Genomic DNA, 44,916 nt, shown 5'->3' with positions numbered 1-44,916 from the left:
ACTGCAAAGGTAACTCTTTTTTCTAAACTTCCAAATATTTTTTTAAATATTTTTAAGTTCTCGTTTCGTATCTTTTTCTTTAATTAGCTCCTGCGCTACCGTTATTTTGGTGATGCAAAAGTATGACGATAAACCTATACAATGCAAATATTTTACACAAAAACTTATACAGTTGTTTAAATTGGGGAAAACATTCTTCTGATAACAAATAACTTACACTAGTTTTCAAAGTTATCCACAATAAGAAAATACGCTTTGTTTAGTATTATTTATACTATAAATCCTAAACATTATTAGGGGCCATATAAATTTAGAAGTAATAGTTTTTTATTTTTTGATAGGTAAAGTATCCTATCAACACTCCTAATAAATCTGCAACAAGGTCTAATAATTCCATACTCCTGCCTAAATGCATTTCTCTTTGTAGTATTTCTGTACCTAATCCATATATAAACATAATTAAGAAAAAGGTAAAAAATCGCATTCTAGGAAAACTTATTCTGAAAACAAATCCTAATAGGGCGAATATTGAAATATGTAATAATTTATCAATTCCAGAGAACATAAACCAATATTCTTTGTTTTCTACTCCTGGTTTGAGGAGCATATATGTGAGTATTGCCCAATAAATGGGCAATACGTAATATCTAAATATGTGAGTTATCTTATCCAATGAGTTCTTGGTACTGTTCTGCAGTTAGCAATTCTGATTGGTCTGCACCTTCTGAAAGTTCTACTTTTACAATCCATCCTTTTCCGTATGGGTCTGTGTTTACCAATTCTGGTTCACCTTCTAACTCTTCATTAAACTCTATTACTTTACCTGAAACTGGTAAATATAAATCTGAAACAGTTTTTACAGCTTCTACGCTACCGAATACTTCTCCCGCATTTAAATCATCGTCTACAGTATCTACATCTACAAAAACGATGTCTCCTAATTCGCTTTGAGCAAAATCAGTGATTCCAACTGTAGCTACGTTTCCTTCTAGTTTAACCCATTCGTGATCTTTGGTGTACTTTAATTCTGATGGTGTGTTCATTTCTAAATTTATTTTTCCCAAAATTAATGAAATTATATGGAGGTTGCAAAAAAGTTTTTTCTAAAAAAAATAGAACCAAATAAATTTGATTCTATTCTATATTATATAATATATATATATATTATATGTGCATTTAGAAACCTTGACCTCCTCCAAAATTAAAGGTAGCAGTAATACCAGCTCTCACCGTAGAAAGTGGAAATGCTGTAGAAATTTTATACTTGGTCATTAATTGATCATAGAAAAATCTTAGATTAAAGTTCTGAGAGATGTTATAATCTGCCGAAACTTTTACGCTCATTAATCTTTGACCTCCGGTAATCTGTGAATCATCTAATAATATATTGGTAATTCTGGTTTGATTATCTCTCAGTGAAAAATCTGCTCTTACATTTAAATCACTTTTCAGATTTTTTTCTTTTCCTTGATATCTAACTTTGATTTTTAAATCTTTTAAAATATATCCAAAACCAAAAACATATTCAGAACCTAAATCTTCGGTTAAAGTATGATTTACCAAACCGAGTGTATACATTCTGTTCTTATTATATTGTAAACGGAACTGCATATTATTTCTCATGGTAACATCTGCTCCTAAAAGTGGAGAGAAATCTTCTACATAACCAATCGTGTTAAATGTATATGGATTATACACATCATTATTGATATCATATTGAGGAGCTCCAGGATTTACATTCTTATTATAATAGTCTACACTTTTTTGAATTCCAGTTGCGGTATAAGTAGAAGTGTAAGCATGAAGAATATCAAACTTAGCAAACTGACTATTAATAAAAGGTATGTTTTTAATTCCCGAATAAGTAATTCTCCAGTTTGGCATTGGGAATTTAGATTTTTCTAAATTGTTATTTTTCGTTGGAGACTTTCCTTCAATCGCTGCTTGGAAAGCTGGAATCAATACATAAGCATTGGCTTTGCTGTAATGTTCTGCATAACCATCAGCTTGTGGTATTCCATACATTTGAGAAATTGTCTTAGCATTTTCTATGATTTTTTCGTAAATATTATCGCTTCCAAAACTTGTTTTCAAGAGAATATTAGAATTGGTAAACGTAATCATCTCAGTTGCAAAAGAAAAATCAAACTGAGGTGTACTGCTAATCGCATCTACATTAAAGTTACCATGCATTAAATTCTTCATGTAATTTTTGGTAAAACTCACATCTATTCTAAAATCATTGATTGGCTGAATCTGAATATTCCCAGTAAGATTTCGGGTCGTCATCTGAGAATAAGCTTCCGTCATGTATTCCGAAGAAGAAATCCAACTGTTTTCTATGGCATATCTTCTTATGTCTGCTTGAGAACCCAACAAGAATCCAAAAGTTGGACCGCCAATTCCTTTTCCATATCCATAGAAATTAGGAGAAGATAATAATCCTGGTAAAACCGTTCCGTTATTTTCAGTATAATTAAAATCTAATTGTTTTATCGCCGTCAATGCATAAGCAAAAGCTTGAGTAGGCGTCAATTTATTTTTAAATGTATAAGATTTGAATGCTTTTTTCCTTCCTTTTTTTAAGAAATTCTGAGTATAGACATTGTTCAGAGAATCTATTTCAGATTTTCTGGCATTCATTTTATCATTTACTTTTCTAAAATATTTAAACTTATTGAAGAAACTATTAAAATCTGCACCTCCAGTTACATTAATATTATTGGTATTTTGTGCCAAGTTCCCTAGTTTTACTCCATTAGTATCTACCATTGCTGTAGAACGAGCGCTCCAATTATACTGTACACCGTAACCAATTTCTGTATTTACAAAATCTAAATACGGTAAATTTTCAAATGGCAATCTGTAACTCAACTGAATTCTATGGTTATAAAGAACCGGTCTTCCTTTTTGGAAAACATTTTGGAAAATAGAACTTCTGTCAAAGGTTTGAATATCCAATTGGTCATTAATCGTTCTGGTAGCAGATGAAATATCTAATTTTAGAGATTTGGTTAAATTAAATCCTACGTTATATTGCCAACCGAAGAAGAAGTTTCGGTTTTTAATCACATCAAAATCCGCTGAAGAATTTCCATTGAGTAAAGCATCAATATTTCTAAATTCTAGTTCATTATAATTTCTATCTAACTCTGTTCTGAAAGAAACTCTTGTCGGAACTAGGTTAAAGTTAATTTCTTTTGCCCATTTCAGATAAGGATAAGATTTCGCGGTATCGCTTACAATTTCATTAAATGGTTTAAGATTCCAAGGTTTAAAATTAAAACTGTAATCTATATTTCCTCTTAAATATTGTCTATAATTGTCTTTAGTATAAACATCTCTATACTTATCATCATTATAAATTAAAGAAATGGATAAGTTTTCTACGTCATAGAATTTTGGTTTTTTATTAGGATTCATTCTATCCTTTCTCATATTGAGCACCCCAATACTTCTTTGTTGCGTATACGTTCTTGCTACTTTTTTCAGTTCATCTTTCTTTGGATCTTTGTTAAATTCCACATCGTCATTTAGTGGATTGTACTTAGGATCTTCTATGGTTTGAGAATAAGAATAATTCACCGGAATCTTCAATCCTAACTTTTCTGGTAAGAATTTATCTACGTTCACCATCGTATTGATACCAAAAGCTGAGTTAGTAGTCTGTGAACGTTCCGCAGGTTTTTGGTTAATGAAACCAAAACCAATAGTAGAATAAGCGCCACTCGCATTTACAGTTGCAAAATCTCCTAAATTAAAGTTAAGATTTGCATTTCCTGCATAACCTCCTTTATTTTCTATACCTGAAAGTCTGATTTCATTCACCCAAAGAATAAGATTTTTATCTACCTCATCATTATTTCTTACCCCAATCATCATGGTGGTAATATTTCCTAAACTTGGTCTACCTTTTACGTAGAAGGCTTTATTTTCATCACCAAAATCTGCCGAAGTAAATCTTTCGTTGGTCACCGTAGAATTTTTATCTCTCAAGATTTTTAAGTCTACAAAATCCTGAATCGCTAATCTCACGGTGTTTTCATTTGGCCAAATATCTAGCGGAGAAGTAGCATTCGGAGCGGTATATTTAAGCGAAGCTTCATATTCATAATAGTTATCAGTAGCATCACTACCGAATCTAATGAAGAACTTCGCAGATTTATCAAGATTAGAGCCTTTGCCAATTAAATCTTCTGCGTGAACAAATAGTTCTAAATTTTGGAATCTTCTCATATCTAAAGCGATATTTTTGAAAACACCTCTTGCTTCCCCATTCGGAAGGTTGGTTTTCATATAAAGAGAAGCTTCGTTTTGTCTTTGAGCACCTGCATTTCCGCTGAGAACTTGTCTCTCAATTCCTGGAGGCAATACATAAGGTGGAGTTCCCAATGCATTTTCTTCTAAGTTTACACTTCCTACATCAAATTTAGAGTTATCTACAGTTCCTGTTCCTTCAAATTGATTCTGATCATCTACTCTATTTGAAGCAATTCCTTTACCATATTTTCTCCATTCACTTCTTACCAAGTCTAAAGTTCCGAATCTAATGGTAGCGGTTTCATCAAAACCTGTAAGCATCATTCTGGCAAATCTTACGTTGTTGAGAATTTGGTCTGCGCCAGAAGTTTCGGTAGAAGAATTATAATTGGCAACTGGAATTCTGAATAAGAACCATTTATTTTTAGAAGTTTGTCCGTTTTGGAATTTCACTTCTACTTCTTTTACATCTACAATATTATTTCTTCCTAAAACCAATTCGCTTTGTGCTAAATTAATATCATACTGATTGTAATTTTCGCTTTGGTCTAGGTTATAATCTTTATTTACATCTTCTGCATCCGGAGTTTGAGAAGAAACTTCTAAAGAGTTCGACTGAGAGTTTCCATCTGGATTTCTGAAATATTTATAACGCTCAATCATAGATGAAGCTAATGCTCCCTGAAACTGATTAGAAAGATAAAACACAAAATCATCTGCAGCTGGGTCTGGCTCATTTTTTACTGGATTGATAAAATTGGTATTGAAAGCTGTAGCTTCCGCTGCGTTATCTAAACCATCAAAACCTACATCTTGAGCTGTTCTTTCTTCGTTTTCTGTACTGAAAGCATATAAAACCGGAAATTGGTCTGGCTGAGTTCCCCAATTGGTAGAAGAAGTTTTCGCTGGAGTATTTGGTGTAGGCAAACCATTTTCATATTGCAGTTTTCCATCTTTCAAAATATCTTCTGAAACGTTTCCTAATTGCAACATTAATTTAGGAGCAGTTCCTAGCATTTTACCATCTGCATAAGGATCCATCATCCAAAATTCCACATATTCTATATTCGAACTTCTGAAGTTAGAAACCGTAATCGGTCTCATTAAACCAGCCCATCTTTGTGATGGAATTTCTGCATTTTGATTTAAGTTATACGGACCTCTTTCTTTAGGATAATACGTAATATCAAAAGTATTGGTGAAGGTTTGTTCACCCGCTACAAAATCTCTATTGTTAAAGAGTTCTATCATCTGAACTCTTCTGGAAGCGTGATTAGAAAGTGCTTCAGCGTTAATTCCATTTGGTGCTTTTCCACCAACTCCGTAGAATCTTGGGTCTATATTGTACCAAGAAAGTAGACCTCTTCCGTATCCATTGGTTAAGTCATTATTATTAGAGCTTCCGAAACCAATTTCAGGTTTAGATGCTAAACTCCAAACTGCAGGTTCTTTTAATGAAATTTTAGAAGTGGTTTGTTCAAAATCATCAATGTAAGATTCATCATTAATTCCTTTATTTTGACCTGGAATAAGATATGCTCCTTCTAATTTCAAATTAATATTAGATGGTGCTTCTGTATTGATAAACGGAATTTTATCTGTAAGTCTGGTTAAAAACTGCGATTGGTTATTGTACATTAGGTTAAAACCAGCCATCGTGTTATTCACGGCTTCGAAACCTGTTTGTACTTTTTGAGTGAGTGGTGTTTCTGAATAATTCACCACAGTTGCACCAATGGTAAGATTTTCATTAAATTTTCTCTCGAGATTTAATCCTAAAAATCTTTTTCTCTGGGTGTTGAAGGTTAATTGGTTTTCTAAACTCACGTTGATGGCTTGACCAGATTGTTTTACCATTTCATTGATAATGGTAACTTGGCCCAACATATAATCTACGGTGTAATCTACGCCTTCTGTAAGCACAACTCCGTTTGCAGTTACTTTTACAGAACCACGTGGAACATTAATCGCTCCTAAAGAAATTCCTGTTCCTTGTGAACCTTTATATCTACCTTCGATGGTGTATCTAAGTGCTAAATTATTTTCAGAAGCGACTTGTTTTTGTTGGGTATACAGTTCATTGAAAACAAATTTCGGGTCATTGCTTCCTAAAACAGATTCTAAGTAATTCCCAAAAGGTTGCGCTTTGGTAAACATTACTCTTCCGTTTTGTGCATCTACCGTAATTCCTTGCACAAAATCAAACAAACCGTCTCCTTGTTGACCATTCGTGTTATTTTGAATATCGTTATTTACATTCAGTCTATCCCAATTGAATAATTTCAATAAATTTTGGTCTGCAACAGGTGTTCCTGGTAGATAATTTACTTTTCCACCGCTGTCGTTATCACGATATAAAACGTTTAATAGGAAATTCTGCGAGTCAATTTGATTGGCATTTAAAGAATACACGTTTTTCATCATTAAATTCCACATCGGTGAAGTGGTTTTTACGGAAACGTTCGGTTTCAATAATTTGGTAATCACCACTGGACTTTCTTCGGAAAATTCCCCTACTTTATAGACTTTGCTGTCACCAGAAACGGTATAAGAGAAAGACACCGCCAAAAGTTGATTGTCATTTAATCTTTGATTCAAAGAAATATAACCAACTTGTGGATTAAAGGTATATTCAGCAGGATTTAATCTTTTTGCTTTTCTATTAAAGATAAAATGTTCGCCGTCTTTATAATTGGGGTCACTTGTAGTATTCGGAAGTGATTGATTATTAATCGCGTTGTAGGTTTGATTTACATCTCTTATTCCGCCAAGATTGGCTACGGCATTATAAACACCTAAATTAGAATTATCTGGGAAACTTCCACCTTCTCCTAAATCTCTAATTCCGAGAATACTTTTCTGCTCTTGCAAATTACCAGAACCTTGGTCTAAAACCCAAAGTTCTAATCGGGTAATCGAAATTCTAGAATTGATTAAAGGATAATTGGCTAAAGCGTTGTCATAATTATTTAAGAAATATTGGCCTAAGAAATAGTGCTGATTATCTTCGTAATCATAAGCATTTATTTTGAAGGTTTGCATTACACCACCTCCTTGAACCACAATATTTCTGGCTTCACCTTGTTGCTGAGAAAACACCAAAGTTCCGTACGTTTTCCCTAATTGGAATTCGGTTTTCAAACCAAAAAGAGATTCAGAACCTCTGATTAGATTGGTAGAAAGTGGCATATTCACATTACCGAATTCTACTCTTTTTATAATTTTATCCTCGCCACCTTTTAGTGGATTTTTTGCTTCGCTGATGGCTTGATTTTGTAAATCTCTCCACGTTCCTTTGGCTTGCCATACGAGATTCATTCTGTTTTCGAATGCAAAACCAGACTGCGTATCGTAATTGGCTTTGAGTTGAAGATTTTCCCCAACTTTCCCTAAAACACCCAGCTGAATTCTTTGCTGAATATTAATCGCAAAATTGCTTCTGTTCTGCGGAAGAATTAATGGATTTTCAATTTTTTGGTGCAAACCTCCTAAATCAAAACTCGCAAAACCATTCGGAATTAATTCTATTTTATTGCTCCCAAAAATGGTTTCAAAAATTTTATTCTTGATGGTCACGCTTTGAATTAAGCCTTTCTTTTCGGCTTCTTTTTTGTCTTCTTTGTAGAGATTTCCTCCAAAAGCTTTTTGTTGATAATAATCTTTGAGGCTATTATTCAATGTGTAGGTAGAATATTCTTTTGGAGTAAGAACAACGGGCGCTCCTGTTACTGTATTTCCAATTTTTGGGTAGAGATAATACATCCCTGTTTTTACATCATAGAACGCTTCGTATCTCGTAGGATTGGGCAAGGCATAATCTTTCCTTATAGAAATATTCGCTGTATCCGATGGCTTTTGCTGCGCAAAAAATAACGCAGAAAAACATAAAAATACAATCGAAAAATAGATTTTATGCAGAGGAAAAGTTTTCTTCACTTGTGTTTATATCATTTTTAGAATTTGCTTCACCAATTCTTCGGTTTGCAAATCTGGATTTTGTTTTAAAATTCTATCGGCAATCTTCTCGCTCATCTTTTTAGGAATCCCTAAAACTTCTAAAGCAGATAACGATTCTTCTTTCACTTTATTGTCTGCAAAAGCAGAAATGTTCTCCGCAGAAACCCCGAATTTTTCTACCTTATCTCGTAAATCTACGATAATTCTTTCGGCGGTTTTAGCACCAATTCCTTTTACTTTTTGGAGCAGCGCAGAATTTTTATTGAGAATCGCTTGTGCAATGTCTTTAAGATCTAATGAAGAAAGCAAAATCAGCGCAGAAACTGCACCCACTCCGTTTACCGAAATTAAGAGATTAAACATTTCTTTTTCTTCTTTGGTATAAAACCCGAAAAGCAAATGTGCATCTTCTCTGATGATTTGCTGTGTAAAAAGAAAAACTTCCTTTCCTAAAGAAAGTCGCTGAGACGTTTGCAAAGAAATGCCTACATAATAACCCACTCCATTTACCTCTATCACCACATAGGTAGGAGTAAGTTCTTGAACAATACCTTTTAATGAAAAAATCATAGTTTTTTAATAATCTTCAAAGATAACAAATCTCTAAAAATTAAAAAATCAATTTATAGGTATAAAACATGCAATAATTCGTAATTTTGGGAAGTTATATTATAAATAGTAAACAGATAATGAAAAACCTACTTCAGCTTTTAGAAGAAAACACCAAAAAATTCCCACAGAAAACCGCTCTTAGCTTTAGAAACGGTGACGAAATAGAGATTCTTACTTGGAAAAAATTCTGGGCAATGGTTTGCCAAACTGCAAACGGATTGCATACTCTAGACGTAAAAAAGGGAGATTGCGTAGGTGTTTTTTCTCAAAATTCTAAAGATTGGATTATTTTTGACGTTGCCGTGCAAATGTTGGGGGCGATTACCATTCCCATTTACGCCACCAATAATTATGACCAAACCGAATATATCATCAAGCAAACCGAAATGCAACATATTTTGGTGGGAGATACTCCTCAACTTGAAATTCTGAAAAGTGCCGAAAAACATTTGGGCAAAAAATTACATATTTTCACGTCTCATGTGATAAAAGACGAAGCCGAAAACATTACCTATTTCCCAGATTTCATCAAGCATTTTGCTACGGAAAGAAACCTCATCGAAATTACCGATGAAGATTTGGCAACCATTCTTTACACTTCTGGAACTACAGGAATCCCGAAAGGTGTAATGCTTACACATGGTGGTTTCAAAGCGGTAGTTGTGGCACACAAAGAATTTTTCAGTTTCGACAATTTGTACGACATGAAATCTTTGGCATTTTTACCATTAAGTCATATTTTCGAAAGAAGTTGGTCGCTTTTTGTACTTTCACAAGGTGGTGAAGTTGCCATTTTAGAAGACCCAAAAAATATCTTGAACACTCTGAAACATGTTCACCCAACTGCAATGTGTGCCGTACCAAGATTCTACGAAAAAGTATATCAAACTTTAGTTAAAAAAATAGAAGCTTCTTCATCTACGAAACAAAAACTTTTCAAAAAAGCTTTGGAAGTGGGCGCTAAAGTAGCTGATAAAAAAAGAACAGGTGCTAAAGTTCCGTTTGGTTTACAATTACAGTTTAGTTTCTTTGACAAATTGGTTTTCAGAAAAATTAAAAATGAATTGGGCGGAAATCTTTCGTTTTTACCTTGTGGTGGAGCGATGCTGAAAAAAGAAATTTCAGAATTTTTTGCAGCTATTGGTTTACCCGTGATTGTAGGGTATGGACTTACCGAAACTACTGCTACAGTTACTGCACTTCCTCCGAAAAATTATGTGTACGGAAGCGTAGGAAAAGCTCTACCTGGTGTAGAATTTAAAATAGGAGCGGATGATGAAATCTTGGTAAAATACCAAGGTGTGATGAAAGGATACTACAAAAACGAAGAAGAAACAGCTAAAGTTTTCACGGAAGATGGATATTTCAGAACGGGTGATGCTGGTAGAATAGACGAAGAAGGAAATCTCTACATTACCGATAGAATAAAGGATTTAATGAAAACTTCTAACGGAAAATATATTGCGCCACAAAGCATAGAAATCCCATTACAAAGCAATCCTTATATTGCTCAAGCGATGGTAATTGCCGAAGGAAAACCTTATGTTTCTGCGGTGATTGTTCCTAATTTTGAAACCTTGATAGAGAAATACGAGGAATTTAAAAATTACCTTTCTCTAAATATTGAAGAAAAGAAAAAATTACTGGAAACGCCTTTCATTAAGGAAACTTTTGAAAAAGTAGTGAACGATATTCAAAAGGAATTTGCAAGTTTTGAAAAAATTAAAAAATTCAAACTTTTACCAGAAGAATTTACCATAGAACGTGGCGAAATTACCCCAACGTTAAAAATAAAACGTAAAATTATTCTTGAAAAATTCAAAGCCTTGATTGAAGGAATGTATGCGTAGAAAGTGTGCATTTTATATAGATTAAAAAATTGGAACGAAATAGGGATAAGTGATATTCAATAATAGTGGATTTTCTAAAAAGATTTTATAGAAATTTTTTCCATATTTGAGTCTTATCTACAGGTTCACAAAAAATTCACACAAGATTGTATGTTGACAAAAATTTTGAATCTATTTGCCTTAGTATTTGGTCTTACTTTATTTTTATTTCTGACTTTTATATTTTATAGTAACGCTTCAAAAAAATTAACTGAATATTCTCAAATTGATAGTAATGTACTTGAAAAAGGAATTATAAAAACTGACAATAATTCTAAAATATTCTTTATAAAAGTATCTAATTTTAATGAAGATTTTGCTGTATATAATATGACAAAAAATTATTCAAAACTTGAAAATGAAATTAGGATTGGCGATAAAATAAAAATATATTTTGAGAATTCAAACCCTAAAAAAAACGAATATTTAGATGTAATTCAGATCGAAAAAGGCAAAGAAATATTAGTAAGTCATAATAAACATAAAATCACCTATTACTTCTTAACTCTTTTAAGTTCTCTAGTTTTTATCTATATAATTCTTATGGTAATTGAATATTTAAAATATGGAGAATTCAAAAATCCTATTCCAACAATTTTTTAAAAAATCTTGATGTTGCGAATTTCCAATCCGTGACTTATTCTGTAAAAAACAAACCCCTCCAAAAAATTTGGAGGGGTTTTTGATTTGTAAAACGGTTATTTCTTTTTCTGTGAGAGAAGCCACTTGTAAAATTCTGGGTTAGAATAAGTAGAATCCCAAGAATTGTGATTATCGTTCGGGAAGAGAATGAGTTCTGCTTTTGGATTAATCGGGTGAACTTTCATCCAAAAATTAGTCGCGTTTTCTGGCAACACCACATCATCCATTCCGCCATGATAAATTTTCAGGTTCATATCTTTATAATTATGAATATTCGCCAACATTACTCTGTCTGTAGGTGCACAAACAGAAGCTACTGCTGCAAACATTTCAGGATGTTCTCCTGCCAATTTCAGCGTTCCCCAACCTCCCATAGATAAACCTGTAAGGTAAATTCTAGACGCATCTATTTTATATTTCTGCACGATTTCTTGAATCAAAAAATATACGGCTTGTGTATCCCACCACATATTTTCGGGACATTGCGGCGCAAGAATTGCCACAGGTTCCTGCATTAAATTTTTATAGGTAAACGGACTGTGCGCTTTTACCATTTCTAAATTGGTTCCTCTTTCGCCAGAACCGTGTAAAAAAACAATCAACGGAACATTTCCTTTAGCGTTTTGAGGATAATCAAAAAAGTAGGAAATATTTTTTTCTACTTTTACTTCTTTCTTGAATTCTGCTTTTATTTCTTGAGCATTTGCTTGACTGAGAAAGCCGAATGCAAGTAATGCCGTGATTTTTAAAATGAATTTCATCTTCATATTTATTTAATGTTATACTTCTCAGATTTGAATTCTAGCTTTTTAAGCCCTTGTTTGATTTCTGGTGCGTTCATAAACAACTTCCAAAGGAAACCTGTTCTGTAATTTTCAATCATGGGAGCAATCGTTCCTTGGTCAATAGCCAAATAACGTGGTGTAAACCAATTATCATAATGAATAGAAGTTGCATCAAAAGGACCTGCACTACCTATAAATTCTGGTTTCTGCGTGTACATAAATCTTAAAAAATTCATCGATTCTTTTGGTGAATACGGAAAACTACTCAAAGCAGCAGTTGGTGTAATAACGCCTCTATCTTCTGTAGGTTGATGAGCGGTATAACCTACTCCACCATCTTTATTTCTGGTATAACTTGCGGTAAGTCCCCAATAATTTTCGCCATAACCTTTCCAATTTTTAGGATTTTCTACACAATATTTATAATCGATAAGCACTTGGTTTTTATTCAAATCAAAATAATTCTTGATGAGTTTATCACTTAAACCAGTTGGGTCTAAACCAATGTACGAATAATGTGCCCAAAATAAAGGACCACCATATTCCTCAGAATAATTGTGTTTCACATAAAGCGGAAGTCCGTACTTAGATTTATCAGTAAGATAAGCTCCGTTTCTAGTCCAGCCTTGGTAATAAGTTTCTGCATCTATTGCATGAGTAGGCGATGAAGCCGCTAAAATATAAGTAATCAAACATTCGTTATAACCTTGCAATGGGAAATTCATCTCCCACTGATATTCTGGTGACCAATGCCAATACAACACTTTTTCGCCACCTTTGGTATACCAATTCCATTCGATTCCTTTCCAAAGTTCATCACATTTTTGAGCCAATGCTTTTTCTTCTGCATTACCATCTTTAAAATATTCGCGAACCATTAAAATCCCTGAAGTGAGAAAAGCAGTTTCTACTAAATCTCCACCATTGTCTTTTCTGCCAAAAGGAACTACTTTTCCTGTTTCTCCATTAATCCAATGACTCCAAGCTCCGTGAAAACGATCTGCTTTGGCTAAGAAATCCATCATTGTATTGAGTCTTTTTACGGCTTCATCTCTTGGAATAAAACCTCTTTCTACTCCTACCAAAACGGTGGCTAAACCAAAACCTGAACCACCTGTAGTCACTACATGTTTATCATTTTGAGGATAGATATTGTCTTCGTGATAGCGTTCTCTTCCGAGCAATGAATTAGGTTCTGCATAATCCCAAAAATATTTGAGTGCATCTTTTTGAACCTTATCCATTAATTGTTGGTCTGTTAATTTTGAAATTTCTGTATTCTTGCTCTCTGTCACGGTTTTCTGAGACTGACAAGAACTCAGCATGAAACTTGCAAAAAGAAATATGATTATTTTTTTCATTTTTATTAATAATTAAACCTATTCGAATGAATTTTTAGAATCCATATTGAGTAGAATGGAAACCTAATTTCAGTAAACCTTGTTTTACATCTGGAGCATTCATAAACAATTGCCACAAAAATGCCGAACGATGGTTTTCTACCATCGGCGCGATTGTTCCCTGATCTATTGCTAAATATCTTGGAGTAACCCAATTGTAATGTATAGAATATGCATCATAAGGTCCTGCTACACCGATGTATTTTTTATAATTTTCATTGTATAAAAATCTTAAAAAATTCATGCTTTCTGTAGGCGTATAAGGCATATCCGAAATAGCTGCTGTAGGCGAAATTATTCCTAAGTCATTATTCGGCTGATGTGCTGCATAATCATCTCCGCCAGTTTGAGGATTTCTGGAATAACTTGCCGTTAAACCCCAACTTTTAGAATTATATCCTTGCCAGCTTTTAGGATTGGTAACACAGTACTGATACATAATTTTGGAATGATTTACTACTGCATCTCCATAATTTACATAGTCATCTCTTAAACCTCTAGGATCTAATCCTAAGAAAGAATAATGAGACCAAAACATAGGGCCAACTGTTCCGTTTGCTCCGTTATGATTTACTATTAAAGGAATTCCGTATTGTGAGGCAGATGTTTTTATAGCACCACTTCTTGCCCAACCTTCGGTATAAACCGTTTTTTCAATAGCATAATTAGGTGAAGCTGCTGCTAAAACATAGGTGATTAAAGTTTCATCAAAACCTCGTAATTGGTGATTCATCTCAAAATTATAATTGGGTGACCAATGCCAATACAAAACGTTTTGACCTTGAGTATACCAATTCCACTCGATTCCTTTCCACAAATCGTCTGCTTTCTTTGAAATGGCTAATTCTGTGGCATCTGTAGAATTTTTGAAATATTCTCTTACACAGATTAAACCTTGAGCTAGAAAAGCTGTTTCTACTAAATCTCCTCCATTATCTTTTGTGCTGAAAGGAATAACATTCCCTGTATTCCCATCCATCCAATGTGGCCAAGCTCCATGAAAACGATTGGCATTTTGTAAGAAATTAAGAGCGGTCGATAATCTAGAAACGGCATCGGTTCTAGTAACATAACCATTTTTAATCCCTACTAAAATCGTCATCAATCCGAAACCAGAACCACCAGTTGAAACTACATGAGCATCTTGACCAGGATTATCTGTATGATATCTTTCTCTAGCCAGTTTAGAAGTAGATTGTGCATAATCCCAAAAATATTTAAGCGCATCTTTCTGAACCATTTCTATTATTTCTGGGTCTGTGTAAGCTTTGGGAGGATCTGTAGGATTTGTAGGTAAAGGTGTTCCTCCTCCTTTTGGTGAATCATCGTCGTTGCAAGAGAATAAGAATAAAGATGAAATCAAAAAAATGGACAATATTTTTTTCATATTAATGGATCTAAAAAGAGCCATCATAAAGATGGCTCAAAATTATTATTATCTATTGTTCTTTTCGAGCTGATACAATGATGAAACTTCATTAGGTTTTAATGCCGCTTTATATATTCTAAACTCATCTAATTGACCAGCGAAACTTGTTGCCCAATCTTCTTGACCACCTCCATTTTGAGAAGGCACGGTTTCAAATTGGTGATTCCCTATTACAATCTTGCCGTTTGTTCCAACCATTTGTAACACGCCATAACCTGGAACATTTTTTGTATTATCAATACTGCCTGGATCGTCTGAAAACCAAGGAGCCGAGCCAATTAGTCCTGTTGCAGGAGCATAAGCAAAACCACTAAGATTACTAGCTAGTTCACCATTTAAATAACAACTCACCTTACTAGTATTAGAGTCATATGTCATCGTAACATGGATCCATTTGTTTTTCTGCCCATCAATATTCATAATAACACTTTGACCTCTCCAAACTACTGCACTTCTGCCGTTTTCCACTCCTAATTTTAATCTTATTCTATCTGGAAAAGCTGTATCAGGGTTTTCAATATATAAATTTATACCTCCCCAGAATTCAGTTGGTCTTACTATTGTAAAAATACCTTGCGCACCTTTTCCTTGACCAGGCGTACTTGGAGAAACAGTATTTGCTGATTTCATCCAAAATGAAATAGTAAAATTATTGAGTGCTGTAATTGCTGAATTAGCATTAGCAACTGCATATCTTAGTTGAGTTGCTGATCCATCATAAGCTTTACCTTTAGCGCCTACTGCATAAGCCACATTATTTGGTACTGCTCCTGTTATATTATTTCTTGAATCAGAAAGATTATCTTCAAAACTAAACTTAGCAACTAAATCACCTGAAGCTATATCGTCTGAATTTTCATAACCTCCAATTGCTGGATATGGAATAGGCAAGTTTTCTTTATCTATACTATCTTCGCAACTAAACAAAAAAGCACTAAGAATAAAAAGTGAACTTATTTTAAGTTTTTTCATAATAATTAAATTAAAGATTAATAACCAGGATTTTGTTGAGACAACCCTTTAGATTCATTGATAAAAGATTGAGGAATAGGATAAACCTCATGCTTGCCAACTACAAAAGTTTTTCCATTAGCAGCCATTGCAGCTTGAGCCTGACCTGTTCTAATGATATCATACCATCTGTCATGCTCAAAAGCCAATTCTAATCTTCTTTCTTTGTAAATAGCTGTTCTGAAATCTGCTTGGGTTGTAGCAGTGGTATTTGCTAAACCTGCTCTGTTTCTCACTTGGTTAAGGAATGGAGCAGCAGCACTTGTTTGGTTAAGTTCATTTAAAGCTTCTGCTTTCATAAGCAGAACTTCTGCATATCTTAAATATCTAATATTAGCGTCTGAATCATCATTACCAGAGAAGTTAGACGAATACGCTTTGTAGTTATAATAAGGATTCTCTACTGTAGCAGGAACTACTCTTCCATCATAAAGGGTAGAATTTCTAAAAATGATGGTTGCATCTCTTCTTTCAGTATCACCTTGTTCATTAAAAGCATCTACTAATCCTTGAGAAGGAGTACTAAAGCCCCAACCCCAGCCTCCAGCTCCACGAGCTCCTTGAGTCTGAGAATATTGTTGTATTCCTGGTTTACCTATACCGCCTTGTCCTTGAATTTCAAAAATAGATTCAGCATTGTTTTCACCTGTAATTTTATAAATTTCTTGGAAATCTGGAGTTAATGAATACCCAGTAACCATATTACAGTTGTCTATAACTTGTTGCCATTTCTTTTGGTATAAAGAAACTTTAGCTAATAGAGCATAAGCTGCTCCTTTAGAAGCTCTACCTACGTTTGCTCCTGTATAAGCAGATTTTTCTGGTAATGCATTAATAGCGTCTCTTAAGTCTTTTTCTATAAATGCATAGACTTCTTCTTTTGATTTTCTTGTAAGCTGCATTACTCTATCATCTTCATTTCCTGCTACTGGGACATGATCTACAATAGGTACTCCTCCATAAGTTCTTACTAAAGTAAAATAAGTAAATGCTCTAAGAAACTTAGCTTCTCCAATTAATCTATCTCTTAGTGCTGCATCTGCATTATTTAACTGAGGTATAAAAAATAGCGCCTGATTACATCTATTTACAATTTGGTAATTAGCTTTGAAAACTTCTTCTATAGAACCTCCAGTTGGAGTAAAATTAAGTGCATCTAATAAATTTTTATCACCCCCTGTATCTCCTGGAGAAGAGCCTTTATCTGCTTCATCACTTGCAATACTTGTGATACCAATCCATGAGAATGAACTTACATTCCAATCTAAAAATTTAGCATAAATAGCAGTTACGAATCCTTCAGCTCCTGCGTTATTATTATATAAAGATAGGTCTTCTGCTGAAATAGATTGTGTTAGCGGAACATCTAAATAATCATTGCTGCAACTTTGTGAAGACAAAGATAAAAGCAAAATAGAGGACAATAATATTATTTTTTTATTCATGATTTCAAATTTTAAAATTTAAGATTAATTCCAAATACAAATGATCTTAAAGTAGGATAAGCATCTAGCTCTACTCCTGTTAAATCATAAGGATTCCCGTTTGCATTAAGCTCTGGACTGAATCCAGAAAACTTTTGGATAATTATAGGGTTAATAGCACTTACATAAAGTCTAACATTTGAAAGATAATCTACAGTTTTACTTAATGTATACCCGAGAGTGATGTTATTTACTCTAAAGAAATCTCCTGATTCTAAATAATAATCAGACGCAATTGGAACCGCATTAAAAGGTGCTGGATTTGCAGAATCTGTATTGGTAGCGGTCCAAAAATCATTAGCCACACTATATTCTATATTTTCTCCAGAGAATCTTTGAGCTTTTTTTCCATTATAAACTTTAGCACCAAATGTTCCATATCCATTGGCTGAAAAATCTACATTTTTATATTTCAAGCCTATATTAACACCAAATGTAGACTTAGGAATATATGAGCCCATAAATTTTCTATCATCCAAGTCATTTGCTCCTGTTCTACCGTCACCATCTACATCTACATAGGTAAAATTACCATTGGCATCTTTTCCAGAAACTTCCCATAACCAGAAACTTCCTAAAGGTTGATTAAGTGCCAATTCTGAAAGCAATTTAGTGTATTGTCCATTACCAAGACTACCACCTCTGATTGGGTTAATATTAGTTGCTACTTTATTCAGTTTATTATCATTGTAAGAATAATTACCACCAATGCTATAGCTTAAATTTTCATTGATTTTATCATCCCAACTCAATCCAAGTTCTATCCCTTTATTGGTTACTTCTCCTAAATGAGCATAACCATAATTAGAAATACCAGAAGTCAGAAGAGGAATTGCTCCTAAAATGATATTTTTAGTCACTCTGTTATAAACATCTACTGAACCTCTTAATCTTCTATTTAACAATTCATAATCTAAACCAACTGTAGATTCTTCCGTAACTTCCCAAGAAAGATTTGGATCATAAACTTGATCTATTGTATTACCACTTGAAGAGGTTAAACCACCAAATGCATAATTATATACATCTCCTGTAGCGAAAGGTAAAATATTAAGTCGTACATTTTGGTTTCCTAATCTACCCCAACCTCCTCTTAATTTTAAAAGGTTAATTACAGAATTATCTTTTAAGAAGTTTTCCTCAGAGATAACCCATCCTAAACCAAATGCTGGGAAATTACCCCATTTGCTACCTTCCATAAATTGTGAAGAACCATCCCTTCTAATTGTGGCAGTAACTAAATATTTATTCATTAACTTATACTGACCTCTAGCAAAATAAGATGTAGTTCTGTTATTATTTCCATTTCTGCTATTTACTATATTAATTTGACTTTGATAATTTTGACCATCTAAATCCCAATAATTACTATTAGCAATCATGTTCTTTCTTTGCATATAGAAATAATTTTCTCCACTTCTCTCAGAGACTTCCATCCCCACAGTAGCTTCAATATCATGTACTCCAATTTTTTTATTATAGGTTAAGTAATTTGTTAGTACCCAATTAAAATAATCTGTTTTGGTATTATTTAATAAATTAATAGGGTCTTCAGCTTTGTATGCACTAGAAACTCTTGTAGGGTCTGCTGCCAACCAAATTGCTTTAGAATCTGCATAATTATAACTTTTAAAGTTATAATATTCTCCATTAAATTGTGATGTTAATTTTAAATCTTTTAAAATACTCATATCCAATTTTAATCCTCCCTGTAGTGTTACTGCATTTTGTCTTTCTTTAAAGAAATTTAATTGTGCAAGAGGATTACCTACATTGTTAAATGAAGAACCTGTAGGAGATGCAAATCCATTAGCCCCCACAAAAGATACCCCATATTTTCCGTCTGGATAATATAAAGGAACTATAGGAGATTGTTTATAAGCTGTAGTGAAAACACCTAAAGGCTTAGGTGTAACATTATTAAATGCTACACTAAAGTTTTGAGAAATCGTAATTCCTTTGCTAACCTTAAATTCATTATTGGTTCTAACTGTAGCTCGGTTAAAATCAGAACCTTTTAAAATTGCTTTTTCATCATAATTGCTCAAACTTAAAAAGTATTTAGCATTTTCTGAAGCACCAGAAAGGGATACATTATGTTGGTTATATGTTCCCGTACGCGTTATAGCATCAAACCAATCTGTATTAATTGGCTGATCTTGAGAGAATTTTGTACTTGACAATGCAGTATTTGTATAATAAGAAAACAAATTACTACCTGCCATTTTAACTTTTTTTAACGGCATTCTTACCCCTGTAAATCCATCATATTCAACAGTGATTTTTTTTCCTTTTCCGCTTTTAGTTGTTACAATAATTACTCCATTTGCAGCTCTGTTTCCATAAATAGCCAACGCAGATGCATCTTTCAAAATATCATAAGTGAGAATGTCGTTTGAGTTAATATTATTAATATTATCAACAAACATCCCATCAACAACATAAAGTGGAGTTCTTCCACTTTCCGCAGTACCTAAACCTCTAATAATTACCGTAGGCGTAGAACCTGGTAAATCAGAAGCGATTACAGTTACACCTGCAGCTTTCCCTTGAATAGCTTGAGTAGCATTAAGAACTTTTGTTTTTGTAATTTCTTCTGGGTTTAAAGAGCTGATAGAAGTAGTATTATCTACTTTTTTTCTACTACCATACCCAATCATCACTACCTCTTCTATTTGCTTTTCTTTAAGCGAATCTTTTGTTTGAGCGCTTAATTCTTGATATCCTGCAAATAAGTAAATTGCAGCTATCATACTTGTTAATTTCACAGTGTTTTTCACCATAACAATAATGAATTAAAAATTATTTTTTATTATCTTATTTTGAGACAAAATATAAAATCAAATGTACAATTTTATTTAATCCATAACATTTATTTTGTTAATTTTTTAAAAAAAATGTTAAAAATCATTAAAAAAGTAAATCTGAAGCCTTTATACAAGCTCTTTTTTATGAATTACTCAACTTTTGCAATTTCGGTTTTTTCTGAAATACCATTATTATTGAAGGCTTCTATCTGAAAATAATAAGTATCTGCAGCATCCATCCCGGTAAAATAGTAGTCATTCTTACCATAAACCATAATACTTCCGTACATCTTGTCTGGAGACTTTCCAAAGTAAATTACATAGCCATCTGCTAAGTTATTTTGCTTCCATTTTAACCATGAACTTCTTCTCTCTCCTGCTTTTTCTTTTGGATTTCTCAGAACCACAAAATTTTCTACTTTTTGAGGCTTTTCACCACTTCCATTTCCGAAAACTCTCAATCCACTGATGGCAAATTTGCCAGTAGGCATTTTAATGTTTTGAATTTTAAGATATCTTGCGGTAAATGGTTTCTCTATTTCTATATAATCGTGAGGTACATCTTTGGTGTTATTTGACTTGTCTACCACTAATTTCCAGTTTTTTTCGTCATCCGAAGCATAGATTTTATATTGATGAGATTTACCTAAAGTTTTACCTAAAAACTCAGCATCTTGGTCTGCAAAATTGATTTGAATAGCTTTCACTAAGGATCTTTCGCCTAAATCTGTTTGTATATATTCATTAGCGCCACCAGTTTTAGCACTCCAATACGTTTTAATATCTTCATCTACTGCAAAATTGGGTTGGAAACTTCCTAAAGTAGAAGAAACTTTAACAGGTTTATTGTAATTTAATAACATCCAACCTGTAAACAATCCTTTAATATGGTCTGCATTTTTATATGGAAGATAAGTAGGATAATCACCGTAAGCTGTATTACTGTACATCACATCATCTTGATCAAAACCAGCTGGCCAAATTCCAATCCTTCTTTCAAAATTATTTTTTTGGCTAATGACCATGGTAGAAACATGCCAATATTGCCCGAAATTATCTTGATAAGTAGCACCATGTCCTGCTCCTCTTGCAAAACCACCGGGTTTATATGAGAAAGGGTTGTGTTTTTGATAAGAAAATCCTTCCAGCGGATTATTGCTCACATAAACTCCATCTGCGTAACCGCTAAACTCAGTTCCTGGAGCGCCATATTGCAGATAATACTTATTATTATGCTTAGTTACCCAAGCTCCTTCCATAAATGGTTTGAGAAAAGTATTGTCATTATATTCTCCAAATCTTTCCCAACCGTGATCATCTGGATGCAAAGACATCAATGGTTTTACGTAACCTTCAGATTGCAATGTTTGCGTATTAATCTCAGTTCCTAGAAGTGGAAATTCATTGCTTGAACCCCAATACAAGAACAGTTTTTTCAAATCTTTATCATACAAAAAGGCGGGATCCCAAGCTCCTACTTTAAAATTATCTACCGCAATTTCCCATTCATCTTTTGTAGGATTTTTAGATTTCCAAATGGCAAAATTCGGTCCGTGTGTAGAACCTATTACGTACAATTCATCATTCATTTCGAAAACTGCAGGCGCACATAATTCATCATAAACTTGATGATTAACATCTAATTTATGGTCTACTTTACCAGCTTCTCTGTTTGGAAATTCGTTTTCGGGTTTTAAGAATTTTCTAGAAATAAAATTCCAATTTAACATGTCTTCACTCCACCAATATCCCCATTGATTGGTACTAAAAAGGAAGTATTTTCCTTTGAAATTAACAATTACTGGATCTGCAGTTGCTCTATGTTTTCCTTGAGTTGCAAAATTAGGAATGGGAGTATATCCGTAATCTATATTAATAGGATTACAATAAGTTTTCTGCTGTGCCGAAAAGAACACAACAGAAAACAATGCGATGATAAAAGCTCTCATATTTTGAGATTTATTTATTCCAAGTGATTTTTTGAGAAACGGTCTTTTGAGAATCACCTCCTACAAAAATTTCAAATTCGCCAGATTCCCAATCGTATTTTAGGTTATTATCATAGAACTTTAAATCTTCTGGAGTTATATTAAAGGTAACCGTTTTGGTTTCACCAACTTTTAAATACACTTTTTGGAAACCTTTCAATTCTTTTACTGGTCTTGTATTGCTACCTACCATGTCTCTGATGTATAATTGTACGATTTCTGCACCGTCGTATTTTCCAGAATTTTTCAATTCTACAGAAACTTTTAAAGTTTGGTTTCCTTTTAAATTTTTAGAACTTACATTTAGATTATTGTATGCAAACTGAGTGTAACTTAAACCATAACCAAATGGATAAAGTGGAGTGTTACATTCATCTAAATAATTAGAACGGAATTTTTGAAACTCACATTTCTCTGTTTTTTCAGTATCTAAAGGTCTTCCTGTATTTTTGTGATTGTAGAAAATAGGAACTTGACCTACACTTCTTGGGAAAGTCATCGGTAATTTAGCGGAAGGATTTACTTTACCAAAAAGTACATCCGAAATTGCTAAACCAGCTTCTGATCCTGGGAACCATACATTAAGAATAGCATCTGCTAATTCACTTTCTTCATTGATTTCCATTGCTCTACCTGCAAATAATACCAAAACAATTGGCTTACCTGTTTTTTTCAATTCTTTTAATAAATCTTTTTGAGCTTGTGGAATAGAAATATTGGTTCTAGAACTAGATTCGCCGCTCATTTCAGCAGTTTCGCCAATGGCAAGAAGAATTACATCTGCTTTATTAGCAACCTCAACTGCTTCTTTCAGCATTTCTTCTTTGCTTCTGCTGTCTCTGTAAGTGTTTTTGCCAAACATAGCAGCGTTTTGTTCGAAAGTTGCATCATAATCTATATTAGAACCTTTAGCATAAGTAAAATTCACAGAATTACCGAAAGTCTTTTTAAGACCTGCTAAAAGCGAAATCGCATCTTTATGTTTTGCAGCAACGCTCCAAGTTCCCGGCATGTTTTCAGCATTGTCTGCTAATGGCCCAATTACAGCAATATTTTTTTGAGATTTTAAAGGAAGAATTTCATTGGTGTTTTTCATTAAAACCATTGACTGTGCTGCAATATTTCTGGCCATATCTCTGTTTGCCTGACTGTAAACTTCATTTTTTGATCTGTTTGCATCACAATATTTATATGGATCCTCAAAAAGTCCTAAATCATATTTTGCTTCAAGAATTCTTTTTACGGCTAAATCAATTTGTTTGATATTTACTTTTCCTTCTTGTACAGATTTTTTAAGGGTAGTAAGAAAACCTTCGCCTACCATATCCATATCTACACCAGCGTTCATTGCCAAAGCCGAAACTTGCTGTAAATCTCCCATTCCGTGGTCTATCATTTCATTAATACCTGTATAATCAGTCACCACGAAACCTTTGAATTTCCATTGATTTCTAAGAACTTCAGTCATTAACCATTTGTTTCCTGTTGCAGGAATTCCGTCTACTTCATTAAAAGAAGCCATCACAGAACCTACACCTGCATCTACAGCAGCTTTATATGGAGGAAAGTATTCATTATACATTCTTACATGGCTCATGTCTACCGTATTATAATCTCTACCAGCTTCTGGAGCTCCGTACAATGCGAAATGTTTTACACAAGCCATTATCGTATTATTCAGAGATAAATCTTTTCCTTGATAACCAAAAACCATTGCTTTTGCCATTTCGGAACCTAAATAAGGATCTTCTCCAGCTCCTTCTGCTACTCTTCCCCATCTTGGATCTCTAGAAATATCTACCATTGGCGAGAAAGTCCAGTTAATACCACTTGCACTTGCTTCATTTGCTGCTATTCTTGCAGATTGCTGCACTAATTGAGTATCAAAAGAAGAAGCCAAACCAAGAGGAATAGGAAAATTGGTTTCATAACCATGAATTACATCCATCCCGAAAAGCAAAGGAATTTTTAAACGGCTTTTCTCTACGGCAATTTTTTGAACTTCTCTAATTTTTTCTACTCCTTTAATATTAAAGAGACCACCTACTTTTCCTTCTTGTATTTTCTTTGCAATATCAGAACTTTGAGCTTGTCCCGTTGTAATATCACCTGCTCCGGGAAGATTAAGTTGACCTAGTTTTTCGTCTAGAGTCATCTTTTTCAACAAAGAATTTACGAAAACAGACTTTTTAGATTGATACTCTTTTGTTTGGTAATTGTAGTATGGTTTATTTACAACTTCTTGAGAATGAGCGTAACCAGAAATTAATACTACTGCTAATAAGAATTTTGACTTTATGCTAAACATAATTTTAATTTTAAGGTTAAAGTTAGATAATTATTTTTGAGGAAAAAAAAATTTAACAATAAAAAAACCGAGAAAATTCTCGGTTTAAATATTATTGATTTTCGCGCATTTGAGCATCTAAAACGGCAATAGTTGCCAAGTTTACAATTTCATCTACACTTGCTCGCATTTGTAAAACGTGTACCGGTTGTTTCAGTCCTAATAAAATAGGTCCTACAACTTGTGCTACTTTCATTCCTCTGATAATTTTATAAGAAAGATTTGCACTTTCTAGATTCGGGAAGATAAAAGTATTGGCAGGAGTTTTTCCTAATTTTGAGAAAGGATAATCCTGAAGATGGTCTGCACTCATCGCAAAATCTGGCTGAAACTCACCATCTACAATCATATCTGGATATTTTTGATGTAGAATATTCACTGCTTTTGCTACTTTTTTAGACGTCTCAGAATTGGCTGAGAAATTTTCGTAAGAAAGCATGGCAATTCTTGGTTGAATAGCGAAAGATTTAATCGCAAACTCTGCCATCTTCGCGATGTTGGCCATTTCTTCTGGAGTAGGATTTACATTGATAGAAGTATCAGCAAAGAAATAAGGCTTTTTATCTGATAAAATCATCATCATAGAAGCAATTTTATCTACTCCCTTTGCTTTTTCTATAATTTCTAAAACAGGTCTCAGAACAGTTCTGTAATTTTTAGAATATCCTACAATTAGTGCGTCTGTATCACCATGTTGTAACATGAGTGGCCCGAAATAATCTCTGTTTCTTACCAATCTTTTGGCAATATATTCATTTACCCCTTTTCTATTGCGAAGTCTCCAAAGCGTTTCTCTATATTTTTTACGATTTTCGTCTTGGTCATCATCCATAGGATCTACAATCGGAACGTCTAGATGAATTCCGAATTTTTCCATTTGTTCTTTGATGAATTTTTTCTCTCCTAATAAAATAGGATGAGCAATTCCTTCTTCATAAAGAATTTGTGCAGCTTTCAATACATTATATTCTTCAGCATTTCCTAGCGTAACACGTTTTGGATTAGAACGCGCTCTGTTTTGCATCATTCTGATGAGTTTTTCATCTCTACCCATTCTATCTAGCAACTGATTTTCGTATTCTTCGAAATCGGCAATAGGTTTTCTAGAAATTCCGCTTTCCATAGCCGCTTTTGCTACTGCAATGGAAACTTTGGTTAATAATCTATTATCAAATGGTTTCGGAATGAAGTATTCTCTACCAAATCCTATATTTTTAACATTATAAGCCAATTTCACCATTTCAGGAACCGGCTCTTTTGCTAATTCTGCGATTGCTTTTACAGCAGCCAATTTCATTTCCTCATTAATTCCAGTAGCTTGTACATCTAATGCACCTCTGAAAATATATGGGAAACCAAGAACGTTATTCACCTGATTAGGAAAATCACTTCTTCCCGTTGCCATAATAACATCTGGTCTCGTTGCGATGGCAAGATTATAATCAATCTCTGGAGTAGGATTTGCCAAAGCAAAAACCACAGGATTTTCCGCCATTGAACTAAGCATTTTTGCAGTCATTACATCTCCTTTAGATAGACCAACAAAAACATCTGCTCCTTCTAAAGCTTGTTCCAACGTAGAAATATCTGTTTGTGCAATAAAATCTAATTTTTCTGGAGTAAGATTTTCTCTCTTATGATTAATTACTCCTTTAGAATCGCACATCAATACGTTTTCTTTTTTAAGACCTAGTGCAATGTATAATTTGGTACAAGCAATTGCTGCTGCTCCTGCTCCATTTACCACCATTTTCACCTCATCTATTTTTTTATCTGCCAATTCTAACGCATTAATTAATGCTGCTGCAGAAATGATGGCAGTTCCATGTTGGTCATCATGCATCAAAGGAATATTAAGCTCTTCTTTCAGTCTTTGTTCTATGTAGAAAGCTTCTGGCGCTTTGATATCTTCTAAATTGATTCCACCAAAAGTGGGCGAAATTCCTTTTACGATTTCTATAAATTTGTCTGGATCTTTTTCGTTAATTTCAATATCAAAAACATTGATATCTGCAAAGATTTTAAACAATAATCCTTTTCCTTCCATTACTGGTTTAGAAGCTTCTGCACCGATGTCTCCCAATCCTAAAACAGCAGTTCCGTTTGAAATTACAGCAACTAAGTTTCCTTTGGTGGTATATTCATATATAGTAGAAGGATTTTTTTCGATTTCTAAACAAGGTTCTGCAACTCCTGGTGAATAAGCTAGTGATAAATCTCTCTGTGAAGAGTGAGGTTTAGAGGGAATGACTTCTATTTTTCCTTTAGGTTCATTTCTGTGATAATCAAGTGCTGCGTTTCTAAATTGCTCTTGATCTCTATGCGTTTTATTTGACATAAATTTTAAAAAATTTAATTAAAAGTAAATTCTATATTAAAAAAAGAAGAGGAAATATTTTTTTATTCCTCTTGGTTGAAAATGTATTTTTTATGATACTCTACTAGGCTTTCTATAGGTTTTTGTACAATTTTTCCTACGGTAAGATTAAGTTCTGCGGCGGCAGATCTCAAAATATCTTCGTACACAAAAGCGATAGAACCAATAAAGTTAATCTCTGCTTCTCTGGCTTCTTCATAAGGAAGCACTTGATATTCAAAGAAATTTTTCATCTCATCAAATATCATATTTTGAAAATATGGATGTGATTTTTTGAGGACTACAAATTTATTAAATTCTGCGAGATAAGCATTAGCTCTAGGATTGTGATACATATTTCTGATGGCATCTTCTATGGTAAGATGATAAGTAGCCATAAAATCTTCGTGTAAATCTTTGGGCAATTTTTTCATAAAAAACCTGCGCAACAATTGTTTACCCAGTGCGGAACCACTTCCTTCGTCACCAATTAAAAAACCTAATGATGGCAAATCTCTTCTTACGGTTTCTCCATCAAAAAAACATGAATTAGAACCCGTCCCTAGAATACAAACAATTGCAGGTTTACCATTGTAAGCTGCATAAGCAGCAGCCGTCATATCTTCTTTTACAATCACTTTAGCATGTGGAAATGCTTTTTGTAAATTGACTTCTACCAAAGCTGCATTTTCTGGAGTACCACAACCAGAACCGTAAAAATAAATTTCTTTTAAATGTTCTTTAAGAAAATACAGATGCTGATTCTTCTCAATTTCTTGAGGAATCAAATCTGCATTAATAATATTTGGATTAAAACCGAGTGTTTCGGTCTTTTGAGAAATCTTACCAGAATGATCTAGAATTACCCAGTCACATTTTGTAGAACCACCGTCAACAATTGCAATCATACACAAAGCGTTTAAATTGCTAAATTAGGAAAATCTTTTTTATTCTATGCTTTCCTCATCTTTTAGGTCTAGCCAATGGTCTATTTCATCTTCTAAATAATGAGTCTGTAATTTAAGGGCAAACATAAAATCATCTGGCACAGAAGCTCTATCTCCAGTTTCTATGTCCCATATTTCGTCTGAGAGATTTTCGAATTCTGAATAGATTCTTTTGAAGCGTGGATTATGTTCTTCTAAGTCCTTAATTTTCTCTTGCTTATACTGAAATTTTCTGTATGGTCTCGGGGTTTTCATACTTTTATTTTTTGATTTGGTGTGGTAAATATCAATGAACAATCTGGTGTCAAGACAAAAAAATCACTTTCATATATAATTGAAAATGAATTTTTTATCAGGTTTTGATGGCGTATTTTGTAATACTAAATTATATATTTTTTTGTTATAAAAAAATAATTAATGATAATTTATTAAACTTTAACATTTAAGTTTAAATTTGTAGTAAGAAAATTTTATGAAACAACTTTTATTAAAACAAAAGCAAGTTCTATTTTTTATTATTGCGGGAGGTTTAAGTGCGATTGTAGAAATTGGGAGTTTTAAATTATTCAGTGTTAATATCCCTATTTTTTTTTCAAGTGAGACTAATTTTCACGGAATTCATTTTCCGTTGAGCAACATATTATCTACTACTTGTGGTATCGTTTTCAATTATTTTTTAAGTATTTGGTTTGTTTTCGAACGTGGGAAGCACTCTAAAAAAAGGGAATTTGCTTATTTTATGGTGATTTCTTTTTTCTCTACCATATTGAGTTTATTATTTTTCCAATTATTTTACAATACTATCTTTAGAGATAATCTAGACCTGATTATTTACACCTTCAGTCCACAGATTTTAAGTAAAATTGCCGCCATTGGATTGGTTTCTATCCTTAATTATTCGATCAAGAAAAACGTAATTTTTAATGGTTAAAAACATGAAAAGAGCACTTAATTATCTTTGGCGAGGCTGGATGGTTTTACTCGCTGGAATTTTACTTATTCTATTCTTTATTCCTGTTTATTTGCTCTCCATAAAAAAAGAACACTATAAATATGCTTACTTTTTCGTGAGACTTTGGTGTAAAGGTGTTTTTTATGGTATGGGATTCAGATATGAACTCATTAATAAGACCAACAAAAAAATTGACAGAAACCAACAATACGTTATTATTGCCAATCACACTTCGATTGTAGATATTTTTATTCCGGTTTTATTATTCCCTCATCATCCTATTTGTTTTGTTGGTAAAAAGGAATTGGTGAAAATTCCTATTTTCGGTACTATCTATAAAAGAATCTGTGTAATGGTAGACAGAAGTTCGCCCAAAAGCAGAGCAGAAGTCTATGAAAGATGTGCAGAACGTATGGAAGAAGGAGACAGCATTGTGATTTTTCCAGAAGGAGGCGTTCCAGATGACACGTCTGTCCTTTTAGACAAATTTAAAGATGGAGCTTTTATTTTATCTAACAAACACCAGTCTCCACTTGCTGTTTTTACGATTATAGGATTGAAAGAAATGTTTCCTTTTGACCATGGAAAAGGATATCCAGGAAAAATTAAAATTTATTTTAATGAGATTCTAGAGCCAACAAAAAACATACAGGAATTGAAAGAAGTTTCACATAATCTTATTAAATTTACCCTTCAAAATAATTAAAAAATCTATTATATCATTTCGAGAAAATAATAATATATTTGTTAGCATAATTTCTGCTCAGGATTTATAAAATAAATTAAAAACAAAAATATGGACACTAACCAAAACAAACAAAGCTATGCTTTACCGATTGCAATGATGTTTGCACTCTTTTTTATGATTGCCTTCGTTACAGGTTTACAAAACCCGATGGGAGTAATTGTAAAAAACCAATTTCAGGCAAGTAATTTACTTTCACAATTAGGTAATTTTGCCAATTTTCTCGCTTATGCTTTCATGGGAATTCCTGCAGGTTTAATGCTGCAAAAAATTGGTTATAAAAAAACTGCTCTTACTGCAATTTTGGTAGGTATTGCTGGTGTAGCAATTACTTTCTTCTCTGGTAAAATCGAAAGTTTTGCCGTTTATTTAATTGGAGCATTTGTAGGTGGTTTCTCTATGTGTATGCTAAATACTGTAGTAAACCCTATGCTAAATACTTTAGGAGGAGAAGGAAAAAGAGGTAACCAGTTATTACAATTCGGTGGTACTTTAAACTCTATGGGAGCTACAATCGTTCCAGTATTAGTAGGTTATCTAATGGGAGACGTAGCTAAAGCTACTATTTCAGATGCTAATCCAGCATTATTCTTAGCAATAGGAATTTTTGTTTTGGCATTTATCGTATTATATTCTATGAGCATTCCAGAGCCACACATTGTAGCAGAGAAAAGCACAGAAAAAAATACACACAGTCCTCTTTCATTCAGACACTTTGTATTAGGTGCAATTGCAATTTTCGTATATGTAGGTGTAGAAGTAGGAATCCCGAATATTGCCAACCTTTATATGACTGGCGACTTAAAAATTAATGCTACCACTGCAGGAACTGTAGTAGGAACATATTGGTTCTTAATGTTAGTAGGAAGATTAACTGGAGGTGTTTTAGGTTCTAAATTTTCTAGTAAATCAATGTTAAGTTTCGCAGCAGTTCTAGGATTGGCATTTGTACTTTTAGCAATCTTCTTACCAAAAGACCAAATGGTAAGTATGCCTGTTTTCCAATCTGACATTTCTTTCGGATTAGCTCAAGTTCCGGTAAGTATTATGCTATTGGTATTATGCGGATTATGTACTTCTGTAATGTGGGGAGGAATCTTTAACTTAGCTACAGAAGGATTAGGAAAATATACTGCAGCTGCATCTGGTATTTTCATGGTGATGGTTTGCGGTGGTGGAATTATCCCGGCAGTTCAAGGTTATGCTGCTGATATCTTCGGATATGTACAGAGTTATTGGGTAGTAGTTATAGGAATTACTTATATGCTATTCTATGCATTAGTAGGAAGCAAAAACGTAAATAAAGACATTAAAGTTGACTAACATGAAAGAAAAATATGCAATTGGTATCGATGTAGGTGGTACCAATACCAAATTCGGTATCGTAAATAAAAAAGGGGAAATTCTAGTTCAAGACAGAATTAAAACCAATGAACATGATAACGTAGAAGCTTTTATAGATGATTTAGCAGAAAAACTAAATCCTATGATTGAGCAATATGGCGGTCCAGAAGCATTCGTAGGAATAGGAATGGGAGCTCCAAATGCTAATTATTATCAAGGAACGATAGAATATGCTGCCAACCTAAAATGGAAAGGCATTATTCCTATGGCTGAACTTCTAGAACAGAAATTCCACATTCCTGCTAAATTAACTAATGATGCTAATGCTGCTGCTGTAGGCGAAATGCAATATGGCGCTGCTAAAGGAATGAAAAATTTCATCACCATTACTTTAGGAACTGGTGTAGGTAGCGGAATTATCATTGATGGAAAAATCGTTTTAGGACACAATGGTTTTGCGGGAGAATTAGGTCACGTAATTGTAAGAAACGGTGGTAGAGAGCACAAAGGAACTGGACTGAAAGGATCTTTAGAAGCTTACGCATCTGCAACAGGTGTAAGAGATACCGCTATTGAATTATTACAAGAAACCCAGCATTCACCTAGTTTATTAGAAAATTATCCTATCAATGAATTGACCAGTGAAACCGTATTTAAATGCGCAGAACAAGGAGATTCTTTAGCCAATGAAGTTTTCGAATTTACTGGTAAAATATTAGGAGAAGCTTTAGCTACTTTCGTGCATTTTTCTGCACCTGAAGCCATTGTACTTTTCGGTGGATTAACCAAAGCTGGTGACCTTATCATGAAGCCAACCAGACAAGCTATGGAAGACAACTTATTACAAGTTTTCAAAAATAAAGTTAAAATTTTGTACAGTGACTTACAAGAAGCAGATGCTGCAATTCTTGGGGCAAGCGCTTTAGTATGGTAAAAATTTTAAAAAATAAACAATCATTTTTTTGGGCAGGCTTATTGTTTGCCCAATTTCTTTTATTCTATATCTTTTCAAAAAACGAAATAATCGTTCAGCAATTCACAACTTTTTTTCATTTCAAAAAAGAATTTCAAAATGAGCTTTTCTCTCATTTTATATTTTCTGTTGGAGATGTCTTTTACATTATTTTTATCGTTTTACTTTTTCTTTTTCTTTTCAAAAGCATTAAGAATAGTAACTTTAGAGCTCTATTGATTATACTAAATATCTCTTATTTTATTTATCAAATTTCATGGGGAATGCTGTATTTCCAAAAACCTCTTTATGACAAAAATAAAGTAGAAATCTCCACCAAAGAATTAGAAAAACTTACTTTAAAATACATTGCATTAACCAATCAAGAAAGAAAAAAAATTGAAACAAAGCATATATTCAAAATTAAAAATATTGAAGTATTAAAGTCAAGCATACTTCATTCTCAAAAGCGCTTACCAAAAGAGTATTATCCATTTGAAACGTCAAATATTGACAACTTTAAAGCGAGTTTATTTAATCCAATGATAAGCTATACAGGAATCCTTGGCTATTATAATCCATTTACCACAGAAGCACAGTATAACGCGGAGTTACCGCACACTTACATTCCTTTCACTTTGTCTCATGAAAGTGCGCATCAATTAGGTTTTGCAAGGGAACAAGAAGCTAATTTTATAGGCTTTCTCATTTGTGAAAATTCAGATAGTTCTGAACTTAAATATAGCGCCTATTTGTATGTGACTAAAAGTTTAATTAATGCTCTACGAAACTCTAATCCAGAGTTTGCTTCTCAATCGAGTTTATTTATTTCTAAAGAAGTGAAAAGAGATTTAAAAAACGAACGATTATTCAAAGAAAAAAACGATTCTTTTATTACCGAAATATTCTATTTCACTAATGATATTTTCTTGAAATCAAACCAACAAGAAGGTAGCGTTACTTACTCTTATTTCATTGATTTACTTGTGTTATACGAACGAAGAAAGGCATAAAAAAAGAATCACATCCTAGGATGCGATTCTAAAAACACAAATGATGAAAAAAAATTTATTGCTTTCGAGCGATGCTCATTGAAAGCGATGTAAAAATACATATTTCTTTTATACTAACAAAATTTTTTACATTTTTTTTACCTAATTTTTATCATTATTTCATTAGGAAATAATAGCATTTTATTAATTCCTGAAAATAGAATTTATATCCTCAAGGAGATTATTTTTTTGTGAAAAGTAGAAAATTGACGAGAACTTATATAATAAAAAAAAGCAATAAATATTTAAAATATTTATTGCTTAACTTGTAGCGAAGACGGGATTTGAACCCGTGACCTTTGGGTTATGAATCCAACGCTCTAACCACCTGAGCTACCTCGCCGTTTTTCGTGGTGCAAATATATAAATAATTTTAAAGTCTACAAATTATTTTAGCTGTAATAATTCTAAAATTTCAGAAAAGTTATCTGGGTTAGCTATAATCTTATTCTTAGCATCTACTATATAGAAAGTTGGTGTTGCATGAACATTATAAGTATCTACATAACTGCTGTACCAACCTTTGAGTTCTGTATCATTAATCCAAGGCAGCATTTTTACTTTATCTGAATAAGACTTCGCATCAGAATCTAAAGAAAGTCCTACTACTTCTATATTTTTTTCTTTCAATTTATTATACTGAAGCACCATTTCGCCAATTTCTTTTTCGCAGTGAGAACAAGTAGAAGACCACAATATGATAATCTTTTTATCGGCTTTCACGTCGTGAAGAGATTTCATTTTAGTATTTACAGGATTTAAGAAAGTATTATTGGGAATAATCTTTCCAATTTCTGTATTCGCATTAGATTTTATAGTATTGGCTAATCTATCATTAATGGTACATTTTAAATTTTTGGCTTCTGTAAGATATTTTTCTTTTAAATCTTTAATGCTGTAAACATTAAAAATTTCAATTAATTCCGAAAGTATTGTTTGTCCGCGAGGTGTTTCTACATTTACAGTTGTAAGTAATTTATCTACTTCATCGCCTAAACTTGATCTGCTTGTATTGCTTAAAAAAACCATTAAAATTGGCTTGAGCAATGAAGAGGTTTCTAAGTAGTTCTGTGTATTATTTAAAAAAGAAACAATATCTTCATTGGTAATATTCTTTTTGGAGTTAGTTTCTTTTATATAATTTTGATAAGTCTTAAAATAATAGTTTAAAAAAGGGTGCTCATCTTCATTAAAAACAATATCTTGATTTAATGCTGAAATTTCACTTTTTAAGGCACTGCCAAATGCAGAATTTTCTTTATAAAAGGTCTGAATCTGATTAAGTGCAGGTAAAATTTGCTCCTTTTTTATTTGCTGGTCTTGAATAGCATAAAAAATCTTATTTGATTCATCTTTATAGTCTATTTGATTTACTTTATTGTTCTTTGTTTCGAAACTAAGGTCTATATCTTTATTTTCAGAAATAAAATTTAATGAGGTATTAGCCTGTGGAAAATATATTTTTAGCATACCCACATAATTTTTATTCACATTAAAAAACCAAACATTATTCTTTTTCTCTACTTTATCTAATAAAATATCTTTAGACCCGTTTAGCGAATAAAGATAGGCTTCCTTAAATAAAAAATCTTTTGGAGATTCTACCTTAATGGTAAATTGAGCTGAAATAAAAAAACTCAATAGTAAAAAAGGGAGGAATAAAAATTTTCTTTTCATATTGTAAAGATATTCTTTAGTTTTAAAATATTACAAAATTCTTAAGTTAAATTTATGGTTCTAAAATATTTCCGCCATCTATTCTAAGTTCTTTTTCTAACTCATCTATTCTATACATATAATCCTCGAGAACCTTCTCAGTAGTACCTCTAAGACCTCTTGCTCCTAAACCCTTATCAATGGTATAGTCTACAATTTTTTCAAGGGCTTGATCCGTAAATGCAAGTTTTATGCCGTCTAGCCTAAAAAGTTCAACAAATTGATTAATAATTGAATTTTTAGGTTCTGTAAGGATTCTAAGCATTGTTTCTTTTGTCAGTTTATCCAAATGAGTAACAATAGGAAATCTACCTAATAATTCAGGAATAAGCCCGAAACTTCTTAAATCTGTAGCATTTAATTTTTCTAAAATATAGCTTTCTTCTTCTACTTTAGAATGCTTATCTGTACTGAAACCTATCGCTTGTTTATTGAGCCTTCTCTCAATGATTTCTTTAATTCCATCAAAAGCTCCACCTGCAATAAATAAAATATTCTGCGTGTTTACTTGAATGTATTTTTGGTCAGGATGTTTTCTTCCTCCTTGTGGTGGAACATTTACAATACTTCCTTCTAGAAGCTTCAATAAACCTTGCTGAACCCCTTCACCAGAAACATCTCTGGTAATACTCGGATTGTCTGATTTTCTAGCAATTTTATCAATTTCGTCAATAAAAACAATTCCTTTTTCCGCCTCTTCTACATCATAATTCGCCACCATTAAAAGTCTAGACAAAATACTTTCAACATCCTCTCCTACATAACCAGCTTCTGTTAAAATGGTAGCATCTACAATACAAAACGGAACCTTTAATTGCTTAGCAATCGTTTTTGCTAAAAGTGTTTTCCCCGTTCCTGTTTCGCCTACCATAATAATGTTAGACTTTTCTATTTCTACAGATTTATTTTCGTCTTTATTATGAAGAAGTCTTTTATAATGGTTATAAACTGCTATAGACAATTGTTTTTTAGCTTGATCTTGACCAATTACGTATTCGTCTAGAAATTCTTTAATTTCTCTAGGTTTTTTAAGTTCTTCAATCGAGGTAGCTGGCGAAAACTCATCTTCATGTACACTTTCTTTTACAATAGCATGCGCTTGTTCTACGCAGTTTTCACAGATAAATCCATTTTGTCCTGAGATTAAAATTTCAACTTCAGATTTTTTTCTTCCGCAAAATGAGCATTGATTAGGATTCATTCTTTTTATTTTTGAAAAAACTCAAACTTCGCTATGAAATTTGAGTTAATATATTTTAAGAGTTAATTATTTTATTTTGAATTTCTTGATATTCTTCTGGTGAAAGTTTCAGCCTTTCGTTACCAAAATTAAGGTCTTGCATGGTATTCATAGGAACCAAATGAATGTGCGCATGAGGAACTTCTAATCCTATCACAGCCACTCCCACTCTTACACATGGCATCGCTGCTCCAACTTTTTTGGCTACTTGTTGAGCAAATCCCCAAAGATTTTTAAAATCTTCTGATTCTAAATCAAAGATTAAGTCTACTTCTTTCTTAGGAATCACAAGAGTATGACCTTTTGCTAATGGCATTACATCTAAAAAAGCCAAATAATTTTCGTCTTCAGAGATTTTGTAGCAAGGGATTTCTCCGTTTACAATTTTGGTGAATATAGAACTCATAATTTGTAAATTTTAAAGATTAAAATTACAATGAAATTTCTAAAACTTCAAAAGAAAGTTTATTACCGTTTGGTAAAACAATCTCCGCAGTTTCGCCTACCGCTTTACCTAATAATCCTTTTGCAATAGGAGTATTTACCGAAATTTTTCCTGCTTTAATGTCAGACTCATTATCGGGAACCAATGTGAATTTTTGTTCTTGTTTGGTCGCATTATTTTTAAGACGAACGGTACAAAGAATAGAAACTTTAGAAGTGTCTAATTGACTTTCGTCAATCACTTTAGAGTTTGCGATAGTATCTTTAATTTTAGAGATTTTCATTTCTAGCAAACCTTGCGCTTCTTTCGCTGCGTCATATTCTGCATTTTCAGATAAATCCCCTTTATCTCTTGCTTCTGCGATTTGTTGAGTAATTTTAGGCCTTTCTATGCTTTCGAGTAGTTCTAACTCTGCCTTCATTTTTTCCAAACCTTCTTTGGTTACATAATTCATTACTTTACTCATATCTGGTTATTTTGCGTTAATGTTAATATAAAAAAATAATCCGACCTTTGCCGGACAATATTCATTAAAATTTCGAGTTACAAAGATATGATTAATTTTAATATGAAACCAAGCCTTTTAAAAATAATTATCCCAATTTTACTGGCTTTCAGCGCATTAAAAACGCTCAACTCTTGTTCTAACAGAGAAGAAACTACCAGTTGTTTTCCCAATCAATTTATTTCTGTTCAACTCAATTTAAGTCTACCTTCTTATTATCCTCTTAACAATATTGGAGGCTGGATTTACGTCTCAGAACAACAATCTGGAACCAGAGGCTTAATCGTTTACAGAACCAATGATGGTTTCAAAATTTATGATAGAAACGCTCCACATATTTGCCCTTCCACAGACACTACATTAGAAGTAGAAAATGGCAGCTTGGTTATTTGCAAAAAAGACAATGCAAAATGGTTTCTCAATTCTGGAGCGCCAGCTTCCATAAGTCCTTATCCTCTGAAACAATATTTTTATAATTATAATTCTTCTACCAACATTTTAAATATTTATAATTAATTTAGAGGCATGAAAATAGTAGTTCAACGTGTAAAAGAAGCATCTGTTGTAGTAGAAGGAAAAATTGTAGGAGAAATTTCTCAAGGATTACTCCTTCTCATCGGCGTAGATGAAAGCGATACTCAAGAAGATGCCAATTGGTTAATTAAAAAAGTGGTAGACTTAAGAATTTTTTCAGATACTGAAGGAAAAATGAACCTTTCTGTAAAAGATTTAGCGGGAGAAATTTTATGCATCAGTCAATTTACTTTAATCTCTGATTACAAAAAAGGCAACAGACCGTCTTATATAAAAGCGGCAAAACCAGAAAAAGCCATTCCTTTATTTGAATATTTTAAATCTGAGATTGCTAAATCTGGCCTAAAAATAGAAAGTGGGATTTTCGGGGCAGATATGAAAGTATCTTTACTGAATGATGGTCCTGTAACTCTAGTTCTGGACAGCATCACCAAAGCGTAGAATTTCTAAGACATCCATAAAATAAAAAAGCATCCAGAATTAGGATGCTTTTTTTGGGTGAATGATGGGTCTCGAACCCACGACCTTCGGAACCACAATCCGACGCTCTAACCAACTGAGCTACAATCACCGTTTTTGCGTGTGCAAATATATAAAATTTTTAAAACAATTAACAAATAATTCCTTCAAAATTTTTAAATGCCAATAACTTTTCAGTTGTGAAACCTTCTGCATATTCTACTCCACTCAATCTTCCTAAATCTTGCGCTCTATAAGTTAGACTTTCTAAAAAATCTTTGGTAGCGATGGGAGTCATTGGTTCTGTGGAAGTTGGGTCATAAAACTGAGTTTTATATGCTAAACAAGCTTCTATTTTTTTGTCTAAAAATCCAGAAATATCCATTACAAAATCCGGTTCAATATTTTTCCACTGAATGTAATGAAAAACTTGTTTTGGCCTCCAAAATTTTTGAGATTCACCTTCATAATCGGTTTTTATCTTAACCAATCCAGATAAAAAACACGCATCTGAAACTAATTTTGCGGCTTTCGCATGATCAGGATGCCTATCATCTATCGCATTACAAAGCACGATTTCTGGTTGATATTTCCTAATCATTTCAATGATTCTAAACTGATATTCTTGAGAATTGATAATAAAACCATCTTTCATTTTAAGATTTTCTCTAGCAGAAATTCCTAAAATTTCAGATGCAGTTGCCGCTTCTTGCGCTCTGGTTTCATTAGTTCCTCTTGTTCCTAATTCACCTTCGGTAAGGTCTATGATGGCTACTTTTTTTCCTTCGGAAATTAATTTTGCTATAGTCCCGCCACAGCCTAACTCTACGTCATCTGGATGTGCTCCTATTGCTAAAATATCTACTTTCATGGGTCAAAAATACAGAAATTAAAATTAAATTTTCAAATTTAGAATTAAAAAAAAGCTTCTCAATAGAGAAGCTCATTTTTTATTTCATTAATTCTTTCTGTAAAAGAAGTGAATTATGATCGTTTGGTTTCATTGCTAAAGCTTTTTGTAAAGCTTCATTTGCCTTTACTTTATCCGTAGTGTGTAACAAGTAAGCTACAGAATAGTAAGCTCCAAACAATGTTTCTTGTAAAGCCTGTTGTTCTGCAGGAGTTTTAGTTAATGCTACATCTATATATTTTTGGAAAGCTACAGCAGCTAATTCTTTATAACCAGCTTGTTGTAATGCATAACCTTTGCTATAATAAGCCGGCTCCCAAGTTGGAAGAAGGTCATTCATTTTTTGCCAAGCTAGAGCAGCACCATCCCAGTTACTTACTTCTTGATAAGCCATTGCTAAATTGAACAATGCAGTAGTATCTTCTTTGTTTGCAGCTACTTGTTTTTTAAGAGCCACGATATTATCATTAGAAGGACCTGCGTCTGCTTTTGCTTGAAGTTCCGCAGCACCACTTGATGCTTTTGCGAATTCTGAATCCCAATCTAAGGTATCATCTTTAGCAGCTTTCACAACCGCTAATTTTTCATTAGCTTTTTGCATTAAGGCAGCTTTTGCAGCAGCGTCTGCTTCTTTAGATGCTAATCCTGCATAAATTACCGCTTCTAAACCTGCATCACTCGGGATGATTCTAGATTGCTCTACTTTTGCATAATAAGTTTCTAGATTAGTTTTAGCGTTTACAAAATCATTTTCATTATATTGTAAATAAGCTCTTAACTTAAACTTAATTGGATCATTTACTTTGTCAAAAACCTTATCTAAAGTCGCTTTAGATTCAGCAAAGTCACTATTAATAAAGTATAACTTGGCAATCTCTAATGCTGTACTTGGATCTTCGTCTGCATACTTCGTATAATTAATCAAACTCTGTGTAGTTTCCTCATGTCTTTGGAAAATTTTATTATACTGAGCTTGTGCTTTGTACGCTGGAGCATAAGTTGCATCTGTATTGATAGCTTTTACAATGTTTTCTTCTGCTTTTTTATACTGTTTTGCTGCCATCCATAATGTAGCCATTCTGTAGAAAACAGAAGCTTTATTTTTAGCAACTTCAGAAGCTCTATCATAAGCAGTCATTGCATTTCCTGGATCTCTAGTTAATCTGTATGCATCTCCTAAAGTATAATAATAGTAAGCAGGAACACCGTATTTCTGTGCTTTTTCAATTGCTTTATTGATATAAGTAATGGCTAAAGCTGGATCATTGTTATTCTCGAACATGGTAAGAGCTTCTCCAATTCTATAAAGAACTTCTGCGTCTTTTTCTTTAGACTCTTTTGCAACCTGAGTAAGTTCTGTGATTGCTGAAGCTTTTTGACCTTTCCCTAATTTAATGGTAGCAAGACCAATTTTATTAAGATAGCTTTTAGAATCAATTGCTAAACCTTTATCGAAATTTTCTTTAGCTAGTTCAAAATTTGGTTCAAACTGACTTAAATATGAGTATCCTAAATAATAATAGTTTTCTGCAGTAGGTGATTTGGCAATCATCTGATTAAAAACTTCTTTAGCCTTTGCATATTTATGGCTATCTAAATTAATAATCCCTTCTGACACTGTTTGTGCGCTTGCAAAACTTAATAGAAAAGTTGCCGCTGCACCAAAAACTATTTTTTTAGGAAGTCCGAATCTATATTTCATTTTTCTATTTTTTTATTGTTAATGTATTATGTTAATTACTAATACACAATTACCGTTCCAAAATTAAATTAAATCTCTTAAAATTAAAAATTTTTTATCTCATCATTACTTCTCTCTTAAAAATATTATAAGGTTGAAGTCCTTCTTTACTTACCACTATTTGACCTTTTTGAGTGCAAGAGAATCTGATAAAACCATTTCCTAACCCAAAATGTCCTTCATTAGTTAAAAAATAAAGAATCCTGGTGAAAGGATATTTCATATTTCTTATATTTTCTCTGTTCGGCTCATAAGCAATATTATTTTCTGTAACAGAGAGAATTTTTATTTGTTTCCTTAAATCTTCAGCTTCTCGAGAGTAAGGATTCGAGATGGTATTAAGACTAATAACCCCTATACTATTAGGGAATTTATTAATTTTCTCTACAATTCCTTTATTACCTTTAATTAGTGAATATTTTATTTTTTGAGGGGCTAAATTTAATTTCTGAGCTACAAAATTAAAATTACTAGCATTTACACCATCAAAAATTATATTTTTTTCATCAGATTGTAGTTCATTTTTTATTTCTTGAACACTAATTGAGTTTTTAGGAGAATCTTTAGCAACTACAAATACCACAGCATCTCCAGCGAATTTTGCTGGCTCTAAAGGAAGATCTACCATTTCTTCATAGAGTTTTTTTTCTTTTGCTGTAAGTTCTCTAGACATCACAATAACTCTTACGTTTCGCTTCAATAAATCCATTAAGGCATAGTCTTCTTTCTGAAATTTGAGATGAAGTTTAGTTTCAGGATAATGCGCAACATATCTTTCTGCCAAAGCTTCTGTTACGTTTCTAAAAGATTCATCTGCAGCAATGACTATTTCACCTTTGTTTGGTCTGCTTGATTCATTTTGAGAACAAGAAATGACTGAAAAAACTGAAATAAAAAAAATAAAAATCTTAAACGTCTTCTTCATCCTTTCTTCTTATGTAATAAATTGCTCTTCCTATTCTAAAAATTCCATATAAAATGAGTAATCCACCTAATAAATAAGATGGTATCTCATCTAATTGTACTAGAAAAAAACGATATACAATTACAAAAACACCTAATGCAATATAAAATAACCCGATTAAAACAGATAAGTAATTAAACATATAAAAGCAATTAAGTTTATTAATAAATGACATAAAAAAGAGAAGCTTACGCTTCTCTTTTTATATGAAAATTGGTAAGTTTATTCAAAATTCATAGTTAATGGTAACCTAAATCTTTGTCTTACTGGTTGACCATTAATTTTTGCAGGAACCCATTTTGTTCTAATACTTTTCACTGTTCTTACAGCTTCACTATTAAAATCTGGGTTAGAACCAGATGCTTTAACATCAGAAATTGTACCATCTCTTTCTACAATAAAGGTAACTGTAGTTTTAAGCGTTCCTTCTCCTCCTTCCATTGCAGAGTTATCAAAGTTTTCACCAATTTTATTTCTAAAAGAGTTTAAACTTCCAGGGAATTCTGCTTCTTGGTCTACAGATTCATAAACCTCTGTAGTACTTGGAGCTTTAGACTCTACTGCAGCAGCTTTTGGTGGAGCAGCAACAGGAGGTGGTGCATAATTCGTTTGTTTTACACCTTCTTGATTTACAAGACCTGTTGTAGTTTTTAACTGTTCAGAAATTGGCGGAGGTGGAGTTTCCACTTTAGGCGCCTTTACTGGTTCAGGTACTACATTTTGTAGAATTTCAATCTTTTCTTCTACTTTAGGTGGTGGAGGTGGTGGAGTTTCTTCTTTTTCCACAATCTCTTCTTTCACTTGTTCTTCAGGAAGAATTTCGATAAGGTTAGCATCTACTTCTGTCTTTTCTTTAGCAGCTAATTGCTTAATTTTCATTACTACAAAAGGAGTAATTGCTGCTATACAGAAAATAAGAGTTCCAATGATCATAGATCTTGTTAAGATTCTTCTATAACTTGATCTTAAATCATATGCACCGTATTCTTTATTTCTATGCTCAAATACAATTTCATCTAAAGATGGATTGTAATTTAAATTTTCATTTTCCATAATATTCAAATAAGTTTTGAATTAATTATTGAGCTGGTGCCGGTGTAGAACCTCCAACTTTTTTCTCGTAGATAACTTTTTCCCATGGCTTAATATCTGTAACCCCATATTGCTGAGAATTAGTAATCGCCATTTCATCTAAAATATCTACGAAATTTTTATACACTGCATCATCTGTAGGCTTGATAATTACTGTAAATTTAGTAACATCTTTAGCATTACGTTTTGCTTGCTCGATTACTTTTGTAATCCCTTCTCTATCATAAGTAGTCTCTTGTAAAGTCTGTTCATTAAGACCTGCTTGATCTAACTGGTGATAGAAAATTCTATTATTTTTACCAATAATCAACGAAATTGAATTCGTTAAATCAATCTGAGTATCTTTAGGTTTTGGTTGATCAACTTTTGGTTTTGCTGGTAACCCTAGGTCCATTACATTCGGTTTACTAAATGTAGTAGTAAACATAAAAAACATTAGCATCAAAAAGTTAAGGTCCACCATTGGTGTCATGTCAACTTTAGTACTCTGCTTTTTGGAACGGACTTTGCCTCCCTTTTCGCTCTTTTCTTGTACTTGTACTTCTGCCATTTCTTTACTATTTATTAGTTTCCTGGCTAGTAATTAACCAAAACTTATAATACTCTATATCTCTAAGCCCTTCAAATAAATTTTTTACTTTAGGGTAATTAGTGTTTGCATCTCCTTTAATAGCCAATTTATATTGTGGATTAATTTCAAGACTACTACTAATCCAATCTATTAATTGCTTATTTGTACTGTCTAATGGAACTCCCGCAGTTTTTACAAACTTTCTTTGATCTTCAGGCATTTTAAGAAAACTCTTAAGCTGATTCATCGGAACTCCAATTGCTGGAGTTTTGAAGAAAGCTACTTTTTCTTCTTCTGAAAATTTTACACCATATTTAGCTCCCATTTTGTCTAGCAACTCTGATCTTTCTTTAAAGTTTTCAACAGCTGCGAAATAAAACTTACCGTCTGGAGTAACATTAACTGTCATTAAGTTCCCATCTGGAAGTAATTTTTCAGAAATAGAAGTTGGCGGTTTAATTTGCTCTACATCAGGCTTTTTAAACTGAGTAGTCATAATAAAGAATGTAAGAAGCAAGAAAGTAACATCACACATTGCTGTCATGTCTGTTACAACACCGTGTCTTTTTGGTTTGACTCTCGCCATTTTATTATTTTTTATTAAATTAAACTTCTAGTTATGCATTCTTTCATTTAAAAAGAGTGCAATTTTTTTGCCAAAAATTAACTGATTAGTTAAATTCTGCAAAAGATTGTTGGATAGACATACCAATCTCGTCGATTTTGTATGTAAGTCCGTCAATTTTAGAAGTAAAGAAGTTATAAAGAATAATAGCGATAGCTGAAGTACCAATACCTAATGCAGTGTTGATAAGTGCTTCAGAAATACCGATTGATAATGCAGCAGCATCAGGAGTACCTCCAGCAGCACCTAAAGCTTGGAAAGACTTAATCATACCGATTACCGTTCCTAATAGTGCAACTAACGTAGCTACTGTACCTAGAGTAGAAAGAATCATCATGTTCTTTTCTAACATTGGCATTTCTAAAGTTGTAGCTTCTTCAATTGATTTAGTAAGCGCTACCATTTTTTGCTCTTTGTTAAGAGTTGTATCATTTGCTAAAGCTTTGTAAGTTGTAAGACCTTCTTTCACTACGTTACCTACAGAACCTTTTTGAGCATCACACTCTTCAACTGCTTCATCAATTTTATTTTTGTCAAGTAAATTTCTAACTTTAATTACAAAGTTTTCTAAGTTACCTGTACCTGCTGCTTTTCTAAGAACGAAGAAACGCTCAATAGCGAAAACAATAACAGTAATCATGAATAAAATCAAAATGTGAACGATTGGTCCCCCCATGTAAATAATTCCCATGAAAGAATCTGGATGTAAGTCCTTATTCTCTACATCAGAAAAAGCAACTGAAAGACCAGTAACCCCTTCGTTCTTAAAGTTACCAGGATTACCTAAAATAAAAATATAAATACCTAACGCTATAACATATAGAATAGGTAAAACAACTGCAGGATTAAGGCCTCCTACTTTTTTAGCAACTACTTGCTCCTCTTGTGTTGAAACATTCATTTCCATATTAAACTAAATTATAATTGTTAATTTTTTGAGGCTGTAAAATAAAGCTATTTTATTGGAAAATGCAAGTTAAAAAATCAAACTATGATAAATTTCTTGTTTCTCGAAAACCATTGTAGATTACAGATTTAACAATATATTTTATATTTTTTGTGAGATATTTTCACATGATGTTAAAATCATAAAAACTACAAAATTTTTAGCCTTATTTTTTTTCAAATATTCAAAGAAATTTTTATAAATTTTTA

The 44,916-nt window shown here is 32.8% G+C and carries 35 protein-coding genes and 2 tRNA genes; 9 read left to right on the top strand and 28 right to left on the bottom strand.

Annotation, left to right across the window (positions count from 1 at the left end):
- Positions 1-310 precede the first annotated feature (310 nt).
- The 4 genes from C3729_RS09840 to ruvA form a co-directional block, all read right to left on the bottom strand.
- Positions 311-607, bottom strand: a complete 297-nt coding sequence (locus tag C3729_RS09840) for a VanZ family protein (protein WP_411266657.1) — start codon at positions 605-607, stop codon at positions 311-313.
- 58 nt (positions 608-665) lie between these two features.
- The gene (gcvH, locus tag C3729_RS09835; protein ID WP_104793984.1) at positions 666-1,043 is read right to left on the bottom strand and encodes a glycine cleavage system protein GcvH; all 378 of its coding nucleotides are present in this window, start codon (positions 1,041-1,043) and stop codon (positions 666-668) included.
- Positions 1,044-1,176: 133 nt separating this feature from the next.
- Positions 1,177-8,196: a cell surface protein SprA gene (sprA, locus tag C3729_RS09830; protein ID WP_104793970.1), complete on the bottom strand. Its 7,020-nt coding sequence runs from the start codon at positions 8,194-8,196 to the stop codon at positions 1,177-1,179.
- A gap of 6 nt (positions 8,197-8,202) precedes the next feature.
- Positions 8,203-8,787, bottom strand: a complete 585-nt coding sequence (gene ruvA, locus C3729_RS09825; protein ID WP_104793969.1) for a Holliday junction branch migration protein RuvA — start codon at positions 8,785-8,787, stop codon at positions 8,203-8,205.
- A gap of 119 nt (positions 8,788-8,906) precedes the next feature.
- Here ruvA and C3729_RS09820 point away from each other — a divergent pair, with 119 nt between their 5' ends.
- Entirely contained in the window at positions 8,907-10,679 is a 1,773-nt protein-coding gene (locus C3729_RS09820; RefSeq protein ID WP_104793968.1) for an AMP-dependent synthetase/ligase, read from the top strand.
- A gap of 150 nt (positions 10,680-10,829) precedes the next feature.
- Entirely contained in the window at positions 10,830-11,321 is a 492-nt protein-coding gene (locus C3729_RS09815) for a hypothetical protein (RefSeq protein ID WP_104793967.1), read from the top strand.
- A gap of 95 nt (positions 11,322-11,416) precedes the next feature.
- Here C3729_RS09815 and C3729_RS09810 read toward each other — a convergent pair whose 3' ends face one another.
- The 11 genes from C3729_RS09810 to C3729_RS09760 all read right to left on the bottom strand — a co-directional run bounded on the left by C3729_RS09810 (position 11,417) and on the right by C3729_RS09760 (position 28,169).
- Positions 11,417-12,121: a prolyl oligopeptidase family serine peptidase gene (locus C3729_RS09810; RefSeq protein WP_104793983.1), complete on the bottom strand. Its 705-nt coding sequence runs from the start codon at positions 12,119-12,121 to the stop codon at positions 11,417-11,419.
- A gap of 8 nt (positions 12,122-12,129) precedes the next feature.
- Positions 12,130-13,506: a glucoamylase family protein gene (locus tag C3729_RS09805; RefSeq protein WP_104793966.1), complete on the bottom strand. Its 1,377-nt coding sequence runs from the start codon at positions 13,504-13,506 to the stop codon at positions 12,130-12,132.
- 34 nt (positions 13,507-13,540) lie between these two features.
- Complete coding sequence (locus tag C3729_RS09800; protein WP_104793965.1) at positions 13,541-14,932, bottom strand: glucoamylase family protein; 1,392 nt, start codon at positions 14,930-14,932, stop codon at positions 13,541-13,543.
- Between the two features lie 48 nt (positions 14,933-14,980).
- Positions 14,981-15,946 carry a LamG-like jellyroll fold domain-containing protein gene (locus C3729_RS09795; protein ID WP_104793964.1) on the bottom strand — a complete coding sequence of 322 codons (966 nt, stop codon included), beginning with the start codon at positions 15,944-15,946 and terminating at the stop codon, positions 14,981-14,983.
- Between the two features lie 17 nt (positions 15,947-15,963).
- Positions 15,964-17,430: a RagB/SusD family nutrient uptake outer membrane protein gene (locus C3729_RS09790; RefSeq protein ID WP_104793963.1), complete on the bottom strand. Its 1,467-nt coding sequence runs from the start codon at positions 17,428-17,430 to the stop codon at positions 15,964-15,966.
- An 11-nt stretch (positions 17,431-17,441) separates the two neighbouring features.
- On the bottom strand, positions 17,442-20,222 hold the full coding sequence (locus C3729_RS09785; protein ID WP_317615413.1) for a SusC/RagA family TonB-linked outer membrane protein: 2,781 nt from the start codon (positions 20,220-20,222) through the stop codon (positions 17,442-17,444).
- A 203-nt stretch (positions 20,223-20,425) separates the two neighbouring features.
- Positions 20,426-22,225 carry a discoidin domain-containing protein gene (locus C3729_RS09780; protein WP_104793982.1) on the bottom strand — a complete coding sequence of 600 codons (1,800 nt, stop codon included), beginning with the start codon at positions 22,223-22,225 and terminating at the stop codon, positions 20,426-20,428.
- A 10-nt stretch (positions 22,226-22,235) separates the two neighbouring features.
- Positions 22,236-24,572: a beta-glucosidase BglX gene (gene bglX, locus C3729_RS09775; RefSeq protein ID WP_104793961.1), complete on the bottom strand. Its 2,337-nt coding sequence runs from the start codon at positions 24,570-24,572 to the stop codon at positions 22,236-22,238.
- A gap of 91 nt (positions 24,573-24,663) precedes the next feature.
- Positions 24,664-26,949, bottom strand: a complete 2,286-nt coding sequence (locus C3729_RS09770; RefSeq protein WP_104793960.1) for an NADP-dependent malic enzyme — start codon at positions 26,947-26,949, stop codon at positions 24,664-24,666.
- A gap of 62 nt (positions 26,950-27,011) precedes the next feature.
- A complete protein-coding gene (locus C3729_RS09765) occupies positions 27,012-27,875 on the bottom strand; it encodes a BadF/BadG/BcrA/BcrD ATPase family protein (RefSeq protein ID WP_104793959.1) in 864 nt (287 codons plus the stop codon).
- Positions 27,876-27,914: 39 nt separating this feature from the next.
- On the bottom strand, positions 27,915-28,169 hold the full coding sequence (locus tag C3729_RS09760) for a hypothetical protein (protein ID WP_104793981.1): 255 nt from the start codon (positions 28,167-28,169) through the stop codon (positions 27,915-27,917).
- Positions 28,170-28,386: 217 nt separating this feature from the next.
- Between C3729_RS09760 and C3729_RS09755 the strand changes: the two genes are divergently transcribed.
- The 5 genes from C3729_RS09755 (at position 28,387) to C3729_RS09735 (ending at position 32,920) form a co-directional block, all read left to right on the top strand.
- On the top strand, positions 28,387-28,845 hold the full coding sequence (locus tag C3729_RS09755) for a GtrA family protein (protein WP_104793958.1): 459 nt from the start codon (positions 28,387-28,389) through the stop codon (positions 28,843-28,845).
- Between the two features lie 4 nt (positions 28,846-28,849).
- Entirely contained in the window at positions 28,850-29,572 is a 723-nt protein-coding gene (locus C3729_RS09750; protein WP_104793980.1) for a lysophospholipid acyltransferase family protein, read from the top strand.
- A gap of 90 nt (positions 29,573-29,662) precedes the next feature.
- Positions 29,663-30,934, top strand: coding sequence for an MFS transporter (locus tag C3729_RS09745; protein ID WP_104793957.1), 1,272 nt, complete (start codon positions 29,663-29,665; stop codon positions 30,932-30,934).
- A 1-nt stretch (position 30,935) separates the two neighbouring features.
- On the top strand, positions 30,936-31,889 hold the full coding sequence (locus C3729_RS09740) for an ROK family protein (RefSeq protein ID WP_104793979.1): 954 nt from the start codon (positions 30,936-30,938) through the stop codon (positions 31,887-31,889).
- The gene (locus tag C3729_RS09735) at positions 31,883-32,920 is read left to right on the top strand and encodes a DUF3810 domain-containing protein (protein WP_104793956.1); all 1,038 of its coding nucleotides are present in this window, start codon (positions 31,883-31,885) and stop codon (positions 32,918-32,920) included. Before C3729_RS09740 ends, C3729_RS09735 begins: the two co-directional genes overlap by 7 nt.
- Before the next feature lie 308 nt (positions 32,921-33,228).
- Here C3729_RS09735 and C3729_RS09730 read toward each other — a convergent pair.
- The 5 genes from C3729_RS09730 to greA all read right to left on the bottom strand — a co-directional run bounded on the left by C3729_RS09730 (position 33,229) and on the right by greA (position 36,814).
- Positions 33,229-33,302 (bottom strand) — tRNA-Met (locus C3729_RS09730).
- A gap of 44 nt (positions 33,303-33,346) precedes the next feature.
- The gene (locus C3729_RS09725; protein WP_104793955.1) at positions 33,347-34,636 is read right to left on the bottom strand and encodes a TlpA family protein disulfide reductase; all 1,290 of its coding nucleotides are present in this window, start codon (positions 34,634-34,636) and stop codon (positions 33,347-33,349) included.
- A 52-nt stretch (positions 34,637-34,688) separates the two neighbouring features.
- Entirely contained in the window at positions 34,689-35,876 is a 1,188-nt protein-coding gene (gene clpX / locus C3729_RS09720) for an ATP-dependent Clp protease ATP-binding subunit ClpX (protein WP_104793954.1), read from the bottom strand.
- Positions 35,877-35,931: 55 nt separating this feature from the next.
- Complete coding sequence (locus C3729_RS09715) at positions 35,932-36,321, bottom strand: HIT family protein (RefSeq protein ID WP_104793953.1); 390 nt, start codon at positions 36,319-36,321, stop codon at positions 35,932-35,934.
- Between the two features lie 25 nt (positions 36,322-36,346).
- Positions 36,347-36,814: a transcription elongation factor GreA gene (gene greA, locus C3729_RS09710; RefSeq protein ID WP_069797966.1), complete on the bottom strand. Its 468-nt coding sequence runs from the start codon at positions 36,812-36,814 to the stop codon at positions 36,347-36,349.
- 99 nt (positions 36,815-36,913) lie between these two features.
- Here greA and C3729_RS09705 point away from each other — a divergent pair, with 99 nt between their 5' ends.
- Together C3729_RS09705 and dtd are read left to right on the top strand one after the other, a co-directional pair.
- Positions 36,914-37,381 carry a hypothetical protein gene (locus tag C3729_RS09705; RefSeq protein WP_260204513.1) on the top strand — a complete coding sequence of 156 codons (468 nt, stop codon included), beginning with the start codon at positions 36,914-36,916 and terminating at the stop codon, positions 37,379-37,381.
- Between the two features lie 9 nt (positions 37,382-37,390).
- Positions 37,391-37,840, top strand: a complete 450-nt coding sequence (gene dtd / locus C3729_RS09700) for a D-aminoacyl-tRNA deacylase (RefSeq protein ID WP_104793951.1) — start codon at positions 37,391-37,393, stop codon at positions 37,838-37,840.
- Positions 37,841-37,895: 55 nt separating this feature from the next.
- On the opposite strand, the gene C3729_RS09695 is transcribed toward dtd, so the two are convergent.
- From C3729_RS09695 to C3729_RS09655, 8 genes are all read right to left on the bottom strand, one after another.
- Positions 37,896-37,971, bottom strand: a tRNA-His gene (locus tag C3729_RS09695).
- Between the two features lie 38 nt (positions 37,972-38,009).
- Entirely contained in the window at positions 38,010-38,729 is a 720-nt protein-coding gene (gene bshB1, locus C3729_RS09690; RefSeq protein ID WP_069797920.1) for a bacillithiol biosynthesis deacetylase BshB1, read from the bottom strand.
- A gap of 79 nt (positions 38,730-38,808) precedes the next feature.
- Positions 38,809-40,470 (bottom strand): tetratricopeptide repeat protein, encoded by a 1,662-nt coding sequence (locus C3729_RS09685; RefSeq protein WP_104793950.1) that lies wholly within the window; start codon positions 40,468-40,470, stop codon positions 38,809-38,811.
- 94 nt (positions 40,471-40,564) lie between these two features.
- Entirely contained in the window at positions 40,565-41,434 is an 870-nt protein-coding gene (locus C3729_RS09680; protein WP_104793949.1) for a PstS family phosphate ABC transporter substrate-binding protein, read from the bottom strand.
- A 261-nt stretch (positions 41,435-41,695) separates the two neighbouring features.
- Complete coding sequence (locus C3729_RS09670) at positions 41,696-42,526, bottom strand: energy transducer TonB (RefSeq protein WP_104793947.1); 831 nt, start codon at positions 42,524-42,526, stop codon at positions 41,696-41,698.
- 25 nt (positions 42,527-42,551) lie between these two features.
- Entirely contained in the window at positions 42,552-43,115 is a 564-nt protein-coding gene (locus C3729_RS09665; protein ID WP_104793946.1) for an ExbD/TolR family protein, read from the bottom strand.
- Positions 43,116-43,122: 7 nt separating this feature from the next.
- Positions 43,123-43,722 (bottom strand): ExbD/TolR family protein, encoded by a 600-nt coding sequence (locus tag C3729_RS09660; RefSeq protein ID WP_104793945.1) that lies wholly within the window; start codon positions 43,720-43,722, stop codon positions 43,123-43,125.
- 85 nt (positions 43,723-43,807) lie between these two features.
- Entirely contained in the window at positions 43,808-44,668 is an 861-nt protein-coding gene (locus C3729_RS09655) for a MotA/TolQ/ExbB proton channel family protein (protein WP_104793944.1), read from the bottom strand.
- Between the last annotated feature and the right edge of the window lie 248 nt (positions 44,669-44,916).

The sequence above is a fragment of the Cloacibacterium normanense genome (assembly GCF_002943105.1).
Classification (GTDB): domain Bacteria; phylum Bacteroidota; class Bacteroidia; order Flavobacteriales; family Weeksellaceae; genus Cloacibacterium.
The sequence above is the reverse complement of the archived record's forward strand: the minus strand, read 5'-3'. Positions and strand labels throughout refer to the sequence as shown.

Coding starts and splice junctions, on each gene's coding strand:
- C3729_RS09725 (WP_104793955.1), bottom strand. CDS start 34,636: ATGAAAAGAAAATTTTTATTCCTCCCTTTTTTACTATTGAGTTTTTTT.
- C3729_RS09765 (WP_104793959.1), bottom strand. CDS start 27,875: ATGATTGCAATTGTTGACGGTGGTTCTACAAAATGTGACTGGGTAATT.
- C3729_RS09750 (WP_104793980.1), top strand. CDS start 28,850: ATGAAAAGAGCACTTAATTATCTTTGGCGAGGCTGGATGGTTTTACTC.
- C3729_RS09820 (WP_104793968.1), top strand. CDS start 8,907: ATGAAAAACCTACTTCAGCTTTTAGAAGAAAACACCAAAAAATTCCCA.
- C3729_RS09780 (WP_104793982.1), bottom strand. CDS start 22,225: ATGAGAGCTTTTATCATCGCATTGTTTTCTGTTGTGTTCTTTTCGGCA.
- C3729_RS09840 (WP_411266657.1), bottom strand. CDS start 607: ATGCTCCTCAAACCAGGAGTAGAAAACAAAGAATATTGGTTTATGTTC.
- C3729_RS09705 (WP_260204513.1), top strand. CDS start 36,914: ATGATTAATTTTAATATGAAACCAAGCCTTTTAAAAATAATTATCCCA.
- C3729_RS09810 (WP_104793983.1), bottom strand. CDS start 12,121: ATGAAATTCATTTTAAAAATCACGGCATTACTTGCATTCGGCTTTCTC.
- C3729_RS09670 (WP_104793947.1), bottom strand. CDS start 42,526: ATGGAAAATGAAAATTTAAATTACAATCCATCTTTAGATGAAATTGTA.
- C3729_RS09805 (WP_104793966.1), bottom strand. CDS start 13,506: ATGAAAAAAATAATCATATTTCTTTTTGCAAGTTTCATGCTGAGTTCT.
- C3729_RS09740 (WP_104793979.1), top strand. CDS start 30,936: ATGAAAGAAAAATATGCAATTGGTATCGATGTAGGTGGTACCAATACC.
- C3729_RS09770 (WP_104793960.1), bottom strand. CDS start 26,949: ATGTCAAATAAAACGCATAGAGATCAAGAGCAATTTAGAAACGCAGCA.
- C3729_RS09795 (WP_104793964.1), bottom strand. CDS start 15,946: ATGAAAAAACTTAAAATAAGTTCACTTTTTATTCTTAGTGCTTTTTTG.
- C3729_RS09800 (WP_104793965.1), bottom strand. CDS start 14,932: ATGAAAAAAATATTGTCCATTTTTTTGATTTCATCTTTATTCTTATTC.
- C3729_RS09685 (WP_104793950.1), bottom strand. CDS start 40,470: ATGAAATATAGATTCGGACTTCCTAAAAAAATAGTTTTTGGTGCAGCG.
- C3729_RS09815 (WP_104793967.1), top strand. CDS start 10,830: ATGTTGACAAAAATTTTGAATCTATTTGCCTTAGTATTTGGTCTTACT.
- bshB1 (WP_069797920.1), bottom strand. CDS start 38,729: ATGAAAGTAGATATTTTAGCAATAGGAGCACATCCAGATGACGTAGAG.
- dtd (WP_104793951.1), top strand. CDS start 37,391: ATGAAAATAGTAGTTCAACGTGTAAAAGAAGCATCTGTTGTAGTAGAA.
- greA (WP_069797966.1), bottom strand. CDS start 36,814: ATGAATTATGTAACCAAAGAAGGTTTGGAAAAAATGAAGGCAGAGTTA.
- C3729_RS09745 (WP_104793957.1), top strand. CDS start 29,663: ATGGACACTAACCAAAACAAACAAAGCTATGCTTTACCGATTGCAATG.
- C3729_RS09655 (WP_104793944.1), bottom strand. CDS start 44,668: ATGGAAATGAATGTTTCAACACAAGAGGAGCAAGTAGTTGCTAAAAAA.
- C3729_RS09665 (WP_104793946.1), bottom strand. CDS start 43,115: ATGGCAGAAGTACAAGTACAAGAAAAGAGCGAAAAGGGAGGCAAAGTC.
- C3729_RS09660 (WP_104793945.1), bottom strand. CDS start 43,722: ATGGCGAGAGTCAAACCAAAAAGACACGGTGTTGTAACAGACATGACA.
- C3729_RS09760 (WP_104793981.1), bottom strand. CDS start 28,169: ATGAAAACCCCGAGACCATACAGAAAATTTCAGTATAAGCAAGAGAAA.
- C3729_RS09715 (WP_104793953.1), bottom strand. CDS start 36,321: ATGAGTTCTATATTCACCAAAATTGTAAACGGAGAAATCCCTTGCTAC.
- C3729_RS09755 (WP_104793958.1), top strand. CDS start 28,387: ATGAAACAACTTTTATTAAAACAAAAGCAAGTTCTATTTTTTATTATT.
- C3729_RS09785 (WP_317615413.1), bottom strand. CDS start 20,222: ATGATAGCTGCAATTTACTTATTTGCAGGATATCAAGAATTAAGCGCT.
- C3729_RS09735 (WP_104793956.1), top strand. CDS start 31,883: ATGGTAAAAATTTTAAAAAATAAACAATCATTTTTTTGGGCAGGCTTA.
- ruvA (WP_104793969.1), bottom strand. CDS start 8,787: ATGATTTTTTCATTAAAAGGTATTGTTCAAGAACTTACTCCTACCTAT.
- clpX (WP_104793954.1), bottom strand. CDS start 35,876: ATGAATCCTAATCAATGCTCATTTTGCGGAAGAAAAAAATCTGAAGTT.
- C3729_RS09680 (WP_104793949.1), bottom strand. CDS start 41,434: ATGAAGAAGACGTTTAAGATTTTTATTTTTTTTATTTCAGTTTTTTCA.
- bglX (WP_104793961.1), bottom strand. CDS start 24,572: ATGTTTAGCATAAAGTCAAAATTCTTATTAGCAGTAGTATTAATTTCT.
- gcvH (WP_104793984.1), bottom strand. CDS start 1,043: ATGAACACACCATCAGAATTAAAGTACACCAAAGATCACGAATGGGTT.
- C3729_RS09790 (WP_104793963.1), bottom strand. CDS start 17,430: ATGAATAAAAAAATAATATTATTGTCCTCTATTTTGCTTTTATCTTTG.